Source organism: Nocardia violaceofusca NBRC 14427, assembly GCF_963869435.1.
Classification (GTDB): Bacteria; Actinomycetota; Actinomycetes; order Mycobacteriales; family Mycobacteriaceae; genus Nocardia; species Nocardia aobensis.
On the sequence record NZ_CAWMPM010000014.1, the window covers coordinates 115,344 to 171,306 of the forward strand.

Here is a 55,963-nt window from a genome sequence, read left to right on the forward strand (position 1 = left end):
CGGCAATCTGGTGCAGCGCAGCCTGAAGATGGTGGCGCGCGATTTCGATTCCGCCGTACCGACTCCCGGCGAATTCACCGACGCCGATCGGGAACTGCTCGGTCGCGCGAACGGCCTGCTGGAGCGCTGCCGCACCGAATTCGACGGGCAGCAACTGCATCTGGCGCTCGAGGCGATCTGGCTGACCCTCGGCGAGACGAACAAGTACTTCTCCGCGCAGCAGCCGTGGGCGCTGGCCAAGTCGGGCACGCCCGAGGATGTGGCCCGCGAGGCGACCGTGCTGTACGTGACCCTCGAGGTGCTGCGGATCGTGTCGATCCTGGTGCAGCCGGTGATCCCGGGTTCGGCCGGGCGGATTCTCGATCAGCTCGGTCAGACCGCGCGCACCTTCGCCGATCTCACCACGCCGATCGAGGCCGGATCGGCCCTACCCGCGCCGGAACCGGTGTTCCCGAAGTACATCGAACCGAAGTAGAAGCAGGCGACCGGAGCCGGTTATGGATGCGGATTTCGCCGAGCGCCACCGCAGCGTTCGCGCCCACGCGCTCGGCACCCCCCGGGGCCGGCTCATCGGCGCGATGGTCGAATGTGTCGGCGCCCGAGGCTTTTCCACGGTCACGCTGACCGATATCGTCGGCCGCGCCCACGTCTCACGCAGTACCTTCTACGAACACTTCGGCAACAAGGAACACTGCTTCATCGAGGCGGTGCACACCGGCGTCGAGATCATTCGTACCCGGATCGCGGAGGAACTGGCACACCTGCCCGAGGCGGTCGATCCGCGGCAGCGCATCGCCACCATGATCAGCACATTCTGTTCGGTGGTGGCGGCCGAACCGGATTTCGCGCGGCTCATCCTGGTGGAATCGCTGCTGGTCGGCGATGCGACCGCGGAGTTCCGCGATCTGGCGGTGGACCACTTCGCCACTCTGTACCGCAATTTCCATGATCAGGCACGCGCCGTCGATCCCGGAATTCCGGCACTACCGGACGAGGTGATCGCCCTGGTCCCCGACGCCATCGGCGAACGCACGCGGCGGGTACTGGTCCGTGAGGGCGCGCACCGCGTTCCCGCCATGGCGCCCACCTTCATCGAATTCGCCAATACGGTGCTGGGGCTGGCGCCGGTCGTCGCGCGCGTGTAACCGAACCGTCGGTGCGGCGGATGCCCGGCCGAGCGGGCCACCAGCGCGAATCCGGTCGAGCGGATCTGCGCTAATCCGCGCGGGCGGCCAGGACCGCGTCGTAGAGTTCGCGTCGCGAGACTCCGCCCGCCCGCGCGGCCACCCGCGCGCACGCGTCCTTGAGGCGGGTGCCGTCGGCGACCAGTTCCTCCACCTCGTCCACCAGATCGACCGGGTCGGCCGAAACCGGTTGTGCCCCTTCGACCACCACCGTGATCTCGCCGCGCGCACCCTCGACGGCCCATTCCGCCAGCTCGCCGAGTCCGCCGCGCACGACCTCCTCGTAGGTCTTGGTCAGCTCCCGGCACACCGCGGCCCGGCGTTCGGGGCCCAGCACCTCGGCGGCATCGGCCAGGCAGGCGGCGAGCCGGTGCGGGGCCTCGAAGAACACCACCGCGCGCGGCTCGGTGACCAGCGTCGAGAGCCACTGCTTGCGCTGCCCGGACTTGCGCGGGGCGAAGCCGTCGAAGCAGAACCGTTCCATGGGCAGTCCGGACAGGGCCAGGGCGGTGGTGACGGCCGAGGGACCGGGCAGACAGGTCACCGGCATGTCCCGCTCGATACATGCCGCGACCATCCGGTAACCGGGGTCGCTGACCGAGGGCATCCCCGCATCGGTGACCAGCAGCACGGTCCTCCCGGATTCGATCTCGTCCAATAGCAACGGAATTCGCGCGGCTTCCACATGATCGTAGAAGCTCACCACCCGCCCGGTGATCTCCACCTCGAGCGCCTTGGCCAGCGCCCGGGTCCGGCGCGTGTCCTCGGCGGCCACGACGTCCGCGCTCGCGAGGGCGTCGCGCAACCGCTGCGACGCATCACCGATATCGCCCATCGGCGTCGCCGCCAGCACCAACCGCCCGCCGTGCTCGCCCATCGCCGTCCTTTCCACCACCGGCCGACCCATCCGACCGGCCGCCACCGCGCACCCGCGCCCGGTCCGGGCAAACGCTACCCCTGGGGGTGGACCACGCCCGAGTCCGCAGGTCGGCTCACCGCCGCGCGGCCCACCGCCGCACACCGCATACGATCGGAGCGTGACCCAGCTGACCGATACGCGACCGGCGATCGGCGCGGGCCCGGCCTTGTCCAGTCCGGCGCCGCTGCGCCCCGCACCCGATTTCGGACCGACCGACCGGGCCCGGGGCTGGCTGGTCACGCTATTCCTGACGGTGGTCGCCGCGGTCACCCGGTTCACCATGCTGAACTACCCGACCGACGCCGGCACCCCGGTCTTCGACGAGAAGCACTACGCACCCCAGGCCTGGCAGGTGCTCACCGGCGGCGGGGTCGAGGACAATCCGGCCTACGGGCTGGTGGTCCATCCGCCGGTCGGTAAGCAGATGATCGCGCTGGGTGAAGCGCTGTTCGGCTACACCAGCTGGGGCTGGCGATTCACCGCGGCGATCTTCGGATCGCTGCTGGTCCTGCTGGTCATCCGCATCACCCGCCGGATGACCCGATCCACCCTGATCGGCGCGATCGCGGGTGTGCTGTTGATCGCCGACGGCCTGACCTTCGTGTCCTCGCGCATCGGCATGCTCGACATCTTCCAGGCGGTCTTCGTCGTCGGCGCCTTCGGCTGCCTGATCGTCGATCGCGACGAGGTGCGGGCCCGCCTGGCCCGGGCCGACGCCGAAGGCCGGATAGCGCCCGCGGCCCGACCGACGGGCCCGGAGGCGGCAGCGCGCGTAACCACGGAGGGCACCGGGAGCGCCGCCATCACATTCAGCGTGTTCGGGCCGCGCCTGGGTGTGCGGTGGTGGCGCTTCGGGGCCGGTCTGTTGCTGGGGCTGTCGTGCGGAACGAAATGGTCGGGCCTGTATTTCATCCTGTTCTTCGGGCTGATGACGGTGTGTTTCGATGTGGCCGCGCGCAAGGCCTACGGGGTGCCGCGCCCCTGGGCCGGCACGGCGGTCCGCGATATCGGTCCGGCTCTGTATGCGCTGGTGGCGATTCCGCTGCTGGTCTACCTGGCCACCTATTGGGGCTGGTTCGCCAGCGAGGACGGTTACGACCGCTATTCGGTGGGCAATGCCGTCGGCACCGGCGGCACCTGGTCGTGGATTCCGGACGCGTTGCGTTCGCTGTGGCACAACCAGGCCGAATCGCTGAAATTCCATCAGAGCCTGACCAATTCGGCCGGTAACCATCACCCGTGGGAATCCAAGCCGTGGTCGTGGCCGATGGGCCTGCGCCCGATGCTGTACTACTACGCCGACAACGGTGTCACCGGATGCGGGCAGGCGGTCTGTGTGAAGGCCGTGATGCTGATCGGCACGCCGGCGATGTGGTGGCTGTCGCTGCCGATGCTCGCCTGGGCGGTGTGGCGTACCGCCACCCGCCGCGACTGGCGGTACGCGGCGATGCTGGTCGGCTACGGCGCCGGGCTGCTGCCGTGGTTCGCGGACCTGGACCGGCAGATGTACTACTTCTACGCGGTCCCGATGGCGCCGTTCCTCGCGATGGGCCTCGCCCTGACGCTCGGCGATATCCTCGGCCCCGCGCCGCTGGTGCGGGCCCGGTCGGGGCGGTGGTTCGCGCTGGCCGGCGAACGCCGAAGTCTCGGACTACTTCTGGTGTGCCTGTATCTGGGTCTGGTGATCGCCAACTTCATCTGGCTGTGGCCCATTCTGACCGCCCTGCCGATCACGCCGTCCAATTGGCACGACCACCTCTGGCTACCCAGCTGGCGCTGAGGTTCGATGCGGCTACGGGGTCTCGCCCAGCGCCGCCCGCACGTAGCGCAGCGCCGCCTCGTCGTCGAGCCCCAATCGGCGTACCGCCGCAACGTATTCCGTGGCCGCGCGCCCGGCCGCGTCGCGAGTCGGATCACCGGAGGAGGCGATGAACGACCCGAGCCGCCCCCGGGTCTCGAGCACACCGTCCTGTTCGAGTTCGCGGTAGGCGCGCGCGACGGTGTTCGGCGCCAAGCCGAGCCGAACGGCCAGCGCGCGCACCGTCGGAATCTTGGTTCCGGCGGTGAGTTCGCCGGATTGCACCCGGGCGACGATGCCCAGCCGCAGTTGTTCGTACGGCGGGACCGTCGATTGATGGTCGACCGGGATATCCAGCATCGGTTTTCACACCTCGTCACGCGACAGCGGGCAGGACAGGCAACGAGGCCCGCCACGCCCGGAACCCAGTTCGGATCCCGGAATGGTCAGCACCTCGATGCCCGCATCGGCCAGCCGTGTATTCGTATTCTCGTTGCGTTCATAGGCCACCACGACCCCGGGCGCCAGTGCGAGGGTGTTGTTGCCGTCGTCCCACTGTTCCCGTTCGGCGGTCACCCCGTCCAACCCGGTGTCGATGACCCGGAGCTTGTCGATACCCATCGCCTCGGCCGCGGCGGGCAGGAACGGATCCGGGCCACTCATCCGCACCGAATCGCCGTCGGACCGGATGGTGAACGCGCGCAACGAATTCTGCACACCCGGGTACATCACCACCGCATCGCGGTCGACCATGGTGCACACGGTGTCCAGATGCATGGTGGCCCGGTTCTGCGCGATCGGCACCACCAGCACGGTGTGGGCCAGCGCATCGTCGAAGAGACTGCGCGCCAGCGCTTCCGCACCCGCCGGGGAGGTGCGCTCGCCTACCCCGATCGCGACCACGCCGGGCGAAAGCAGCAGCACGTCACCGCCTTCCATCGGCGCGGTGTGCGATTCGTAGGCCCGGCGCACGCCGAGAAATCGCGGATGGAACGCGTATACCAGGTCGGTGAGCGAGGTTTCGCGGGCGCGGGCCGGCAGCGCGAGGGATGTGATGGCCACCTTGGGCCCCACCCAGAACGAGGAGTCGCGGGTGAACAGCAGATTCGGCAGCGGTTCGATGACGAAATCGGTGCCGTGGTGCATCCGCCGCACCAGTGAGGCGGCGTTCGGTTCGAACGGCAATTCGTCGAAGGTCATGCCGGCCATGAGGATTCGCGCCAGATCCGGCGCCGGCACCGCGCGCAGATAGGTCTTCAGTTCCTCGGCCAGGGCGTAGCCGATGCGGCGGGCGTCGACGGCCGCGGTGATGCCCATACTGCGTCCGGCGCCGCTGACCGCCAGCGTCTCGGTCAGCAGATCGGCGAGCAACAGCACCTCGACACCGCGACCGCGCAGCACATCGGCGAAGATCTCGTGCTCCTGCTGGGCCCGCTCCACCCAGGGAATGGCGTCGAACAACAGTTGATCGTTGTTGCGCGGCGTGAGTCGGCGCAGCTCATCGCCCGGGCGATGCAGCAGTACCGCGCGCAGCGTCCCGACCTCGGTCGTCACGGAAAACGGTCGCGCCGGGGGCACAGCCTCTGTTCCCATATCCCGACCGTAATGGGCTCCCGCCGGGTTGGCACGAAATTGTTCGCCGACCACGCCGGATCCAGCGCCGGACGCTGTCGCCGCCGCGCGGCGGCGAAGTTCACGGTTCTCGCCCGGCCACTCAAAACCTGAAGTATCGTTGAGGTATGCAGCATACGACGTGGCAAGCCAAGGAGCTCACCCCCGGCCAACTGTCGGAACGCAGCGGCGTCGCGGTGTCGGCACTGCATTTCTACGAACGCGAGGGCCTGATCGCCAGCCGCCGCACCAGCGGAAACCAGCGCCGATACTCCCGGGAAACGCTGCGCCGGGTGGCATTCATCCGGATCTCGCAGCGCGTCGGAATTCCGCTCAGCGAAATTCGCAAGGCTCTCGACACCCTACCGGAGGGGCGTACTCCCAATCGGAAGGATTGGGAACGATTGTCGGTAACGTGGCGCACCGATCTCGATCAGCGGATCGAACAGCTCACCCGATTGCGCAACAGCCTCACCGACTGCATCGGCTGTGGCTGTCTGTCACTGGGCAGCTGCCGCATCGTCAACTATCACGACCGGCTCGGCGACGAGGGCCCCGGCGCGCGCACGCTGGATGTGAGCATCGACTGCACGCGGGCCGAGGGATGCGAGGAACCGACCGCGGCGGGCCGCGACAATTCCACCGCGGCGGGCCGCGAAAACCTCACGGATGCCGATGTGGCGGCGTGCGCCGAGAAGATGTGCGGGTGATTTCCGCCGAGCTCAGCGCAGGAAGCGGTTGAACTGGTCGTTGGCACGGCGCATTGTGAACTCGTAGGGCCAGGCGAACTTTCGCGCCCACCAATACCCGAACCGCACGTCGAACGAGGTGTAGACGAGGAAGCGATTCTTCTCGATGCCCCGGAAGATGGCTCGCGCGGCCTGGTCGGGTGAGGCGGCGTGCGACTGGAAACGCTTCACATACCGTTGGATTCGCGGATCGTCGCGGTCCACGCCGGCGATCTCGACGGTCTGCACCAGATGGGTGTTCACCGCGCCCGGCACCACGAGATGCACCGTGATCCCGTGGCGGGCCAGGTCGAAGCGCAGCACCTCCGATACACCGCGCAACCCGTATTTGCTCGCGCTGTAGGCCGCATGCCAGGGAAAGGCCAGCAGCCCCGCCGCCGAGGACACGTTGACCAGCGCGCCACCGCGCCCGGCCCGCACCATCTCCGGCACGAAGCTCTCGATGACGTGGATCGGGCCCATCAGGTTCACATCGACCATCGAGCGCCAGTGCCGGTGCTCGAGATTCTCGACGGTGCCCCAAGCCGAGATGCCGGCCACGTTCATCACTACGTCCAGGCTGTCGTGCCGAGCGTGCACATCCCGCGCGAAGGCGGCGACCGCCTCGTAATCGCTGATGTCGAGCGCCCGCGATTCCAGCACCTTGCCGCCGGTGCGCCCGATCTCCTCGACGGTGTCCGCGAGCCCGGCGGCGTCGATATCGGTCAGGACGAGTTCGGCCCCCTGCGCGGCGGCGGCGATCGCGGTCGCCCGACCGATTCCGCTGGCCGCGCCGGTGACCAGAGTCTTCTTGCCGCTCACGGACTTCAAGCGATCACGCACGCCGTTCCTCGAATGCTCTGCGGTGTGATGTCGGTGCTGGGCCGGCATCCGGACTGACTATCTCCGTTGCCCTGGAGCATACGTGTTCCCCGACACACCGCATCCGTACCGGGCCGCACGGGCACGTCTCGGCTACGACAATCCGCGCAATACAGACAGCATCCCGGCGACCGCGACCGGCCAGGGGAATTGTTCGGCCCGCGAGCGCGCCGCACGCCGTCGCTGCGCCGCCGGGCGGGCGAGCACATCGGTGACGGCCTCGGCGAAGGCGGACGGGTGATCGGCGGCCACGGCCCCGCATTCGGCGGTCACGATGTCGGCCAGCGCCGAGGAACGACTCGCCACCACCGGGGTGCCGGCGGCCAGCGCCTCGAGCGCCGCCAGTCCGAAGGTTTCGTGCGGACCGGGAGCGAGCGAGATGTCGGCACTGGCCAGCAGGGTCGCCAAATGTGTTCGGTCGTCGATGAATCCGGCGAAATGGACGCCGGGACGCCCATCGGGCAACGCCGCTACGCCGCGCGCCTGCCGGACCAGCGCGTCGCGGCGCGGGCCGTCCCCCGCGACCACCAGGCGCACGTTCACCCCGCCCCGGCGCAGATGATCCACCGCCTCGATACTGCGATCGACCCGCTTCTCCACCGACAGCCGCCCGCAGTGCACCACCAGGTGCGAACCGCCGAGCCGCGCTCGCAGGGCCCGATCGTGACGGTGCGGCGCGAACAGCTCCAGATCCACCCCCAACGGGACGAGGGCGACATTCGGGGCATCGATCCGGTCGAATTCCGCGCGGGCGAACGCGGTCGTGCAGACGACCATGTCGTAATCGGCGGCCGTGCGACGGTTGGCCACATCGGCGGCTCGGCGGGCGACCGAGGTGGGCAGCACCTGGCCGAGCAACCGATCGAGACGCTCGTGCGAAATCATCACCGACGCGATATCCCGGCGGCGGGCCCACCGTCCGAAACCGCGCAGCGTCAGCCGGTCCGACACCTCGAGCGCATCCGGCGCCAGCCCCGCCAGCAGATCGGCGACGCGGCGCGGATCGGCCGCGCGATACCCGCCCGTCCACGGAATCCCCACTGCCGGTACGGTCATCCGCACGACACCGTTGGGCAGGGTTTCCTCGCCCCGGCGCGCGCCCGGCACGATCAGCACCACTTCGTGCCCGGCCGCCACATATCCGGCGCCGAGGTGATGCAGTGCGGTGCGAAGTCCGCCCGAACGCGGCCCGTAGAAGTTCGCCAGCTGAGCGATGCGCACGCGCCGATCGTCCCCGTCCCGCGAACCGGCGGGACGAACACGGGATGAATGCTCGCGAAAGCCTGAACCAATGCCGCGTCCTCGGCCTTCCCTGTTCCCGGCGTGGGCGGAGTTCCGTACGGCGACGGTCGGTATGCGGGCGCGCGCAGCTCAGCCGGCAGCTACGACCCGGATCATGCCGTGCGCGCGCTCCGAACCGAGCCTCGACAATTCCGCCCGCACCACGATCCAGCCCGAGTGTTCGAATCGGATGCGAAATACGAATTCCCTTGCCGGAGAATCGATCTCATCGGCGAAGACGGCCGCGAACGCCGCCCGGTAATCCCGCTGATCATCGGGATGCACGATCGGCCGTTCGGTGCTCCAGCGTTCCAGCGGCGGTGGCGGCGGACTGGCCCACTCGTACACCAGCCCCATCGCCAATTCGACGAACCCCACACCGGCATCGGGCGACCGCGACACCGCCCGGGTGATCGCCAGATCGGTATCCGGACGTGGCGGGCGGACGTCGGTGATCTCGTGCAACAGCGCGCGGGTGACGTGCGCGGTCCGGGTCGAGACGGCCAGATGCGGATCCTCGCGATGCACCCGGACGACCAGCTGGAAGTTGCGCACGATCTCGTCGTCACCGCGAATCGCCAGTTCTCCCTGCCAGCGACCGGCCGGGTCGGTGCCCGCGACCACCGCGGTGTAGCCCATCCGCTCGTCGAAGCGCACCATCCGCCCGAACACCTCCGGCGGCGTGCGCACCACCCGCACGTGTTCGCGGGCGCGGGCGAAGGCGAGTTCCTCCAGGCCGGGGCCGTGGTGGGCGAGTTCGGTACCGGAATCCCAGTCCCATGCCGCGACCGCGCGCCGGGGCGGCGGCTGCTGTCCCGCGGCACCCACCCATACCTGCACCCCGTGCACGGCCCCGAACGAGCAGAAGACCGGCACCGCGATCGCGGTCCAGCCGCCCTCGGAGACGACGATCCGGCCGTCCGCCGACTCCACCGAGCCGGACGGAACGGCCGCCGCTGCCAACTCGACCGCGGTGGCCGCCAGCGCGGAGGCACCCGCCCCGAGGGAGCGTCCGGCGCGCGAAAGACTCGTCCATTCCCGGACGCGAGGCCCGTCGGCGACGATCGTCGGCCCACTCGTGGGCGCGAGTGTTTCCACCAGGAGCCATGGCGAAGCCACGGATTCGGCGACGGCCATACCCCGGGAATCAGATCCGATGCGCCCCACGGGAAACCCGCGGGAGTTCCAGGTCGAGCGGGATCCGCCCCTCCGCCAGATGCGGTTCGGCCTCGTCGGCGGGCATCGGCCGCGCGATGAGGAAGCCCTGCGCCCGGTAGCAGCCCAGCCCGACCAGGGTGCGTGCGGCCACCGCCGTCTCCACCCCTTCGCCGACCACCCCGAGACCGAACGAACCGGCAAGTCCCACAATCGATTTCACGATCGCCAGATCGTCGGTGCTGGCGCCGAGCCGCTGCACGAAACCGCGGTCGATCTTCACCGCGTCCACCGGCAGGGCCTTGAGATGCGACAGCGAACTGTAGCCGGTGCCGAAATCGTCGATCGCGATCTGCACACCCATGCGCTTGAGTCCGCGCAAGGTCACCTGCGTGCGGGTCAGATCCGAGACCACGACGTGTTCGGTGATCTCCAGACACACCGAACTGCCGTCGATCCCGTGCCGGCGCAGCACATCCTCGACACATTCCACGAAGTCCAGGCTCACCAGCTGCACCGGCGAAACATTGATCCGGATCACCACGTTCGAGGCCAGCCCGGCGCGCCGCCATTTCGCGAATTGCGCCAGGGCCGTGCGCAATACCCAGCGACCGAGTTCGCCGGCCAGATTCGTCGCCTCGGCCACCCCGACGAACGCACCGGGCGGCAGCAGTCCGCGGGTGGGATGCTGCCAGCGCACCAACGCCTCCAGCGCCACGATGCGCCCGGTCCGCAGATCCACCTCGGGCTGATAGTGCAGCAGCAGCGAACCGTCGGAGACCGCGCCGCGCAGATTCAGCTCGACGTCGTCCTGCAGTTCGAACTGCGCGCGCATGGCATCGGTGAACACCGCGACGCCGTTGCCGCCACCGGATTTCGCCGACAACAGCGCATGGTCGGCCCGGCGCAGCAGATCGGCGACGGTGGTCTCTCCCGGCATACCCAGCGCCACACCGACACTCGCGCCGCGACTCACCGTTTCCCCGCCGACCGACACCCGGCGGGTGATCAACTGCTGAATCCGGGTGGCCTCGAGTTCCGCCGCGACCGGATCCACGGGTTTGGCCGGAACGATGACGAATTCGTCGCCACCCAGCCGCGCGATCATGTCGTTCGGATCGAGATGTTCCTTCAGTCGCGACGACAGGGTGCGGATGAAATTGTCACCGGCGGTATGCCCCAGGAAATCGTTGAGCGCCTTGAGCCGGTCGAGATCGAGGAAGAAGGCGGCGACCGGCCCCGAACTGCCCGGACGCAATCGCTCCTCCATATGTTCGAGCAGGGCGCGACGGTTGGCCAATCCGGTGAGGTCGTCGTGCAGGGCGATGTAGCGCAGCCGTTCCTCGGCCACCACCCGGGCCTGCAATTGCGCCAGCAGCGCCGCGATCGCCTTCAGGACGTTGATTTCCCGGGTACTCCACTGCCGGTCTCCCTGTTTCATGAATCCGAGTAATCCGGTCGGCTCACCGCGCGACATCAGCGGAACCGTCGCTGTCGTCACGTCGGTCAGTCCGGAACGGCGAATCGTCTCCTGATAATCGGAGAATTCCGGGGTGGGGCGGGCGATCATCGGTTCGGTGGCGTGCTCGACGGCGCGGAACACCGAATCGGCCTGTTCGAAATACACCACACGCAGTGGGTCGGGGTCGGGCACGCCCTGGCGCGGCGGCCATTCGGCGACCAGCACCGTCGCCCGCCGTTCCCGGTCGGTATGGCGGACGAAACTGAAATCGACATCGAAGTAGTCGACAAGTTTGGCCAGCACTCGTTCGGTCGCCGCCACCATCGTCGTGGCGTCGACACCCATCAACTCCGCGGCGACCTGGGTCACCAACGAGTCGAGCGTTCGCCGAGGCACCTTGTCTCCGATCGCGCTATCCACGGCATGTCAAGGGAAGGACGTCCACGCCCCGAGCATCGATGAATCCGCCCTGAACCGACGTTAGTGTATCGACGTATTGCGATGAAATCGCGGCGAGTTCGCGGAGAGGTGCGGCGGAGAATTCGCCGAGGGTCGGCACGAGGGCCGTACGGCGGGGTCGCACAGGGTGGTCAGCAGCCATATCGTCGCAGCGCCTCCGGTGCGACATCCAGCCCAGTCATATGGTTCCTACTCTGTTGCTGCGCGGCGCGGCGCGATCTTTCGGCCACCTCCGCTCGGCACGCGGTACCGCCGGTGTCGGGTATGGCCACCTAGGGAAGTATCCGTCATCCCTCCGAAATTGACCAGACGTCCGGCAAATCTTCCGAAACCCGAGCGTGGCGCGCGGTATCGATCGAGGTCATCCAGTCGGTGTCCTGCACCACACAGAACAAAAAGACCGCCCGGTTCACATTTGGTTACCCATTGGCAACCGAATATCACACCAGAATCGAGATGAACAACTCCAACCGGTCGGGACCGCGCCACACCTCGATCTCCTCGCGGTACGCGCGGGTGATCTCGGCCGACGCGGTGGCGTCGTCGACCTGAGCCCAGACGTCCTCGACCGGATCGTGATAATCACCGTTGGGTTCGAATCGGGCATATACGCCCTTCGGGACACGAATCATCACATCACCGACCGGGACCTCTTTGGGTGCGTGATATTCGTAGCTGACCAGCACGTTGTAATTTCCGGCCGGATCCGGCACGTAAACGGTGTACAGCGGGCCGCCGATCTCGCGATCACGCAGCCGGTCACGCAGGAATTCGATCAGCTCACTGTTGCTGACCTTGAAACTCGGCCGGACCCGCGGCACCACCAGGCCGCCGTAGATGGCCGCGTCGCGGACCACGATCGAATACGTCATCGGGGGTCTACCGCCAGGTACAGATCGATCTTGTACGCGTGCGGATAGCATTCGAAATCCCCGGTGAAGGTGCGTTTGATCTGGTTGTGTTCCTCGGCATAGGCGATCTGGGTCCACAGGTCGGTCATGATCTGCGGAAAATTGCCGACCGCGGAGAAACGCGCATAGGAGCCGGCGGGCAGACGGGACACGATATGCCCGCGGGTCACCCGGTCGAACGAGGTGCATTCGTAGCCGACGATCTGCGTGTTGAAGGTGCCCAGATCGGGGGCGTAATCGGTGTACGAGGAGGCCAGCGGGCCGCCCAATTCCTGATGCAGCACCGCGGCCCAGGCCGCCTCGAGATCCCGGTCGCGCAGTTCCCCGAGCGCACGTTTCGGACTGCGCACCGGTAGCCCGGCGACCCACGTCTCGTCCCGCTCGACGATTTCGAACTGCATGCAAGAACTCTCTCGATGTGATCGCGTCGGGCCGCGCAACCGGTGCTGCGGCGGACCGTCCGGCCGGAAACGCCATGCTATCAACATCGAAAGCTACGGACCTGCACGTCTGCTGCCGGGACAGCTGATCATCCGACCGGTCCGGTTCCAGCGACCTGTCGGCTTTTCGACCGACAGCCGCCCCCATCCCGAAAATCGGCGACTCTCGTCGCCGCCGCGAACACCTCGCGCCGGATCGAACGAATCGCCCACAAGGCACGAATCAGCATGTACCGGACGCCATGCCGAGTCTTGCAAACAGACAGCTATCGACAGCGGTAGGTGTGACACAACCGCAGAACGGGCAGACTCGCAAGGGCACCGACCGAACGGAGGACCGATGGTGCGTCGCACCGCCCGCAGCGAAACGCCGAACACCGCCGCGACCGCGTCGGCCGACTATCCTGACCTGGACGCCATGGACACCGCGCTCACCGACTGCCGCGCCTGCCCCCGACTGGTCGCCTGGCGCGAACAGGTCGCCCGCGAGAAGCGCGCCGCCTTCCGCGACGAAACCTACTGGGGCCGCCCGGTGACCGGTTTCGGGCCCACCGACGCCGCCATGCTGCTGGTCGGCCTCGCCCCGGCCGCCCACGGCGGAAACCGCACCGGCCGGATGTTCACCGGCGACCGCAGTGGCGACGTACTCTTCGCCTCGCTCTACACCATCGGCGCCGCCACCCAGCCCACCGCCACCCGCTGCGACGACGGCCTCCGGCTGATCGGCACCCGCGTCACCTCCCCCGTGCACTGCGCGCCCCCGGACAACAAACCCACCATCGACGAACGCGACCGCTGCCGGCACTGGCTGATCAACGAACTCGAATTGCTTTCCCCCACAGTCCGTTCCGTCGTCGTCCTCGGCGCCTGGGGCTGGCAGGCACTCATGCCGGCCCTCACCGCGGCCGGCTGGCAGGTCCCCCGCCCCCGCCCCAAATTCGGCCACGGCGTCCACTACTCGATCGAACCCGCCCGCACCGGCCGCCATCGCCTCGAACTGTTCGGCAGCTACCACGTGAGCCAGCAGAACACCTTCACCGGCCGCCTCACCCCCGCCATGCTCGACACCGTCCTCGCCGAAGCCGCCACCGCCGCCGGCCTCCACCTCACCCCACCCACCCCCGAACCCAGCTGACCCCGCATTTCCCCACCTCGACCAGCCGATTCGGAATCTCCCGCCCCCACCTGCTAAAGTTCTCCTCCGTTGGCCCGGAAACGAGCCACGGGGCTATAGCGCAGTTGGTAGCGCGTCTCGTTCGCATCGAGAAGGTCAGGGGTTCGATTCCCCTTAGCTCCACCCACCGAAGCAGCCGTAGGTCATCGACCTGCGGCTGCTTCGCTGTGTGGCATTGCGCGAACACGTTGCGTGGTTGACTTGCCCGATACGTATCCGGCCGTACCCGGTTAAGGCTCGGCTAGTGCTCCGACCTGGGTATTCCGACCTTGATGGTGTGGCTAGTCTGGAGAGATGCGAGGAGTCGGAACCCGGGGTGGTTCCCGTACTCGGGCGCGGGCGGCATCAGTGGTAGCAACAGCGAGCCTCATGTCCAGGACTACGGGGGCTTTCTTTTTCGTCGGCGGACTGCTCGCTGCCGTGGTGACCGCACTGACAGGCGACGGGCCGGGTAGTCGCGCGGTCGTGTTCGGGGCAGCGCTGGTCGCGGTGTTCACCGGCATCCTGGTGTATGTGGTGGGTGAGCGGATGCCGGTGCGCGCGCACCCGATCTTGGTATCGCTCGGGACCGTGCTGATCACCATCGCTATTCATTGGCTCCCCGGCGACACCGCCGCGGTCACGCTGTCGTCGATATACGTGTTCGTTGCGTGCGATGCCGCGTTCTTCTTCAGCACGTCCGTCACCGGCCTGGAGATCGGGTTCGCCGTGGTGTGCTGCATGGCGGTGTTGGGCACTCGCGCGCACCTGCCATGGTGGACCGGGGTGATCGCGGCCGGGGTGACCGTGATGGTCGGTGTGGTGGTCACGATTGTGGCCCGCAGAGCCGCAGAAGCCGATATCGATGTGTTCACCGGCCTGCTCAATCGGCGCGGTTTCGATCGGTTGCTGAACGCCGAGATCGCCAAGGCCGGGCGGCTCGGCCAACGCCCCGCGCTGGTGTTGGCCGACCTGGACCGCTTCCAGACGGACGACAACGGCCACCTCGACCAGCCCACCGGCGATGCGGTGCTGCAGCACGTCGCCGACACCTGGAGTGAGCTGTTGACTCCGGACCAGACGCTGGCCCGGCTCGGTGGCGACCTGTTCGCGGTGCTGCTGCCGGACACGACCGAACGGGCCGCGGTCGGGCTCACCGACCGCATGCGCGCGGCGACAACTACCGGCTGCTCCGCCGGCGTCACGTCATGGCAGCCGCGTGAACCGGCGTCGATGCTGGTCAGCCGGGCCGATGTGGGCCGGTATCGGGCCAAGCAGGCAGGTCCCAATCAGACCAGGCTGGAATCCGGGCAGCGCGTTGCCCTGGCTGAGGAACTGCGCCGGGCCATCGCGGAAGACAACAACCTGGAAGTCCGGTACCAGCCGATCGTCAGCCTGCCGCTCGGCGACAAGGTGGTCGGTGTGGAGGCGTTGCTGCGCTGGTCTTCGGCCACCGAGCCTGGCCTCAGCACGATCGAGGTGATCCGCGCCGCGGAGGAGTGCAACTTGATTGCCGACCTGGACCAGGCCGTGCTACGCCGGGCCTGTGTGGACGCAGTCACGCTGCGGGGAACTGTCGCAGATCTCGACCTCACGCTGAACGTCAATGTCAGCGGTCTGGAGCTGGCCGACAGCGATTACGGCAATCGGGTACGGAGTACTCTGCGCGGCACCGGCTGGCACGCTGGGCAGCTGGTGCTCGAGGTCACCGAGACGCAGTTGGAGGCCGAGTCACCGAACGCGATCGACAACCTGAGCGCCTTGCGGAACGCCGGGGTACGCATCGCTATCGACGACTTCGGCACCGGTTACTCCTCGTTGAGCAGGCTGGCGGCCATTCCAGCGGACATCCTCAAGGTGGACCGGTCCTTCGTCGCGGCGATCACCGCGGACTCACCCGCGCCACCGCTGCTCGGGGTGATCAAGGCGCTCAGCACCGCGCTCGACATGGAGGTCATCGCCGAAGGGGTCGAGACCGCGCACCAAGCGGCAGTGCTCACCGACCTCGGCTTCTCGCTGGTGCAGGGCTACCACTACAGCGGCCCCCGAACCGTGCAGGCGATCCTCGACGAACTCACCACGCAGCGCGGCATAGCCGCGCACAACGAGCAGTGATCACCGGCACCTGCGCCGACCGGGTTTCCGTTGCGCACACGGCTCCGCTGTGTTGGCCCCTCGCGCGGTCCTTACTGTGTCCCAGCAGTCGTTCGCTTGCCGACCGGCACGATCCGGATCACCGGGCCTTCGACCGTCAGCGGGTTCGGGTTGTGGCACGTTAGCTCCACTTTGATCGCAGGTCAGGGCGGGTTTCCTCCGCCCGAACATCACCCCGTTGGTTGAATCTTCCGACAAAGTCCCAACCAAGCGTGGGACGTCAGCTCCGCCACCAGGTTCGCGGATATCGTCGCTCACATCCGGCGCGCAGTTGACGCCGTTGACGACCTGTTTACCGGTGATATCCCACGCTGTGATCCCGTCGCCGGAGCGGCCCAGTTCGGCGACGCGGGCGCGGTGGGTACCCGCGCCGGAGTTGACATCGCAGGTCTGCACCGTGCTCCAGGCCCGTCCATCGAGAGCGGCCACTATCCCGAGCACGGGCAGGATCAGCAAACTCAACAAGAGGGTGCCTGCCCGCGCGAGATCGGCGGCGCGCTGCAGCGCGGTCTCCGGCCGGTTGCCGCTGCGCTTGCCGGTGGCCGGGATACGCCGCCCCGTCCGATATTCCGTGACGACTGCCAGTCGCAACGCGTAACCGGCCAGCCCCGCGATCAAACCCCACATGAGGCTGTTGAACGCACCGACGATCACACCCAGACCGATCGGAACGATTGCCGCTTCGGCGGCCGTGACCGGCAGCGGCATCGCTGTGTGCCGGGCCGCTCCTCCGCGTGCGGCCGAGTAGGCGTAGGTCAGCCGGGAAGCCACGATTGCCAGGACGGTCGCGAGCAGCGGCTCTGCCAGGAAAACACCGATGACGATATCCAGCCAGTTCGCCGGGCCCATCGCGCTCAGTGCGTCCCGAGCGGCGTAGCCGCCACCGAAGGTCCAGCTCAACTCGAGCACCGGCACCGTCGCCAACACCACGATCACGACCACACGAGCAGACGAAATTCGAGGCCGCTCGCTGCGTTCTGTCGCCGTGTCGGTCACCGAACGCACGATATCGGCCCGAGTCCGCTACGCGTCGTTACCGGATACGCGAGTCATCGCCTGCGGCCTTTTTCGTTGTCCGGTGCGTCGAAGGCGAGAGCCACGAAGTGGGTGATCACCGTGGATGCTCGGGCGGGATCGATGTCGCCGCGGGCCAGTTGCAGGAGCAGGCCTTCGACGAGGGACAGGAGTCCGCGCGCGGTGGACAGCGCGTCATCGCGTGAGTGTCGGGTCGCGGGGAGGATGGCTGCGATCGCTTCCGCCAGTCGGTCGGAGCCGGCGGAGAGGCGGGCCGACATCTCCGGGTTTCGCGCGGCCCTGGTGACCACGGCCAACCATGCCATCACCTGGATGCGCCAGCTGTCGTCGGGGTGTTGTTCGGCCGCGGGATCGGGGACAGTTCCGGGGATCATGCCCCGAAGTACTCGGCGCACAGTCGATTCGGCATCGCGCGGGTCGGCGAGGGTGGTGAGTTGCTCGACGAGCCGCTCATCGAGCATGTCGACCACTCCCCCGACGGAGTAGTCGAGAAGATCGTCCATCCCGGCGAAGTAGTGCTGCAGCGAACCGAGCGACAACCCGGCCTCCGCAGCGACCCGGCGCAGGCTCACCGCGTTCCAGCCCTCGCGGTGGGCCAATCGCCACAGCGCGGCCGCCACCTCGTCGCGTCGTTGGGTCCGATCGACGATCTTCGGCATCGCACCTCCTTTTTAGTACAGTGACTTATATCAGAGTATGCCGAAGCAAGGGAGGGCACGATGGATGTGATCGTTCGCACGGCGTGTGGGGCGGTCCGTGGCGAAGCGCGACAGGGGTATTCGGTCTTCTTCGCCATTCCCTATGCCGCACCCCTGGTCGGGGTCCGCCGCTTCCAGGCCCCGGCTCCGTCGCACCGGTGGAGTGGTGTGCGTGACGCGCGGAGGTTCGGGTCCTCGGTTCCGCAGCCGATTCTCTGGCATCCCGGCGACGATCCCGAATGCCTCACCGTGAACGTGTGGACTCCCGACGCCGGCACCTCCGGTATGCCGGTCGTGGTGTGGCTGCACGGCGGTGCGTGCATGGGCGGTACCGCGGTCACAGCCGATTTCGACGGTGCGGCCTTCGCGGCCGCAGGAGTCGTCCTCGTCACGATCAACTATCGAGTGGGCTACGAGGGCTTCGGCTGGGTCGACGACGCGCCGTGCAACCGTGGCGTGCTCGACCAGATCGCCGCGCTCGGCTGGGTGCACGACAACATCGCCGCCTTCGGTGGAAATCCGGACGCGGTAACCCTGATCGGACAGTCGGCAGGTGCGTCGTCGGTCGTGGGCCTGATGGCCGGCGATCGCGCACCCGATCTGTTCCGGCGCGGCATCGCGCAGAGTCCGGGAAAGATCTTCGTTCCCGCCGACGAGGCGCGTGCCATATCGGCGATGATCACGTCGCAACTCGGCGTCCGCCCGACCACCGACGAATTGGCAGCGCTGCCGCCCGAAGCGATTCACGCGGTACAGATGGCGCCGGTGGCGGTGATGGCGGCAGAGCCGGGCCGGTGGACCCATCCGAACGCGCCGTACTCGATGATCATCGATGACGAATTGTTCGACGCCGCACCGTGGTTCGACCACCGAGTGTCCGGAACGAGCCGGGAACTCGTGTGCGGATTCACCACGGACGAGGCTCGGATGTTCACCGCGGATGTCGACCTGTCCGGCTCCGACCCCGTCGAGACCGCCCGTGCCTGCGGTCTCGACGCCGACGCGGTCCGGACCTACCGAACGGGAAATCCGGGCATCACCGACGAGGAGTTGCACGTTCTGATCCTCTCCGATGCCCTGTTCCGGATGCCCGCGCTGTGGTGCGCCGAGGCCGCCGCCGAGGCGGGAAACGACACCTACCTGTACGAGTTCGCATGGCGGAGTCCGGCACGCGACGGCGCACTTCGGGCCTGCCACGGCCTCGACGTTCCCTTCACCTTCGATACGCCCCACGGCCCGCTCGCCGGGCAGCTCATCGGACCGGAGATTCCGCCGGACTTCGGCGACCTCTCGAAGGCGATGCGCAACGCCTTCATCGCCTTCGCCGCGGCCGGCGACCCCGGATGGCCGCAATTCGACACCACCGAACGGATTCGCCGAATCTGGGCGACCCCGCCGGAGCTGGGCAGCGACACGCTGTCGACGTCCCGCCGGATCTGGCAGCGGGACCGCGCCCCCGGTCGGCCGAGCTCGGCCGACGTCTGAAAACCGAATAACTCGAAAGGCATACCCATCCGGCATCGAGCGAGTTTGATGGTGATGTGGACGGCACCACGATGTCGAGGCCGGTGAACCTGGTGGTCGGCGCCGCCGCGAAAGTCGGCGGAGCTGCCGGGCGTGTGCTGGGGTTCGGATTCGATGTCGCCCAGCACGTGCCGGGCGTCGAGCCGGTGCTCGCGGAGCTCGGACAGCGGGGCGCCGAGACGCTGGAAGCCGTCGATGATCTCACCGAGCGGGTGCTACGGGCGGTGATCGGCCGGATCGTGCGGACCGCGGTCGGTGCCGTCGACCTCACGGCGATCGTCGTCGACAACGTGGATCTCGACGCGGTGGCCGAACGGATCGATGTCGACAAGATCATCGGACGGGTCGACCTGGTCGGGCTGGCCGATACCGTGATCGACGGCGTCGATCTACCCCGGATCATCCGGGAATCCACCGATTCGATGTCCGCGGAGGCGGTTCTCGGCATCCGAAGCCAGGGGATGCATGCGGACGACGCGGTCGCGGGGTTCGTCGGAAAACTGCTCCGACGAGCACCGTCCGAATCGGGCGCGGAGTGAGCGCGCCTGCCCATCGCCCCGCCGGAATCGTGACCCGGTCGATCGCCTCGGGGGTCGATATCGCCGTCGTCCTGGCGATCATGGCCGGGATCTACCTGTGTCTGGCGTTCGCTCGACTGCTGTTCTCGCCGCAGGACTTCGCGTGGCCGGACACCGGCGCGGTCATGTCGACGGGCATATTCATCGTGGTGTCGGTGCTGTACCTCACCGGATGCTGGGCCGTGAGCGGCCGCACCGTCGGCGCCGTCATGATGGGCCTGCGAGTGGTGAGCCGCGACGGCGAACTCGTGGGATGGCCGCGGGCCTTGCTGCGGGCGGTGTTCTGCGTGATGTTCGCCGTCGGCTTGTTCTGGGTGGTGGTCGATTCGCGCCGGCATTCGCTTCAAGACATCGTTTTGCGCACCACCGTCGTCTACGACTGGCAGCCGGAATCCCATCCGGCGACGTAGATGCGCCGTGAACGATCGGGCGACAACCCCGGATGCTCCGGTGCACCGCGTCCTTCGACCGTGTAACTGCTTATCCCCCTGCGCCTTTCGGAGATGTGACCGGCGGATGAGCCGGCGACGGAGCCGTCGGACGCGCCGACTTCGTGTGCGGCGGAAGCGCGGTCGTACTCGGCGCCGTGGTCGTCGTAGATCGCGTCGCCGAGGTTGTCGGCGCCCCGGAGGTCGTGACCACATCCGGTGATGGGGATGACGTGGTATTCGCCGCAACAGTGGTCGTGATGCGTGGGGACACCGTCGTAGTCTTGGCCGGAGTGCCGGTAGAGGCCGTCGTCACGGTGTCGGTAGGTGCTGGCGGCGTGGTGGTCGGCCGTGCCGTCGTCGGCGATGCGGTGGCGGGCACGGTGGTAGTCGGCACCGTCGTCATCGGTGTCGTCGGCGTGGTAGGCGACAGTGTCGTGGTCGCCGTAGTCGGGTCGGCCGTCACCGTGACCGTCGACGTCTCCGCCGGGGTCGTCGGCGCCGTGGATATCGGAGGCGGGACGACAAGGCCCGGGTCCGGTCCACCGGGCATGAGCTGAATCGAAAGGCTCGCCGTGGCAGAGAAACTCGCGCCGAGCGAATCGCCCGTCGAGCTCGGAGGCGAGGGATCCGTCGTGGTGGGCGGCGTGGATTCCGTCGCAGTGGCGGGGCCGGAACCCGAGTCGGTGGGATCGGCGGCCGGTGGAGCGGTTCCGGGATCGGCAGCAGCGGCGGTATCGCCCGCGACGTCGACCGGCACGGGGAGCTCGCTCGAGGCGTCGAAAGCCGTACCCCCGTTCGCCGCGGCGACGTCGCTTCGCGAGGCATCGCCGTTAAGGGTCTGCACGGTGGGGTCACCCGAGTACGCCCGAGAATCGTTCACGCGCACCGGCGGACCCGAATCCGCTCGTACCACGAGCGTTATCCCGATTGCCGTGGTCACCAACGCGGCGACCACACCCGCGCGCGAGAGCTGCCGCCGGAACCGATCGGCCGGAGGCTCCGCGGACGGCCGCCCGTACCGCCGCGGAATCAGAGCGCGCGGCTCACCTGCTGGGTTTTCGCTGTCGTCGACGGTTCGCATCCCACTATCGCTTTCTTCCTCCGGATGCGCCGCCGCCGGAAACGGTGATCACACCGTCTGCACCACCACAGAACACGCCCGAGAATCGGACATCGAATGGCGGCAGCGCGAACACCGAAACGCGAGCATTACGGTGTCGCCTCGCCGAACGGGCATCCATACGTCAATGTCTTGCCGAGAAGAGCAGCGCCCGGAAATCGCATGACCGGACTTCACTGCGAGGTCTGGGCGCCGAATCTCGCGGCGCCTCGAATTTCTGTCGATGTGGACGGGACTTCGTGGTCGATGTTTCAGGCCCTGGAGAAGGGATCCACGTCGCGCAGCCGTTGCCGGTGGATTCGTTGCAATTCACCGGCGCGGGTGAGAAAGTCGGCGATTATCTCGAGTTCGGCAGAGTCGTACCAGCTCAGCAACATCTTGTAACTCTCGACGATCATAGGTACGACGAGTTGCTGTATGCGATAGGCCGCGAGGTCGGTCGCCATCACGATCACGCGACGACGATCGGTCGGATGCAGCGAACGGGCGATATAGCCCTGCTTCTCCAGCCGGTTCAGCATGATCGTGACGCCGGCCGCGGTGATGCCGAGCCGTTCGGCCAGCATCCCCGGCGTCGTGGACTTCTCGTCGTCGGCCAGGACGATCTCCAGTGCCCGCCGGTCGGTCTCGTTCACACCCAGTACCCGGATCAATTCGCGGGTCAGATCCTCGACGGTTCCGTGGTAGAACCCCAGGGCCCTTTTGAGTTCGGCCGAGATCCGGGCGGGTTCGATTGGTCTCGGGCACACGAGCTTTCCCCTCGATCACTGTGAAACATGAAACCGCTCAAGAGAAGTCGCCGATCAGGGTGTGTGCACCATCATTTCCCCTGCGTACGGTAGGGATCGCCGCCGGTCGCGTGAAGCGGGCATATGTGCTCCTGTCAATCGATTTGGCCGGCAACCCGAACCGCGGCTGCCGAACATCACGAAAGCTGGCGCAGCTCCGGCCGCCGAAGCGACCGCGGCTGTGTCGGACATGCACTGTACGACACACCGACTCATGCGATACGGTGCATCACAAAATTCGGTGCGAGTGGCTGCCCCCGCACCAAACGTGAAGCGGGGCAATCACTATGAGGAACCATGGCCACCCGTCCGCCTCGGGTGAGACCTGGACCGGGCTGCTGACACAACCCGGCCCAGGCATGTTCACCACCGGCCGCCGGTGCGGGCACCGGCCGTCACGCCGTGGCGCCTGCCCGCGGAATCAGCTGACGGCAGTGGTGGTGAGGGTCGGCGACGGGTTCGGGTAACACGAGGTCGCGACATTGCCGACCAGTGCGACGTTGGTCGTCATGGTCATACCGGGACTGGTGTAACTGGTTCCCGCGTACTTGCTGGTGATCGGCGTTCCGGGGGTTCCGGCGGTGACATTGATGGTCACCGCCGGCGGCGTGAAACTGGTGCCGCCGGCGATCGGACCCGGCACGGTCAGAACGACATTCCCACCCGACGTGGCGACGGTGCCGGCCACGGTACCCCCGGAGGCGGTAGCGGAGACCAATGTCGAATTCGCGGGAGTCGGAAACGTCATCTTCAGGTTGCTGATGTTGTTCACGGTGAAGCCGGACGCCGAACTGGGCACCGACGACGAACCCGGCGTGAGGGTGATGGCCACCGCGGAACCCGACGCCGCCGAACCCGGCGCGGTGCCGGTGACCGATGTGGTCATGCTCGAGGTCTGGCCGACCCCGAAAATGGTGCCCTTACAGCTCCAGTTCACGCTGACCGGGGCGGCATTCGCCGGTGCCGCCAAACAAAAGACGGTGGCGACCGCCACCGGAGCGAGAACGCCGGCACGAACCAGGGAAGAGATGGATCTCATGACTGACTCCAGAAAATGTAGAGCAACGTTACGACCGAATACCGGACCGCAACACCGAGTTTCTAAAATATAGCCTCTTCTCATCTTTCCATGGCCGAAATCACACAAACGAATCGAAAAGAAAATATCATTATCCGCAATTAATTATTCAGTCTGGAAAGTTAATTACGGCAAGATTCTTTAAATAAGTCGTGTATTTCCACGACACCTCTCGGCCGGGCTATCGATACGACCGATCCCGCAATTCCCCCGAATACAAGGCTCGACCTGAGAATATATCCACGCGTCCCGATGGTCAGCGTTCGGGTGGTTACCGTTCGCGGCGTTCGACCCCACCGGGCCCGCATGCCAGTGGGACGTCAGGGCGGTGCAAGAGCGCCGCGGCACAGTTGCCGGTATGACATGGCACAGCGGCCGTCGAGCCGAGGGGAAGACGATTCTGGTGACCGGCGCCAGTGCGGGCATCGGATACTTCGTCGCGGAGCGACTCGCGGCCGCGGGCGCGACCGTTGCGCTGGGGTGCCGGGACACCGCCAAGGCCGACCTCGCGATGCGGGCGATCCGAGCACGAGTTCCGGCCGCGCGAACGATATCGGTGCACGTGGACCTCGCGGATCCGTCCTCGCTGCCGGCGACGGTCGACGCCCTCGGTGTCGAATGCCTGGACGCGGTCGTACTCAACGCCGGAATACTTCTCTCAGGCCCCGAGCGTCAGGTGAACGCGCGAGGACACGAATCGATGTTCGCGACGAACCATCTCGGGCACTTCGCGTTGGTCGCACATCTGGCGCCGATGCTGACGGCCGCCTCGCACGGCCGGGTGATCACGGTGGGCAGTTTCGCCGCCCGCTCGGAACGGCTGGATCTCACCGATCTGCAGTCGGAGCGCGATTACCGGCCCAAGCGCACCTACGGGCGATCGAAACTGGCGCAGATGCTGTTCGGCTTCGAACTGGATCGCCGACTGCGGGCATCCGGCACCGACACCGCGAGCATCGTCGCCCACCCCGGTGGCGCCCTGGACTCGCTCACCCCGTCGCGGCCACCGTTGTTCGTCCGCACCCCCGCCCAGCTGCTGCGCGGGCTGCCCGCGGGCGTTGTGCTGCACGGCAAACACGTAGGAGCCGACAGCATCGTCCGAGCCGCCCTCGACACCGAGATCGTCGGCGGTGAGCTGTGGGGGCCGAGGGTGCTCGGCCTCCGCGGCCGGCCACACCGCGAAACACCCCACGCGCATATGACCGATCCGGACGTCGCGGCCGAGTTGTGGGCGACCAGTGCCGAGCTCACGGGCGTGGATCCTCTGGAGTGTCCGGCTACGCCGATCCGGTGACCGCGTGCGGTATTCGCCGACCTCAGCGAGCAGAAACGCGATCGGAAATGTGACGGCAAACCGCGAATTGCTTCACGCCTGTAGTAGCTTGACGACTACCGTTGCTCGTCTGAGAAGAGCGGAGGGGCCGATGCCGAACCTGCCCGCAGGGGGTTTGCGCCGGCTCGCCACGGCGCGAACCCGCTCGGCATGCGGTCCCTGCCGTCGGATCCGGAGTGAGCCGCCGACGATCCGACACCGCACACGGACAGCCCGCCCGGGACGCAACTGTATGTGTGGCGGGGACCGGCGCGGATTGCTTTCCGGCCCAGAGCAACTCACGCACGGCGATCTCGGCAAGACGCCGTGCGCGATTCGTGGCCGATGATCGTGGCCCCGATCGACTCCTGATGATAAGTGAAGGCGCTATGAATAATTCGGTTGAAAGGCGACAGATCGGACAGCGAAAACCGTCGTTTTCCGGACAACCCGTTTCACTTTCACGAGCGCCCTCGGGAAGCACCGAATTGTCACCTGAAATTCCGTCGAATGTATTGCGGGAAACCGTCTTCTACTTTATCCTCGCCGGCCTTGCTGATTTGTTTGCTGAAAATCGCCGGGGGTACTCGCGCACACAGAACGCACCTATTGTCAGCGCCGATCGATTCCGAGTGGTGATGACCTGCGCAACTTAGGCAACTCGAGGAGAGGATTGATTGCGATGACGGTTGGTCTCGACGTCCGGGCCGAGCGTGAGCGGGTCGCCCGCGCGTGCCGCGCAGGGCAGCCTCTGCCCGAATTCCTTTACAGCAGTGACGAAGACATCTTGTGGTCCCGCGTTTTCGCGACGCTGCGCGCCATGCACGAACAGCTCGCCTGCGCGGACTATCGGGGCGCGGCTCGCCTCGTTCAGCTGCCCGCCGAGCGGGTACCGCAGATGAGCGAGGTGTCGCGCATGCTTCGTTCGCTGACCGGTTTCGCGTTGGCGCCGGCCATCGGAAGCCAACCCGGCCGCCTGTTCTACGGGCCGATGGCCGACGGCATCCTGCACGCCACGCCGGACGTGCGGCCGGTGACCGAGCAATCGTTCTCGCCCGATCCGGACGTCATCCACGAACTGGTCGGACATGCGGTGATACTGGCCGACCCCGAATTCGCGGAGCTGTATCGCTGTTTCGGCCGCGCCGCCAACCGCGCCACCTCCGACGAGGAGCGGGCCGCGATCGCGCGGTTGTTCTGGTTCACCCTGGAGGTCGGCGTGGTCGCCGAGAAAGGTCACCCGCGAGCGTACGGAGCCGCGATCCTCTCCTCGGTGACGGAGATGGAGTCCTTCGTGAACGCGGATCTGCGGGAATTCCGGGTGGAGGACATACTCGCCGCCGATATCGACGACAGCATTTGTCAACCGCTCCTCTTCGTCGCCGATTCGGTCGGCCGGATGATGGCGGAGGTAACGAGCTTCCTCCGGACGAGGATCGGTTCGTGACGACGCCGTATCGCACGCTCCCCCGGACGACATCCTCGCCGGCGACGATTAAGGAATTGCGGTGGTAGACCTTTCGAGTACCACGCGTCGTCACGACGACGCGACTCCGGGCGCGGACTTCTTCGACTTGTCGGTGGCGCAGTACGAACTGTGGCTGGCTCAGCAGTTACATCCCACGGTTCCGTTCTCCATCTCGCAATACACCGATGTGCAAGGCGATCTCGACCTGGAACTGCTCCAGCGGTGTGCCCGCCGCGCCGCACGCGAATTACAGTCGCCGCATGTACGATTCGCCATCGTCGGTGGCAGGCCGCGCCAATATCTCGACCACGATGTGGACACCGGATTCGACTGCATAGATCTCAGTGATCACCCCGATCCCGAACGCGCCGCACAGGAGTGGATGAGCCGGGATCATCACGCGGGCATCGATCTGACCGGAGACGACGTCACGAAGACGGTGCTGTTCACCCTCGGCCCCGGCCGGTATCGCTGCTACGCGCGCAGCCACCACATCGCCGTGGACGGCTTCGGCGCCGCTCAGGTGTTGCAGCGCACGGCCGAATTGCATTCCGCCGCAACCGAAGGACGACCCCCGACCGCGTGCCGCGCGGTATCGCTGGCCGAGATCGTGGCGGCCGAGCAGCGGTATCGGTCCTCGTCTCGGTTCGCGGCCGACCGCGAGTACTGGGGCCGGCAGCTCGCCGGCCTCGACCACACGACCCGCCTCAGTGAGCGGTACGCCGCCCCGTCGGCCCGGCCGCATATCGCGCACGCGACCGTCGACGCGGAGGTCATGGCACGGCTCGGCGACGCAGCCCGCCGGTACGGCACCGGAATGGCCGAGGTGCTGGTCGCGGCGGTGGCCGCGTTTCTGGCGCGGATGACGGGCGATACCGATGTGACGGTGTCGCTGCCCGTCGCCGGGCGCACCACCGGAGCGCTGCGGCAGTCGGCGGGAATGGTCTCGAACGTGGTGCCCCTGCGGGTGCGCGGCGTGGCCGAGAGCACGGTCGGTGAGCTGGTTCGCGAGGTACGCCTGAGCATGATCGGCGCGTTGCGCCATCAGTTGTACCGGCACGAAGACCTGCTCCGCGACCACGGCGTGGGGCAGGCCGGCCGGCACGGCTACGGGCCGCTGATCAACGTCCTCAGCCTGCCCGAGAGCATCGACTTCGGCGCCGTTCGCGGTCGGACGCAACTGCTTTCGGCCGGCCCGGTGGAGGATTTGGCGATCAGTTGCTACCGGTTCGGCACCGAGCCGTTCGTCATCGACTTTCATGCCAACCCGGAGCTGTACCGAGCAGAGGAAGTGGAGGGGTATCGGCAGCAGTTCGTCGACTGCCTGACCCGATTCCTGCTGGCCGACGGCGCGGACACGGTGTTCGCGGCCGTCGCCGGCCCGCACACGATCGCCGCCCCGCAGCGGCGACACCACCAGCGGTTGCTGCCGGACCTGCTCGCGGGTGGAACCGATGCCGGTGACCGGATCGCGCTGAGCGGGCCTGATCGTTCGGTGACCTATCGCGAACTCGACGAGACGAGCGCCCGGTGGGCGCGCGAGCTGATCGCGCACGGCGCCGGGCCGGAAGTCGTTGTCGCGGTGGCATTGTCGCGGTCGGTCGAATCGGTCATGGCGTTGTGGGCGGTCGCCCGGGCGGGCGCGGTGTTCTTCCCGGTCAATCCCACCGACCCGCCGGCCCGCGTCTCGAAGCTGATCGCCGATTCCGGTGCGGCGGTGGGCATCACCCTCACCAGGTGGCGCACACCGCAGGAGACCACGACGGTCGACTGGTTGATGCTCGACAGCGACGAGTTCACCCGCGCCGCCGCGGCCCGGTCCGCCGAAGCGGTGACCGACGCGGATCGGATACGACCGTTGCGGGCCGCGCACCCGGCCTATCTGATCTACACCTCCGGATCCACCGGCGAGCCCAAGGGAGTGCTGAGTACCCACGAGGGGCTGGCGACCCTGGCCGACGATCTGCGCACCCGCAACGGCATCGGCAGCGATGCCGTTGTGCTGCAAGCACATTCGCCATTCTGCGATGCGTCGATGCTCGAATATCTCTCCGCGTTCACCCCGGGCGCGAAGCTGGTCGCCCTGGCGCCGGATATCGTTGCGGGACAACGACTTTCGCAAGTGATGGAGGACGAGGCCGTCACGCAGCTGATCGTCACGCCGGCCATCCTGGCCACGCTCGACCCGGATCGACTGCCCTCGCTGCGGACCGTCACCGTCGGCGGAGACAAATGTCCGCCCGCACTGGCGCAACGCTGGGCGGGCCGGTTACCGATGTTCAACTCCTACGGCCCCACCGAAGCCACCGTCGTGGTGACCCAGACCGAACCGCTCGCCCCCGGCTCGCCGATCACGATCGGGCGCGGACTGCCCGGCGTGCAGACTCTCGTCCTGGACGCCCGGCTACGGCCGGCTCCCCGTGGCGCCCGCGGCGAACTGTATCTCGCCGGTGACGCGTTGGCGCGGGGATATCTGGGGCGGCCCGGGATCACCGCGCGGAGTTTCGTCGCAAATCCCTACGGGCAGCCGGGAACCCGGATGTATCGCACCGGTGACATGGTCCGCGAGCAACCCGACGGCACGCTGGAGTACCTCGGCCGAGGCGATGTTCAGATCTCGTTGCGCGGACAGCGCATCGAGCCGTCCGAGGTGGAGCGCGCCTTGGCCGCCGATGCGGCGGTCGATCAGGCCGTGGTGCGGGTGTGGACGTCCGAGACACTCGGCGATCGGCTGATCGGCTATGTCGTGCCCGCGGCGGCCGGGGAGGATTTCGACCGGGCCGCCGTCTTGGCGCGATTGCGGACCGTGCTGCCGCCCGGCATGGTTCCGGCGATGCTGATTCCGCTGCCCGAGATACCGATCAATCCGAGCAGCGGCAAGACCGATCGATCAGCGTTGCCGGATCCACAGACGCTGCCGCGCCCGGCGTTCCGCGCGCCGGCCTCGGAGATCGAGCGCACGGTGGCGGAGACGATCGCCGAGGTGACCGGGCAGACTCGAATCGGCTTGGACGACAACTTCTTCGAACTCGGCGGCAACTCGTTGCTGGGCGTCGAACTGTGCCGGCAACTGTCGGAACGGACCGGGACCACGGTGACGATCTCGTCGCTGTTCACCCCGACGGTGCAGAGCTTGGCCGCCGCCATCGAAGCCACCGCGGCCGGTGGGAACAGCGAGGCGGCAGTCGGCGGTTCGGCGTTGCAACCGGTTCTTCCGTTGCGGGGCAGCGGTTCCGGGACGCCGCTGATCTGCCTGCATTCGGCGGTTCCGCTGTCGTGGTGCTATTCGGGCCTGCTGCGCTACGTCACCGACCGGCCCGTCTTCGGCCTGCAGTCGCCGGCCGTCTCCGGGCAATCGCGGCGATACCGCAGCGTCGACGAGCTCGCCGAGGTGTATCTGCGGGAACTCACGCGCGTGCAACCGGAAGGGCCGTACCACCTGCTGGGCTGGTCGCTGGGCGGTCAGCTCGCGCACGCGCTCGCCGCCCGGCTGCGCGCCCGGGGGCACGACGTGGGATTGCTCGTCATGCTCGACAGCGTGGCCTTCGGGCAGGGTGCGCCGCGGCCGGAGCCGCCCACCGTCCGTGATCTGGTCACCCATTTGCAGGGCAACGAGTCGGCCACCCCTGATACGCGGCCGCTCACGCTGGACGAAGCGGTGGACGTGCTCGCCGACAGCCCCGGCCCCGGGCGCGGGCTGACCCGCGAGCAGCTCGAACGCCTGCACCAGGGCTATGTCGACAGCGTCGCCATGTCCACGAGCTACCGGCCGGCACCCTATGACGGCGATCTGCTGTATTTCTCGGCGACCGAGGGCATCACCGGCGAACTGACCGGCGAGATGTGGCGGCCCTGGGTTTCCGGACGGATCGCCGAGCACCGCGTCGACGTCACCCACGCCCAGATGACCAACCCCGAGGCGCTCGCGGTCATCGGGCCGATCCTGGAGGCCGAACTGAATCGGCACGGCGAAGGGAAGAGCATGTGAGCAAGCATTCCGCTGCGATCGTGGCATCCGTGGTGTCGGTCGCGTCATCGATCATGCTGGCCGCACGACGGCCGGCGGTGTTCGGTCTCCGTCTCCCGCGCGCGGTGCTGGCCGCCGTCGCCGCGATCGCCCTGGCGATCGCCGCCAACGAGAGCGTGGGCAAACCGGTGATGTTTCTGCGCTGGTCGTATGTGCGGTTTCTGTTCGGCCTCCGGCATATGGGCGCCACCTGGCAGGTCGGTGACGGCCGCGAACAGGCGCTGGCCGACTATGTGTGCGCGCATGCGCGACGCAACGACATCGACGATGTGATCCGGGCGATCGACGAGTTCTGCTACACCAAGAGCTACCTGATCAATATCGGTGACGAGAAGGGCCGGATTCTCGACCGGGCCGTCGCCGCCGCGCAGCCGCGCCGCCTGCTCGAACTCGGAACCTATTGTGGATACAGCGCATTGCGCATGGCGCGGGTCATGCCGGCCGACGCCGTGCTGTACTCGATCGAGTTCAATGCCGCCAATGCCGCCGTGGCCCGGCGGATCTGGGATCACGCGGGCGTCGGTGACCGCATCGTCGTCATCGTCGGCACATTGGGCGACGACGGAAAGACGCTCCGCACGCTGAGCGGAAACCACGAATTCCGTCCCGGCGCACTGGATTTCGTCTTCCTCGACCACGAGAAGGATGAATATCTTCCCGATCTCCACCGGATCCTGGACCTGGCGTGGCTGCGCGCCGGCGCGGTCGTCGTGGCGGACAACGTGAAATATCCGGGTGCCCCGGAGTATCGAACGTTCATGCGTCGCCACGAGGGCACCCGGTGGACGACCCGCGAGCATCGGACGCACGCCGAATACCAGAAGGTTCTCAAGGACCTCGTACTCGAATCGACCTATCTCGGCTGAGCGGATCGAGCCCACTCGGTCGACCCGCGAGTGCCCGTGCCGCGATTGTGATGTCGCCGAACATGTTAATCATCGGTAATGGCGGGTAGTCGCAGATATGGTGCAACGTTGCGCCCCGACCTGATGCTGTCTATACGCCGAAGGACGAGATTCGCATGAGCACTCCTGATACGTCCACCCTGCTGGCCCAGCTGCGAGCACTGCTGACGTTGACCAATACCGAGATACAAGTGGCCGAGACCCGGATCGCGCAGGCGCGGACCGAGGCTGTCCGCAAGGAGCTGTCGGAGAACGCCGACAAGGGCCGCGCCCGCGCCGAGGCCATCGAGGCCGCCATCCGCGATCTGGGCAGTGTGCCCGAGGTGGTCGGCCCGTTCCTCGGCCGTGCGGTCGCCGCGATCAAGGCGATGGCCGAACAGGCCCAGCCGTTCGACGAGGCCCTGCTCGGCGATCTGGCGCTCGAGCACCAGCTGCTCGACCGCTCCCGCTACATCAAGGCCCTCGCGACCGCCGCGGGGCAGCGGGAGATCGTGACGTTGGCCGACCGCTTGATCACCGCGCATTCGGCCACGGTGGAATGGCTGACCACCGTCCTGGCCGAGGACGCCCTCGGCGGGCCGGCCGCGTTGCGCCGCACCGTGCTGCAGGCGGCGACCGGCACCGCGGTGAAGCTGTTCAACCTGCCCGTCACCTGGTCGGCTCGCGGCCTGGACCGCGCGCTGGACACCGTCCGCACCACCCCGCCCGCGCTCGGTGAGCTGCTCGCCCGAGGCGCGCACGCGGGTGATGTGGCGGTCAAGACTCTGTCGGCCTCCCGGGACGCCGCACTCGAGACCGCCGAACAGGTCACGCGTCACGAAGGCGCCGGCGCGGCCGCCGACGCCCTGCATTCGATCCGTGCGACCACCGGTGTCCTCGAACCCGGCGAGTTGCCGGTCGGCGACTACGACGAGCTGAACGTGTCCCAGGCCGTCGCCGCGGTGAAGGACCTCACCGAGCCGGCCGACATCCGCGCGATCGTCGCCTACGAGGAAGCCCACAAGAAGCGCCACGGCGTCGTGTCGGCCGCCCAGACCCGGCTCGCCGCGATCGCCCAGGAAGTGGCCGGCCTCAGCTGACCGGTGATTATTCGACCGGCCGGTCCCCATCCGGGGGCCGGCCGGTTGTCGTCTGGATCAGCCTGGCGATCTCGACAGCCTGATGGCGGCGATGCCTTCGTTCTCGCCTCCAAAGAGGCGATCCGCCAGCCCCCGAGGGCAGCTTCGCACTTCTCGCCAGAGCAGGCTTGCCATATACCCCCTAGGGGTATATGTTCTTCGATGTCGGACGAGAACAAGATCGGAAAGGCCGGAGCGATGACCGCGCACACTGACATCAATCACCATGGGGCACAAGGCAATCACGGAACCCATGACCCGCACGCGCATCACGGCGGACACCAGGGCCACGGTGGACACGAGGGGCACAGCGCGCACGAAAACCATGACGCGCACGAAGGCCATGGCGGGCACGCCGCGCACGGTGGCGGACTGCCGGGCGGGCTCCAGATCACCCAGGACGGGTACACCTTGGCGCTCGCCGAGCCGATCCTCACACCGGGCGAGGTCGATTTCCGGTTCCGGATCCTGGGTCCGGACGGCGCACCGGTCACCGAGTACACCGCGATCCATGATCGGCAGCTGCACCTCATCGTGGTGCAGCGGGAACTGACCGGGTTCTGGCACGTGCATCCGGAACTCACCGCCGACGGCATCTGGACGGTGCGGCTGAACCTGCCGGAAGCGGGCGCGTATCGCGTGTTCACCGACATCGCCCCGCGGGCCCTCGGCAAGACCATCACCCTCGGCGCGGACCTGGCCGTCACCGGCACGTACGCGCCGCGGCCGACACCCGCGGCCGCCCGGATCGCCGACATCGACGGGTACGAGGTGACCCTCGACGGCGATCTGGTGCCCGGCGACGGCCGCCTGCTCACCCTGACCGTGCGCAAGCACGGCGAGCCGGTCACCGACCTACAGCCGTACCTGGCGGCCTACGGACATCTGGTGATCCTGCGGGCGGGCGACCTGGCCTACGTGCATGTCCACCCCAACGGCGAACCCGGTGACGGCGTCACCGCCCCGGGTCCGGACGTCACCTTCCACACCGCCGTCCCCGGCCCCGGAACCTACCGGTTGTTCCTGGATTTCAAGCACGGCGACGTCGTCCGCACCGCCGCGTTCACCCTGCCGACGACACGGTGAGTGCTCTCGCAGGTATCGCGGTGTTATTTCGGGTCCGCGCGGCGGGCGGTTCGGTTTCGCGACTCGGCCGAGGCGTCCGGCGCGGCGGAGAAGGTCGGTCGCAGGTCCCCTCGCGCCACGACGTCGGACGGGCTGTCGGTGACCGCGTCTCGGTGACTGAAGAGTTGGGGTCCCAAGGGTTGTTTCTCGCTCACAGGCAGTGTCTTTCGATAGATGGATGGATGCGGCCGGCCACTGTCGACTCGCGGCCGGTCGCGCCGTTGCGCCACCGGCGAAGGGCGGCGGCCCGCCCGGTGCGGCCGGGCAATCGGGCCAGGAGTTCGTCTACCGTCGATTCGTCGTTCGCACGACACGCGAGAGCCATGACAGCGCAGGCGCGATGGGTATCGGTGCGCGGCGGGATGATCAGCAGTACTCGACGCCGGTCGCGCGCCCCGAGCACCTCGACGGTGTGGGCGGCGCCGTGCCGGGTCCCGTCGAGACGCACCCCTTCGCAGCCTGCGACCGGGTTCCATTCGGCGGTGTTGTACACGACCCGGTGGATCGTGCCGAGCGTGGGCGATACGGCCGCGAGCAGGCCGGGAAGTTCGGTGGCGAGATCCGGGCTACGGGGCCACCAGGCGCCGTCGACATATCCGGTTTTCGTCTCGTAATCCTTGAACTGCACACGTGCGCCGGGCTCGACGACGGGCCGCGCGGGGCCGTGCACAAGGTGGTTCGGTCGGTTCATGCCGACGCTCCTGACTCGGCCGAAGATCGGCCGTGTAATGACAATGTCCGGGACCTGCGGAAACAGGTGCCGGGGCCGACATCGACGGTGGACGACACGTTCAGATCAGTGTCTGCTTCGACTGCGATACGTTCGTATCGACATGATCGAAAACACCGGCGACACAGCCTGTGCAGCTCGCGAAATTCGTCGCAGCGCACTCGTATCCGGTTGCCTGCGCGGCGTTCGAGGGACCGTTTCCCGAAACGAAAGAACGTCTGTTTACGCTGCCATTCCGATGGCAGCCGTATGCCAGTGGGACCGGATATCTATGTCGACTCTACGCGACCGGGCCATCCCTGTCCACGTGGCCTCGCGCGGCTGGGAGAAAGCCGCAGAAAAAAGCACGAAACCCGCGCCGCAGGCGCGGGTTTCGCTGATTTGTCAGCTCCTAGATGGCGCGGACGTTCTGAGCTTGGGGACCCTTTTGGCCCTGGCCTACCTCGAACTCGACGCGCTGCCCCTCATCGAGGGTCTTGAAGCCGGAACCGGAAATTTCGGAATAGTGGACGAAAACGTCAGGACCGCCCTCATCCTGGGCGATGAATCCGAAGCCCTTTTCGCCGTTGAACCACTTCACACTGCCTTGCGACATTCTTTTGATTTACTTCCTGTTGCGAGCCGGGCGATCACTGCAACAACCCGTGCTCACCATCCAGTCTGGCACACCGTCGCGTTTCGGCACGAACTGCCGGCCGGAACGCCACTTTTTCCCGGTGAACGCCGCGAGGTCGGCGTCCTCGTCGTTCGCATCGCCGTGGGTGAAGGCGGCGATCGCGAAGCCCGGGCCGAAGGACGCCGAGGCGACGTAGGAGCCGTCGTCCGACCACCCCCATTTGGTGCCGACGGTTGCCGGGACGTGCGCGGTCCCCCAGTTCTGCGCGGTACCGTCGGCGGCGATCGGGCTCGCGGTGGCCATCCACCACAGCAGCAGCGAGCCGGGATCGGTGCGCTGCTCGGCGACGAGGAATTCGGCGACGTCCCGGGCGCTGGTGTAGGAGTCGCCCCAGAACGAACCGCGACGGGTGTCGGCCGAATCGAATTCCGCGGCGGCGGCATCGATGGCGTGCGGATACTTGGTATCCAGCTCAGTCGCGGCATCACTGTCGGAGAGCTGGATCGCGCGCTGAGCCGCCTGCCGATCCGAGCGGGATCCGTCGCCGTGGCGCAGTACGTAGTCGACCAGATACAGCTTGATGATCGACAGGGCGGGCCGCCTTTCGCCCGAATTCCCTGTGCCGGTATCGGTTCCGGGAATCAGCGAGACCATTGCGAACGATGTGCGCGGGTCCATCGGAATCGGCTCGGACTCCCCGCGGGCCGGACTTGCGGTCGCGGCACCGCCCGCTATCAGTAGCGCGAGCACGGGCGCCACGAGAGTTGTTCGCACGAGTGAGTCCTCCCTCTTCGGTCCGAGCCACAGTGCTGCGCATCGATTCCACTACAGCCGGCGGTGCGCGGGCGCCACGCCACGCCGGAGGCGAATCGCTCCGGCGCGCCTCCGGTGAATCATCGCGCGCGAACCGCACAATCGCTGGTCATGGCGATGGGACGCAGATCCGCACTCGCACTGCTGGCCGGTCTGCCCCTGCTGGTCCCGGGAACGGCACGCGCGCAGTCGGCGCTACCGGGAATCGGCGCCGATCCCCAGCGCGCGCCCACCCGCTACACGATGGCGGCCTTTCGTGCCGACAGCGAATCCACCGTGGCCGTGTACGAATCGGTGGACGGGACGCGGTTCACGCCGGTCGCCGAACACGCCTTCACGCCGCGGACCGGGCTGGCTCGCGATCCCAGCGTGATGCTGCACACCGACGGCTGGTATTACCTCACCTACACCAGAGCCCCCGACGCGACCTCGATCGGCCTGGCGCGTAGCCGGGACCGGATCGCCTGGACGGAGATGGCCCCGGCGCCGATGCTCGTACCGGGCCGCCTGGAAGGGACATGGGCCCCGGAGTGGTACGTCGATGCGGCGGGCCGAGTCGGGATCATCGTGTCGCTGACCTGGGGGCACGGTTTCACCCCGCATCTGCTGCTACCGGTCGGCGCGGGACTGTCCACCTGGGCGCCGCCGATTCCGCTGTTCGGTGTGGGCCCGAGCGGTCCGGGTTCGCTGGGATTCATCGACACACAGCTGGTGCGGTGGAACGGGCGGTTGTACGCCTTCGTGAAGAACGAGGACACCAAACTGGTCGAGCTGGCGGTCGCGGACAACCCCTTGGGCCCGTATACCTTTGTCGCCACAGGTGATTGGGCCGGATGGGGCGGTCCGCGGGAGGGCCCGTCGGTGGTGCCGCTCCCCGACGGCGGACATCGCATCTATCTCGACGCCTACACCGAGGGCCGCTATCTCTACAGCGACAGCTATGACGGCTTCCGCACGTGGTCGGCGCCCACCGAGCTGCCCGGACTCTCCGGAGTCGTCCGGCACGGCACGGTGCTGGCCGAATTCGGTTCGGCCGCATAGGTTTCGGAGGCCGGACCGATCACTCGCCGCCGGGCGCCCAGTTGTCGGCGGTTTCACCGGTGGTGAGGAAGATGGTGCGACGGCCCACTTCCACCGCATTGTCGGCGAAGCGCTCGTAATACCGTCCCAGCAGCGTGAGGTCGACCGCGGCCGTGATGCCGTGCGCCCATTCGTGGTCCAGCACCGCGGCCAGCAACTGCTCGTGCAGATTGTCCAGTGCGTCGTCCTGGGCGTCGAGACCGGCCGCGTCGTACGGATCGCCGGTCTCGAGCACCGCCGCGGCGCTGGTGGCGATCGCACAGGCGGTGGAGCCGAGACGTTCGACCACCGGTCGCACCGGTTCGGGAACGACGTGTTCGGGATGGCGCCGGCGTGCGCTGGTGGCGATATGCCCGGCGAGGGCGCCCATGCGCTGCAGATGACCGGTGAGCTGGATGGCGGTCACCACGCGCCGCAACTCGCTGGCGACCGGAGCTTGCAGTGCCAGCAGGCGCAGCGCTTCCTGTTCGGCCTGCTGCGCCATCTCCTCGACCTGGCCGACGATGTCCAGTGCGGCCTCGGCCTGTTCGATATCGGCGTTCACCACCGCGTAGGTGGCCGCCGAGATGGCGGTCCGGTCCTGTTCACACATGGCATGCAGCAACTCGGCGAGCTGCCGCAGATTCGCGTGATAGTCCGACCGCATATCCCGATTCAACCCCAGCGGGACCCACATTGCGAATCCCGCCCCGACCGCATAGATCGCCGCGAAATAGCCGGTAGCCGCCTCCGAACGTTCGATCGGGGCGATCCGTCGCTCACCCGAGCCGATAGTTGTAACTCGCGTATCGGTGCGAATCGGCCCCCGCTTCCTCCCAGCTGTAGCTGTAGGTGCCCACATGCCCCAGCCGGAACGAGCTGTCGGCCATGATTCGGTAGCCGCTGCGCCGCGCTCGCTCACAGAATGCGTAGTCCTCGCCCAGGTACCAGGTGTGTTCACCGTCGGGCACCAGCATGGGCAGGAAGTACGGGACGGTCGGGCGGTCGAACCGCAGGTTGCACACCGGAAGTTGTTCGTGTCCGGCGACGGTCTCGTAGACGTCGCGGTGGGTGAAGAGGAATCCGGTAGCGGCGTACTTGATCTCCAGCAGTCCCCCGCCCTCGCCGAAGAGGATGTTCCCGGTGCCGGGCAGCACGTGGCAGGCCAGGCCACGCACCCCCTTCTTCGCATAGATCCCGCAGACGACCGGCAGATCGTGTTCGCGTAACCGATCCACCGAATCCACGTCGAACGCGATATCGGAATCGATCCACATCAGCCCCTCGAACCCGTCGCGCAACGCGTCGGTGGCCATCTGACTGCGTCCTTGATCGATCGCGGCGAACCCCGTGACGGTCCGGACCTCGTAACCCCGATGCTCCAGCCGGGCCAGATTGCGGGCGAAATCCGGTGCGATCGATCCGTGGGTCGGGACCAGCACAACACAGCGCGAGGGCTCCATGACCGCAGCCTGCCATGCCCGCGAAGGGGCCGCGCGGCGTGGGACGGACCTGATCGCCGGGCCCACGCCGCCGGTATCCCTACGCGGGCAGCGGGTTCTGTCCCAGGAAGCGGTGGCCGTTCGCGGCCCCGGTGCGGACGGCGGTGAATCCGTACTCGATCAGGCGTTGTTCGTAGTCGCGCAGCGCGCTGCGCAGATCACGGCCTGCCACAACGGAATCGATGGTTTCGGACAGGTCGGCCGCGTCCCGTAACGCGGTGCAGGCCCCGGATCCGGCCGCGGGACTCATGGCGTGCACGGCATCACCCAACAGGGTCGTCGGTGTGGTCGGCCATGCCGGGATCGGCACACTCGTGCGCAGTGGGAGTGCGAACATGGTGTCGGGATCGCAGGCGGCGACGATTTCGCGAATCCGTGGATGCCAGGTCCGGACCGCCGCGGCGACGATGTCTTTCAGTCGGCCGCCGTCCAGGTCGCGCAATTCCCGTTCCGTGGTGCCGAACCACTCGGCGCGAGCACCGAACGAGCAGGTCATGTAGTCCGGGACGGACGGCAGTTCCGCAGCCGGAACGAGCTGGGCCGCCGCAATCGCCGGGTCCTGGCGGAATTCGACCGGCGCGACCCCGACGAAACTCCCGTCGGGGCCGGCGATCATGGTGAAGATGCCGAACATGCTGTCGTCGAACAAGTCCCGAGTCCGCGCGTTCAGCGGTATCGCGCCGTAGAGCTGGCGCACCCCGGTGTCGACGATGCGCGCATGCGGCAGATATCGCTGACGCACAGCGGAATTGATCCCGTCGGCGCCGATCAGAACGTCGGCGCCGGCACTGTCACCGTCGGCGAAATGAACGGCGATGCGATCGCCGTCGGTGTCGAAACCGCTGACCGCCCTGCCGAATACGACACGGTCGTCGAGGCCGGTGAGCAGGATGCGGCGCAGCGTCAGGCGGTCGACCGCGAAAGCCGGTTCCGCCGAATCCTGGGTGAACCGTTCGTTCAGTGCACTGTCCAGCACGGTGAATCGGGGTTTCGGGGTGCCCGTCGTGGCGTCGAACAGTGTGCGCAGCGGCGCGGGCAGCACCCGATGAAGCGCGCGCCGCGCCGCGGCGTCCAGATGCAGCCGGTAGCCCTGGCGACGGGTATCCACCGCGCAATCGCGTTCGTACACAACGACATCGATGCCTCGGCGGCACAAACCCTGCGCCAACGCCAGCCCGCCCAGCCCGGCGCCGGCAATGATGACCTTGAATCTCGACATGACCAAGTCCCTTCGCATGCAACATCATCGGAAGGGACGTACAGGTCACACCTGCGGAAGGTGCGGTGTTCAACGGTTCGCGTCACCGGGACTAACCCATACCCGGCCGGGTCTTCGCACGTCCGGAAGTGAGTTTACGCGGGTTCGGCCGGGCGCAGTCCGGCATCCGCCGCGGCGGCGGTGAGCGAGTCCAGGCCGAAGGCTTCGACCGGGCCGAGGGCTCCGGTGCCGAGGAGCCCGCCGGCGAGCGCGGTCTGCGCACCCCAGGCGAGGATCTCGGCGGTGAAGTCGTAGGGGTCGACGCCCGTCAGCGTGGCCGAGGACAGGATGCGGCCGGTGGCGTCGCGGGTTTCGGCGACCGCCCAGGTGCGGGTTCGGGCCCGGGTTGCCGCATCGGGTCCCCCGGTCGAGCCCTTGACCAGGACGCTCAACGCGTTCTCGGCCAGCCGCTTCACGGGCGCCACCCGGGCGACGGTGTCCGCGACGAGCGAGGTCGCCTGCAGCGCGCGAGCGGCATTGCCGGGCATACCGAGATAGACGTCGACCTCGCGCAGGTTCGGGTGGGCGCGGTGCAGGACGAGATGTTCCGACCCCGGAATCGAGGCGCCGGTGAGCGCGCGGCCCGCCACATCGAAGGTGTGGGTGCGCGCACCGGTCCGCTCCGGCACGATATCGCCGTCGCGGAGGGCGAAGCCCCGTTCGAACAACATGCCGACCATGGACGCGCGGGTGCCGCCGCTCGTGCCGGGGGAGGCGATGAAGTAGCCGATGTCGAGGCGGGCGGCGTCGGGCGCGTCGCGCAACGCGAGAGCCGCGGCCACATTGCCTGGGACGTAATCGAATCCGAAGGCCGTCAGCAGACCGGCACCCGCCCGGCGCGCCTCGGCGTCGCGATCGAACACCTCGCGGATGAACGGGCCCTCGCCGGTCGAGTCGAAGTAGTGCGCGCCCGCCTCGAGTGCCGCGCCCAGCGCCGGGCCGCCGTACCGCAGGAAGGGGCCCACCGTCGTCACCAGCACGTCGCCGCGGCCCAGCAGGGCGCGCACCGATGCGGGGTCGGCCACGTCGGCCACGGCGGTCTCGGCACCGCCGAGGTCGGCCGCGAGCTGCCGCAGCGCGGTGGCGTTACGGGCGGCCAGTACCGGCTCGGCACCGCGAGCCAGCAGGGCCCGAGCCGTCAGGCGGCCCGTGTAGCCGGTCGCTCCGAACAGCACGATTTTTGCCATTGCCATCACCTGTGTTTCGTTGGTCGCCGGCGGTGCGCGCCGGTTCGTGTCGACGTCGGCACCGTATCCGACGATAGGGCCGTCGAGCCGCACCTCGCCACGATGCGCGTACCTAGCCGGCCGCGGGGCCCTGGTCCTGGAACTGTGCCAGCGACTCCCACGACCAGGTGAGCGTGCCGTCGGCGAGGTCGGCGACAACGCCTTCCAGCCACCGAATTTCGGCCTCGGTGACGGCACGCTGGTATTCGTCTTCGAGCATGGTGACCCGCGGCAGGCCGAATCGCACGGCCTGGGCGATGCCGGTCTCCAGCTCGGAATGCCCGGCGCGCAACGCTTTCAGCCGGCGTTCCAGTTCCACCCGGGCGCCATCCGGACCGAGCAGCATCAGAAACGACAGGGCCGCAGGAAATTCGGGAAATTCGTTGCGGGGCACGGCGAGCATGTCGGTGAGCCATGCCGTGCAGGCATCGCGGCCGGAGTCGGTGATCTCGTAGACCGTACGTTCCGGATACTGCTGGTCGCGACCCGTCGCGCGGACCGTCACCAAACCGGCGTCCTGCAGTCGCGCGATCGTCTTGTACAGCTGGGCGCGCTGCCCCACGTTGACGACCTTGTCCTTCCCCCACTCCTTGATGCGGCGCTGAATGGCGTACGGGTGCATCGGCTCCAGGTGCAGGATGCCGAGCACCGCCATGGCGAGCGGGGATCGCTTGAACCGGTCGGGGGTGGGCATGCGACTCATCCTACTAGGTGCCGCACAACTAGTCTTCAAATAACTAGTTGCTTCGATACTAGTTTGTGTGCCACTATCGAAGAGCAGGCGAACCCGTCCACTGCGATCCGGAAGGACCAGAACAATGACCGTCACCACCGATACCGTCCGCATTCACGCCGACCACGAGACCACCAAGCGCCTCGGCGATTGGACCCGCGCCACCGACTTCGCGGTGCAGGCCCGCTATGCGAGCGTCGTCATCGACCTGCGCTCGCCGTGGATCGAGGGCGACGACCCGATCGTGGTCCACGCCGACCTCGACCACGCCATGGTGAAACTCCTCGTTCCCGACGACGCGATCGTCGAGCACAGCGACCTGGAGTGGACCGGGCGTGGCCGGGTGAAGGATTTCGCGCGGCCGCAGGACGCCGCCGGCCGGATCGTCCGGCTGACCGGGACCAGCACCAAGAGCGAGTTCCGCGTTCACCGCGGCGGCATCGCGATCCTCTCGGCATTGTGCAGCCGTGAGTTCTTCGACGACGCCAGGCAGGCCCACCGGCAGGGCCGCACCCCGACCCTCGCCGATCCGGCCAACGCGCCGCGCTGATCACGGGTCGCGCCGGGCGGCGGCAAACGCCCGGCGCGGCCTCTCAGCGAGCAGGCAGCGGTTCGATCCGCGCCAATGTACGGGCGCTACCGTCGACTTCGAGCTGCACATGCAGCCCGTCCTCGTCCCGCCGGGCGCGGATCAGCACCTCGTCGGCGCCCAGCACCGGCCCGGCGTGTTCGAGAATCACCCGATAGGGCGGCGCCGATGCGTCGGGGAACCGCGCGAGCGCCTCCTCCACGGCTCCCCAGTGCACCGCGTTGTTCACATGCCCGTAGCGGTCGACATCGGTGACCCGCAGCGGGAACGGCCGCACTTCGCCGCCGTCTCCGGACTGTTCGCGCAGGGCGGCGCGCCACCGCAAGCGATGCTCGTCGGTGGCCGCGCGCATCGGCGCCATGAACCGTTCGGTCATCCGCGCCGGCCGCCCGGCTTCGATATCGACGTGGATGAGGAACATCTCGGTCTCGATCAGTCCGCCGTTCTCACTGCGCACCTGAATGCGCATGTTGCACCACCGATTCGACAGGGCCGACGGCCAGCGCCGCAGATGGACCTGATCCCCGAACTCGATGGGCCGCAGCACGTCGATCACGGTCCGGCGCACGATCCACCCCGGATGCAGATCCCCGTCCTCGACCACCTTCAGATGGTCGTAACCGATGTCCTGCAGATACCGCGCCACCGCATCGAGCCGCAGCCGCTCGTCCCCATCGGTGTCCCCGAGCCGCACCGGCCACTGCTCGTGAAACGCCCGGCTCTCGTCCGGGCACGCCGGCAACGGAAACGCGATCTCGGCCGGCCGATCGACAGCGGCACTCATGAACGCTCCTTCTCCCGGGGTCCGCGCCAGCGTAGCGACCCCGCACCGGACCACCGGCGGCAACACGGCGAGCGGGACGGACGCGGCAGAGGAGGCCGCACTTTCCGCTCATGGAGTTGATCGTCAGACCGCTCGGATATCGGGATTCCGCTCGCGTCAACGACCCCCGCGACAAGAAGCAGATCCAGGTCGATGTCGCGGTGCCGGCCCCGAGGAGACAGGGCGACCACGCCGAATCCTCTCGCTGGGCGAGGTGAAGTGGGACCGGACCATGACCCTGGACCATGTGGACCGACTGCGCCGTGCGCGAGAACTTATGTCGGCCAAAGGATATGACACGAGTCGGACAGTTCTGGCCTGCTACAGCGGCGCGGGATTCGACGAGAACCTCCAGGCAGCCGGGAGTGGTCCGGGGGAAACCGTCGCTGGGCAGGGCACTCCCCTGCTCGTGGATGTGAACACCATCTATACGACCACCTGAGACGATCTGCCCGAACCCACCGATGGGTTCAGGCCGGGGCCGTGCACGAGGCCGGGTGGGGCCGCCTGCACGGCGGCCCCAACCGGTTGATCGACATTACCGATCGGCTTGCCGTGGCGTCGGCGTGAGCGGAGTGCCGAGTTCCTCGGCGAGGATGGGTATGCCGAGGTTGCAGGCGTGGATGCCGAGGACGCTGACCATCTGGAGGACGGTCACGATCTGTTCGGGTGGGATACCCAGATCCAGTGCGGCGCGGATGTGGCGGCGTACACCGGGGGCGTACATGTGGGTGCAGGCCGCGTCGATGGCGATGCTCAGCAATTCGACGAATTCCGGCGGGAAGATGTGGCGCGCGATCGGTGTGGCGTTCATGGCCATGAACCGTTCGGTCCACTCGGGGTCCCACTCGTAGAGCTGATCCCAGAGCGGATTCCAGCTCCCGCCGGCCCGCATGGCGTCGACGACCGGCGTGGAAATCGGTGTGGGCGAATCGAACACGATGTCTCCTCAGAGGTGGTCGAAGACCTGGCGGACGACTACTTGGCGGGTGCGGGCTGTGCGGGGTCCTTGCAGTAGGGCAGCTCGGGCGGGCACGGTGCCAGCACGGTCGAGAAGTACTGGATGGCGGAGAAGAGAGTGATCGGGCCACCGGCCAGAATGAGGCCGGCCATCGATCCCACGGCGCCGAGCGTCGCGGCGCCCAGGACACAGCCGGCGACGGTCGCTCCGACGAACGGCGCCAAAAGCATGATCACCGGGCTGGAGATCGCCGCGCCGACGGCGCCGCCGACCAGGCAGCCGATTCCGCCGCCGATCACCGCGCCGAGGACCGCGCTGACTCCGGCCGCGATGGCGATGCGCTGACCGAATGCGCCCAGCGCTTGCGAATCGCGGGGCGTGAACGATTCCGCGGCCTGCCGGACGGAGACGACATCGCGTCGTGCCTGGGTGGGCCGCCCGTTACCGCGGTCCGGGGTCAGTGTCGCGGTATCGCCGTCGACGTGAGCGGTGATCGGATACGCGGTGTCGTCGACGGCGAAGGTCAGCGGTACGGCGGCGACCGGTCGATCGTCACGGGTGGTGAGAATCAGTTGATCCGCAACCACTTTCAGTTTGCCGTCGGGTGTCGTCACCAGGGCCGAATCCCCCCGGCGCCCGATCTCGTAGTGCACCGCGGTGCGATCGGGCTCCGCGTGCGCGGTACCGGTGGTGACGGCGGCGGCCGTGACCCCGAGAACCGTGATCAATGCGGGTGTCATGAATTTCATCGGATTCCTCATCATCGGTTGTGAACAGCGGCGAGTGTGCGCAGCCCGGCCGGGTACAGGCAGCGACCGGCCACCAGGGCGGCGATCGCCACCAGATAGGCGAGCGGGGCCAGTCGTAGTGCGGCGGTCAGGCCGTAGCGGTCGGCGAGCACGCCGACGACGAAGGGGCCCAGCGCCATTCCGAGCAGACTGTTGGACAGCGTCAGGGTCCCCATCGCGGAGGCCCGGACCGACGAATGGGTGAGGTTGGCCACCATGGCGGCGGTGGGGCCCGAGGAACCACCCGAGAACCAGGCGCCGATGCCGATCAGAATCAGTTGCGCCGCACCGTGTTCGACGCTGAATCCGAGCGTCAGGCAGATCAGCGAGATCGAGCAGAACGCGATGGCGGCGAGCCATTTGCGTGACAGGTCGCGGCGGCCGATCCGGTCGGTGACGATGCCGCAGCACACCATTCCGGCGCCGACCAGCAGCACGACACCGGCGGCGGCGACGGCCGCGGTATCGGCCGCCAGACCGTAGACCCGATTGAAGAAGCTCGGCGTCCACGCCAGCAGCACCGCGGCGGCGAACAGCTGTACGCCACCACCGACATAGGCACACAGCACCGCCGGATTGGTGAACAGCGACGACACCGGTGCGCGAAACCCGTTGCGCGTCACGGGTTCGGCCGATTCCGGGTCGGCGTGCCGGGCCAGTTTCCGCTCGTCGACCAGCGCCGCGAAGAGCGCGGCGAGCAGCAGGCCCACCACCGCCATGGTGACGAACGACCACCGCCACCCGAGGTGTACCGCGATCGCACCGCCGGCCGCGACGCCGAGAACCGAACCGAACGACCCGCCGGCCATGAACGCACCGCTCAGCGCGGCATGGACTCGCGGCGCGAAGACACCGAGGACCACCGCGATCCCGACGCTGCCGTAGGCCGCCTCACCGACCCCCACCAGGAACCGCGCGCCGAGCATCTGGTGATAGTTCGACGCGAGCGCGCACAGCAGCGTGGCGATACTCCACAGCGTCGCCATCAGCACCAGGCTCTTCACCCGCCCCCACCGATCGGCCAGCAGCGAGAGCGGGAACGTCAACAGCCCCACCATCAGCGCCACCACGCTGTTCAGCGATCCGAGTTGCGAATCGGTCAGACCCCATTCGGTTTTCAGCAGGGGAAAGACCGCGCTGAGGACCTGCCGGGACATGTAGTCGGCGAGCAACAGTCCGAAGGCGAGGGCGAAGACCAGCCAGGGGTATCGCCGCGCCCGGCCGGGCAGTCCGGTCGATGCGACCGAATCCCGCGCCGCTGGACGCTCGGGGGTGGTGTTCAACTGCATGGGTGCTCCTACGAACGCGGCGGGCGATGGACCACCCGCCGGAGCTGGGAAGGTAGGGCGCGGACCGCTCGGTTCCGGTGGCCGCTCGGCGAAATCGGGGCGCCCGCCTCGATGTGATGGAGACAACAGTAGGGTCGCCGACCCTATCGTGCTTTACTCTGGGGGACACGGATGCGAACAATCTGGGACAGCGAGGCGCTGATGAAACCCTTGGCGCGGTACGCGGCACTGAACGATTACGTGGATCTGGGCCAATCTCTCGGGCTCGATCCGGCCCGTCTCGTTCGCGAGGCCGGGCTCGATCCCGCGGGCCTGAGCCTGCAGGACCGCTGGGTGCCCGCCGCGGCCGTCACCGAACTTCTCGAGCGCTCGGCCGCCGAATCCGGCCGGCAGGATTTCGGCCTGCTGCTCGCGGAGCGGCGGCGATTGTCCAATCTGGGGCCGCTGAGTCTGGTGATCCGCGAGGAACCCGATGTGCGCAGCGCCCTCGAACTGATGGTGCGCCATCAGCACACCTACAACGAATCCCTGCATATCCGGCTCACCGAACGCAACGGCATCGCCCACGTCCGTCTGAGTCTGGACATCGGCGAGCACCGCAGTACCCGGCAGGCCACCGAGCTGGCCATGGGCGCGATGCAGGGAATTCTGCGTGCGTTCCTCGGCGCGGCATGGCAACCGGCGGAAACCACCTTCACCCATTCCGCGCCGCGGGATCGCAGCACGCATCTGCGATTGTTCGGGTCCCAGTTGAGATTCGAGCACGAATTCAGCGGAATAACGCTCTACACAAGCGATCTCGATACCCCGAATCCGATGTCGGACCCGCTGTTGCGGCCGTACACGCAACAATTGCTCGGCGCCGTGGACACCGCCCACGAAACGGCCATGCGCGACCGGGTGCAGGAACTCGTCGAAATGCTGCTGCCCACCGGTCGCTGCTCCGCCGACCAGATCGCCCGCAGTCTCGGCGTGGACCGCCGCACCGTCCACCGTCGGCTGGCAGACGAGGGACACACCTACTCGGAGATCGTGAACACCACCCGGCTGGATCTGGCCCGCCGGGTGGTGGGAAATCAGGGGCGTTCACTCACCGAGATCGCGGATATGCTCGGTTTCTCCAGCCCCGCCAGTTTCACGCGCTGGTTCCGCAGCCATCACGGATGCAGCCCGAGCCAATGGCGTCGGGCCGCATCGAAAAACAGTGGCGAAAGCGGCGATACCGCTCAATGATCCGAATCCGCGGGCACGCCGGTTCGCTCCCGCCGGTCGCGCACGCGCAATTCGCGTTTGAGGATTTTGCCGCTCGCGGTCATGGGCAAGGTGTCGGTGAACTCGATCCGGCGCGGATATTTGTAGGCCGCCAGGCGTTCTCGGCACCAGGCGACAATCTCGTCGGGGTCCGGACGCGCATTGCGTTCGGGGACGACGAACGCCACGATCTCCTCCCCGTACCGGTCGTCGGGAATGCCGATCACCGCGGCGAGCGAGACACCCGGGTGGGTCAGCAGGACTTCTTCGATCTCACGGGGATAGACGTTGAAACCGCCGCGCACAATCATGTCCTTGGCCCGGTCGACGATGTAGTAGAAGCCGTCGCGGTCGCGCCGGGCGAGGTCCCCGGTACGCAACCAGCCGTCGCGCATCGTCTCCCGATTCGCGTCCGGCCGGTTGAGATAGCCTTTCATCACATTGTGGCCGCGAATCGCGATCTCACCGACGGCATCGTCGTCGGGCAGCGTATTCCACTCCGAGTCGATCAGCCGCGCTTCGATTCCCCAGACCGGTACACCGATGGAACCGGGCCGCGGCTCTCGCTCGGGATCCGCGAAGATCGCCAGCGGGGACGTTTCCGACATGCCGTATCCCTCCAGGATGCGGACACCGAAGCGCTGCGCGAAACGCGAGTGAATCTCGATCGGTAAGGCGGCGCCGCCCGATACCGCCCGTCGCAAGGTGGCGGCCAACCGCTCGGTGTCGATGTCGTCGTCGATCGCGTGCAGCAGGCTCCAATACATGGTCGGAACACCGGCGAAGAATGTGATGTGCTCGTCGGCCATCAGCCGGAGGGCGGCCGCGGCGTCGAACCGCGGCATCATCACCAGCGTCGCGCCGGTGGCCAGGCCCGCGTTCATATCGATGGTCTGTCCGAACGAATGGAACAGCGGCAACGTCACCAGATGGGTGTCGGGCCGGTCCGGTGCGGAGTCGAACAATCGAGTGGCAGTCAGCGCGTTCAGCACCATATTCGCGTGAGTGAGCTCCGCGCCCTTGGGTTTTCCGGTCGTACCGCTCGTGTAGAGGATGACCGCGGTGTCGTCCGGGCGGCGCACCGCCGTATCGAAGGTTGTGGGCTGCGACGCGAGCGCCCGTTCCAATGTTCCGATACCCGGATGCCGTGAGCCGGCCGCGGAATCGGCGGTGATGACGAACATTTCGCGGCAACCGGAAACTCGTGCGAAGGCATCCACACCGAATTCGCTGGTCGGCAGTCCCGCGGTTCCCTCGAAACAGATATAGACGGCGGCGCCGGAATCCTCCAGGTGATAGGCGATCTCGGCCGGCCTGAGCAGGATGTTGAGCGGCACGACCACCGCGCCCGCCTTCAGTATCCCGAAGTAGACCGCGGCGAAATCGGGGAGATTCGGGCAGGTGAGGGCGACCGCGTCACCCGGTCGCACACCCCATTCGACCAGCAGGTTGGCTACCTGCGCCGCGCGGGCGTTCAGCTCGGCGTAGGTCGTGCGCAGCGCACCGAGCCGCACCGCATCGGTATCCGGGCGGCGGCGCGCGGAATCCTCCAGCAGCATCGCGAGATTGAGCACGGTCAGTGTCCTCCGATGCCGATGCGGACGGGCGCGCCGGTCGCGGCGACGACGTCGTCCTCGGTCACGCCCGGTGCGCATTCGCGCAGCACCGGACCGGATGCGGTGATGTCGAGAACGGCCAGGTCGGTGATGACGCGATGGACCACACCCACACCGGTCAGCGGTAATGTGCAGCGGCTCACCAGTTTCGGAGCGCCGGATTTGTCGGTGTGCTCCATCAGCACGATCACGCGGCGGGCGCCGTGTACCAGGTCCATCGCTCCGCCCATACCCTTGACCAGATGGCCCGGCACCATCCAATTGGCGAGGTCACCGGTCGCCGACACCTGCATACCGCCGAGGATCGCGGTATCGATGTGGCCACCCCGGATCATCCCGAAACTGGCGGCGGAATCGAAGAAGGACGCACCGGGAAGCACCGTGACGGTCTCCTTGCCGGCATTGATCAGATTCGCGTCGACCTCGGACTCGGCCGGATAGGGCCCGGTACCGAGGATGCCGTTCTCCGAGTGCAGGGTGACCCGGATATCGGCGGGCAGGTGGTCGGGAATCAGCGTGGGCAGGCCGATGCCGAGATTGACGTATTCACCCGAGCGCAGTTCTCGCGCCGCCCGCGCCGCCATCGCGGAGCGATCCCATCCGGAACGGGCGATGACGCCGCTCATTTCTTCTCCTCGCCGCGCACCGTCCGCTTTTCGATGAGACCCCGCGCCGGGCCGGTCGCCACGATGCGGTCGACGAAGATTCCGGGCAGGTGGACGCGGTCCGGATCGAGATCGCCTGCGGGCACGAGTGTTTCGACCTCGGCGATGCAGATCCGGCCCGCCCCCGCGACCAGTGGATTGAAGTTGCGCGCCGATTTGTCGAAGACCAGATTGCCGGCGGTGTCACCGATGAGCGCGTGCACCAGGGCGAAGTCGGTGGTGATCGCCTCCTCCAGCACATAGCGTTTCGGCCCGGCGGGACCGGCGAAGGTGACCACCGGTTTCGGCGGCGACGCGACCGCCACGCTGCCGTTCGGCCCGAAGCGCCACGGCATTCCGCCGTCGGCGATCAGCGTGCCGACCCCGGCCGGTGTGTAGAAGGCGGCGATACCGGCTCCGCCGGCCCGCAGCCGTTCGGCGAGGGTGCCCTGCGGAGTGAGTTCGACTTCGAGTTCGCCCGACAGATACTGCCGGGCGAACTCCGCGTTCTCACCGACATAGGAGGCGGTGACGCGGCGTACCCGTTTGTCCGCCAGCAGAATTCCCGTGCCGTGCGTCGCCGTGCCGCAATTGTTGGAGACGAGGGCGAGTTCATCCGCTCCCGCGGCGGCGAGCGCCTCGATCAGCGTGTCCGGGATACCGCACACGCCGAATCCGCCCACCGCCACCGACGATCCGGACGCGATATCGGCGACCGCGGCGGCCGCCGACGTCATCACCTCGGTCATCACACCTCCTGCACGGCAGCGGACGGCCGGCCCAGATCGACGGTTTCCCGCAGCAGTTCCCGGGCGCGGCCCCAGTGGCCGAATCCCGAGGCCGGATTGAGATGCCCGACATCACCCAGGTCGACCAGCCGGCTGCCCCACGCCTCCGCCATACCGGCCACCCGCCGCAACGATGCCAGCGGATCGGTGGTGCTGGCGGCGACGATGCTCGGGAACGGGAGGCGTCGACGCGGAATCGGCTGCCAGCCGTGCCGATTCAGCTCTTCCGAGGTCGGATAGCCAGGGGGAAAGGGCTTTTCGACATCGGCGGGCGTCGCGAGCAGCGCACTGTGGATGTCGCGGCCGGCCCGTTGCGCCCAGTGCACGGTGATCATGACACCCGCGCTGTGCGCCACGAGGACGACCGGGCCGTCCACCTCCGTCAACACCCGGTCCAACGCCGCCACTCGGGCCGGCAGATCGAGTTTGTCGTGCTCGAGCGGCGGTACCGTGCACACCCGGTCCAGATCCTGGGCCAACCTGGTCTGCCAGTGATCGGGTACGTGATCGCGCAGGCCGGGCACGATCACCACGGTCGGTTCGATGGCGCATCGCACTGTGCGGCAATCCCTTCTGTGCTCAGGCGTGGTGAGTGAATCCGACCTGACCGGGCTTCCGGTTCGGCGCGAACCCGATCTTCGCCAGCGTCTCGTCGGCGTCGGCGTAGGTGGTGCCGATCTTGTAGATATCGCGCGCCTCCTTGCCGGTGGCGACCTCGCGGCCCAGCTCGCCGGCGATGCGGACCAGCTGCTGGATCTGCTCGACCGAGGTCGCCTTCCGGCCCTTGCGCCCCCAGATGGTGTCCTCGTTACCGCAGCGGGTGTGCAGACCCAGGGCGATCGCCATCGCATTGACCGGCAACACCGAGCGCATCAGCGTCTCGAGGGTCAGGCACGCCCCGTCGGGGACGCGCTGGATGAAATTCATGATGTTGTACGGATTCGGCCCGTCGAAGCCGCCACCGATGCCGACCCAGGTCAGATTCAGCGGACCGGTGTACACCCCGCGACGGATCAGCCGCTCGACCGTCTCGAGCTGCGGAATGCTCGACAGCTGGAAATGCGGCTGGATCCCCGCGGCCTGCAGGCGACGCAGATGTTCGGCGACCCACGCCGGTCCGGCCGGGACGGTCATCTCCCGGTAGGCCTCGGCCAGTTCCGGCCGCTGCATCGAGGTGCCGGCGATATCGTCGGCGGTCATCAGCTCCATGATGTTCATCTGGCTGGTGTTGATCGCGATCGTCACCTGATCCGGTGCGGGATCGAGTTCGGCCAGCATGTGACGAGTGTCGTCGGACAACCACTTCGCCTCGGCGCCTTCGCCTTCGGGCGCGAATGAAATCGATCCGCCCACCTGCAGGATCATCTCCGGAACGGCTTCGCGCAGCCCGGCGAGCAATTCGTTGAACTTCGACAGGCGCTTGGAGCCCTTGCCGTCGAGCTCACGCACGTGGATGTGCAGTACGGTGGCGCCGGCCTCGTAGCAGTCGACCGCCTGCTGGATATGTTCCTCCATGGTCAGCGGCAGATCTTCGCGGAAATCGTCGGGCTCCCATTCCGGCCCGTACGGCGCGCTGGTGATGACCAGCTTGTCCTGGCTCTCCGGGAACAAGGCGTCGTCGTGAAAGAACATGGCTGTACTCCGATCGAAACAAATTGTGGTGAAATGACTTTCAGAACGGCTTGTCGCCGATGATGCCCGCGCGTTCCATCTTGCGAACGTCGGGGAAGTAGTCCTGCACGGCATAGTGCTGGGTGCAGCGGTTGTCCCAGATGGCGAAGCTGTTCTCGGACCACCGCCAGCGGACCTGATATTCGGGGACACTCGCCTGCCGGACCAGATAGTTCAGCAGTTCCGAGGCACCGGGCGCGTAGTCGATGCCGAAGCGCACGTTCTCCGGCGTGTGGTAATTGACGAAATGTGTGGTGAAGGCGTTGACGAACAACACCTTTTCGCCGGTTTCCGGATGGGTGCGCACCACCGGGTGCTCCGCGTCCGGGAACTGCTCGTGCAGCCGCAGGCGTTCGGCGTCCGGGCGCATCGCGCCGAAGCTGGCCTCGATGGAATGGCGCGCCCGCAAACCCGCGATCCGCGAGCGCACCGACTCGGGCAGCCGGCGATACGCCTCGGCCATATTCACCCAGATGGTGTCGCCGCCGACCGCCGGCGTCTCGACGCAGCGGAGCACGCACCCCATCGGCGGGGCCTCGCGCCAGGTCGCATCGCAATGAAAGGCGTTCTCGTAGTGTTCCGGCGCGCTGTCGAGATCCTTGTAGATGCGAACCAGCCCGGGATGTTCGGGATCACTGCCCAGTACGGGATGGTCCTCCAGCGGCCCGAAACGCTGTGCGAGAGCGACATGTTCGGCGCGGCTGATGTTCTGATTCCGGAAGAAGAGCACCTTGTGTTCGAGGAGCAGGTCCTTCAGTGCGGCGAACAGCGTGTCGTCGCGGGCCACCTCGGCCAGGTCCAGATCGAACAACTCCGCGCCGATGGTGCAGGTGAGCGGTCGCACGCCGAACGGTGTGGAGCGCGCCGAAAGACGCACGGGGGCAATGCTTGTCATGACTGTCCTTCCCGGCCCACGGTGAAGACCGACGAGCCGATGCTCGTGCCCTGCTCCAGATCGCGGTGTGCGGTCACCGCGTCCGCGAGCTCGTAGCGTTGATTGATGTCGATGCGAATGCGGCCCGCGGCGACGTGGGCGAACAACTCCCCGGCCAGTTCGGCGCGCTCGGCCGGGTCGGCGATGTAGTCGGCCAGTGCCGGCCGGGTGACGAACAGCGAACCCTTGACGGCCAGTGTCATGGCGTCGATCGGCGGCACCGGGCCCGACGCCGTGCCGAAGCACACCAGCAGCCCGCGTCGAGCCAGCGAATCCAGCGAGGATTCGAAGGTCGTCTTGCCGATGCTGTCGTAGACCACGCGGACACCGGCGCCGTCGGTGAGTTCGCGCACGCGCTCCGCGACGTTCTCCCGGGTGTACACGATGACGTGATCGCAACCGTGGGCCCGCGCGATTTCGGCCTTCCGGTCGGAGGAGACGGTGCCGATCACGGTGACGCCCAGCAGCTTCGCCCATTGCGTGAAGATCAGCCCGACCCCGCCCGCGGCGGCGTGTACCAGCACCGTATCGCCGGGGCGCAGCGGGTGGATCCGGCGCAGCAGGTACGCCGCCGTCAGGCCACGCATGGTCATCGCCGCCGCGGTGTCGAAGCCGATCCCGTCCGGAAGCGCGATCAGATGTTCGGCCGGCATCACGCGCTCCGTGCTGTAGGCGCCGAGCGGACTGCCCGTGTAGGTCACCCGGTCGCCCGGGGCGAAGCCGGTGACACCGGGCCCCACGGCCTCGATCACGCCCGCGCCCTCGACGCCCATTCCCGCGGGCAGGGGCGCCGGGTACAGCCCCGTACGGAAATAGGTGTCGGCGAAGTTCAGGCCCACCGCTCGGTGGCTGATCCGCACCTCGTCCGGACCCGGTTCGCCGACTTCCACGTGCTCCCAGCGCAGCACCTCCGGCGCACCGGTCTCGTAATAGCGAAAGGCTTGTGGCACAGCACATCTCCTCTTTCTGCGGGGCCGGGGCATCGACCCCGCACCGGGTGATGCACTCAACGGTAGGCACAGAATGGGCCAATTGCTTATCTTCACGGGACGCGAAACTTGATATTTCGGGACATCGCCTAACCGGTGCGCTGGCCGATCACCCAGCCGGACGCGACGCCATCGCATCGCTGGTTTCGTTCGCGGGAGCGGGGAATCCTCCCCTCAGAGCGACCCGGATGCCGAGGCGACTCTCGACATCCGGCCGATTTCGATGGATCGACCGATGGGAGCCGGACCATGAACGTTCGACGCGCCGCGGCCGGAGCCGCACTGGCCGCCGCCACCCTTTCCGCGGTGCCGGCCGCCGCCTCCGCCGACAACCCGGAAGACCCCGCCAACGGGATCATTCCGGCCGGGAGCTACCACATCACGCAACACCCCGACAATACGATCGGCTCACCCGTGCACAACTGCGACCTGCAGGTATTCGTCGACAGCACGGCCGTGACCCTGGTGTGCGGAAACTCCTCGAAGACCGGCCGGCAGAACGCGGCCGGCCCCGATGAGACCTATGTGACGTTCGAGGGCATGCCGGTCGGATTGGATCTGCGGGATATCGATGCGCGACAGGGGTATTGGGAAGGCACCCTGAATGCCGCCGGAACCTCGATCGACGTCCCGTATCCGATCGCGGGAATCACCCTCCAGCGACGCTGACCGAGCATTCGCGCCGGCATGTCACACTCTTGACCACGGCGTCGTCATACCGGCATGAACATCGCGTATTACATCGTCGGCACGGCAGCGGCACTGTGGATCGGATTCTCCGGCTATTCACTGATCAACAAGAGCGAATTCGTCGTGGAACCGCTGAACCGGTACGGGGTGCCGCGAAGCTGGTGGAACCGGCTCGCCCTCGCCAAATCCGCCGGGGCGCTGGGGCTCGTGGTGGGCTTCTTCGTCCCGGCGATCGGGGTGGCGGCGGCCGTCGGATTGATTCTGTATTTCCTCGGCGCGATGGCGACCACCGTGCGCGCCCATTCCTACGGGACCACGATCTTCCCGGCTCTGTATCTGATTCCGGCCGCGGCGACGCTGGCCTTGCAATTGGCCCGCTGAGCAGCGCGGTCTGGGCCGGTGCGGTACCGTACCCACTTACGAACACTGATGTTCGTAGACGTGAGGAGTCGTCGTGGCGGAATTCGTATATCGAGGGCGGCGCGTGGTCTACGACCGCGCGGGCCACGGCGATCCGATCGTCTTCATCCACAATGCGGGCGCCCAGCGGCGGATCTGGGACGACCAGGTGGCGTCGCTGCGGGGCCGGCACGAGGTATTCGCACTGGATCTGCCCGGATACGGGGAATCGGAACAGCCGCGGGGATATCGACTCGCCGACTATGTGGCGATGCTTCGGGCCTTTCTCGACGAGCACCGGCTGAACCGGGTGGTGCTGGTAGGAAATTGCCTGGGCAGCGCGACGTCGCTGAGTTTCGCGATCGACGATCCGGCACGGCTGCGTGGATTGGTACTGATCAATCCGCTCACCTGGAATACCGTGCGGCACGGGAATCAGGCGCCGCTGATGTGGTTCGACCGGTTCGCGCCGCTCGCGCCGTTGGCCCGGCGGCTCGCGCTGCCGAAGGCACTCGTCGCACTGATCGTCGCCCATCAGCTGGGACCGCGCGGGCGCGACCGGGAATTACAGAAAGACCCACGCCTGCAGGCGCATTGGGCCGACCGTGGCCGCCTGCTCGCCGTCGACCGGCTGGTGCAGGACTTCCCCGCCTTCGCCGCGCTCGACGAATTCACTCCGGGCCCCGAGTTCCCGCCGATATGTACCGTCTGGGGTCGGCGCAATCGGATCCTGTCGGCGGCCGCCGGCGCGCGGCTCGACGAAACATTATGTCCCCGTGAACGTCTCGTACTCAGCGACTGCGGACATCTGCCGATGGTCGAGGATCCGGAGACGGTGACGTCGGCGATCACCACCTTCCTGGCCGGACTCCCGGCCACGAAGGAACATCTGTCTCGCTGAGCGAGACGCCCTCGGACGCTTCCGAATCCGCCGCGCTACGGTCCGGCTCCCCGCACGTCGCGTGTGACACACCGCACCCGAACCGGGGCCGGGCGTCACGAGCGCCCGGTGGATCGAGACGAGGGGGCGCCCCATGAAGATTCGGATCTCGACGATCGCGGCAGTCTGCGCCGCAACCCTGGCCGCGGCGGGGACGGCAGCGGCCGATCCGGCCCCGGCGTTCGTCACCTACCATGCCGAAGCGACCGACAGCGGTTCGGTGACAGTCGAATTGACGCACGGCACCTTCGCCGTCGACCCCGGCGTCACCGCGGTCACCATCCGGGACGAGGCGGGACGCGTGCTCGAT

The 55,963-nt window shown here is 67.4% G+C and carries 56 protein-coding genes and 1 tRNA gene (2 of these 57 only partly in view); 25 read left to right on the forward strand and 32 right to left on the reverse strand.

All coding sequences use genetic code 11. The features are described from left to right. On the forward strand, positions 1-475 hold the 3' end of the coding sequence (gene metG / locus AC5592_RS14275; RefSeq protein ID WP_063064459.1) for a methionine--tRNA ligase. It extends 1,088 nt beyond the left edge of the window; only the last 475 of its 1,563 coding nucleotides appear in the window; the start codon falls outside the window, past its left edge; its stop codon occupies positions 473-475. 22 nt (positions 476-497) lie between these two features. Then, positions 498-1,145: a TetR/AcrR family transcriptional regulator gene (locus AC5592_RS14280; RefSeq protein WP_036505270.1), complete on the forward strand. Its 648-nt coding sequence runs from the start codon at positions 498-500 to the stop codon at positions 1,143-1,145. Positions 1,146-1,215: 70 nt separating this feature from the next. On the opposite strand, the gene rsmI is transcribed toward AC5592_RS14280, so the two are convergent. Next, positions 1,216-2,061, reverse strand: a complete 846-nt coding sequence (gene rsmI / locus AC5592_RS14285) for a 16S rRNA (cytidine(1402)-2'-O)-methyltransferase (protein WP_063064460.1) — start codon at positions 2,059-2,061, stop codon at positions 1,216-1,218. Positions 2,062-2,221: 160 nt separating this feature from the next. Here rsmI and AC5592_RS14290 point away from each other — a divergent pair, with 160 nt between their 5' ends. Continuing rightward, positions 2,222-3,883, forward strand: a complete 1,662-nt coding sequence (locus tag AC5592_RS14290) for a dolichyl-phosphate-mannose--protein mannosyltransferase (protein ID WP_063064461.1) — start codon at positions 2,222-2,224, stop codon at positions 3,881-3,883. 12 nt (positions 3,884-3,895) lie between these two features. On the opposite strand, the gene AC5592_RS14295 is transcribed toward AC5592_RS14290, so the two are convergent. Both AC5592_RS14295 and arcA read right to left on the reverse strand, forming a co-directional pair. Further along, on the reverse strand, positions 3,896-4,261 hold the full coding sequence (locus AC5592_RS14295; protein WP_036505276.1) for a GntR family transcriptional regulator: 366 nt from the start codon (positions 4,259-4,261) through the stop codon (positions 3,896-3,898). A 6-nt stretch (positions 4,262-4,267) separates the two neighbouring features. Next, on the reverse strand, positions 4,268-5,494 hold the full coding sequence (arcA, locus tag AC5592_RS14300) for an arginine deiminase (protein WP_051025020.1): 1,227 nt from the start codon (positions 5,492-5,494) through the stop codon (positions 4,268-4,270). Between the two features lie 146 nt (positions 5,495-5,640). Between arcA and soxR the strand changes: the two genes are divergently transcribed. Next, positions 5,641-6,222, forward strand: a complete 582-nt coding sequence (soxR, locus tag AC5592_RS14305) for a redox-sensitive transcriptional activator SoxR (RefSeq protein WP_083871240.1) — start codon at positions 5,641-5,643, stop codon at positions 6,220-6,222. A 12-nt stretch (positions 6,223-6,234) separates the two neighbouring features. On the opposite strand, the gene AC5592_RS14310 is transcribed toward soxR, so the two are convergent. From AC5592_RS14310 to AC5592_RS14335, 6 genes are all read right to left on the reverse strand, one after another. After that, the gene (locus AC5592_RS14310; RefSeq protein ID WP_063064462.1) at positions 6,235-7,131 is read right to left on the reverse strand and encodes an SDR family oxidoreductase; all 897 of its coding nucleotides are present in this window, start codon (positions 7,129-7,131) and stop codon (positions 6,235-6,237) included. A gap of 84 nt (positions 7,132-7,215) precedes the next feature. Further along, entirely contained in the window at positions 7,216-8,343 is a 1,128-nt protein-coding gene (locus AC5592_RS14315; protein WP_063064463.1) for a glycosyltransferase, read from the reverse strand. Between the two features lie 150 nt (positions 8,344-8,493). Continuing rightward, the gene (locus AC5592_RS14320) at positions 8,494-9,540 is read right to left on the reverse strand and encodes a GAF domain-containing protein (protein ID WP_063064464.1); all 1,047 of its coding nucleotides are present in this window, start codon (positions 9,538-9,540) and stop codon (positions 8,494-8,496) included. 10 nt (positions 9,541-9,550) lie between these two features. Then, positions 9,551-11,365, reverse strand: a complete 1,815-nt coding sequence (locus AC5592_RS14325; protein ID WP_063064525.1) for a bifunctional diguanylate cyclase/phosphodiesterase — start codon at positions 11,363-11,365, stop codon at positions 9,551-9,553. Positions 11,366-11,919: 554 nt separating this feature from the next. Continuing rightward, positions 11,920-12,351, reverse strand: coding sequence for an effector binding domain-containing protein (locus AC5592_RS14330; protein WP_063006705.1), 432 nt, complete (start codon positions 12,349-12,351; stop codon positions 11,920-11,922). Beyond that, the gene (locus AC5592_RS14335; protein WP_063064465.1) at positions 12,348-12,791 is read right to left on the reverse strand and encodes a GyrI-like domain-containing protein; all 444 of its coding nucleotides are present in this window, start codon (positions 12,789-12,791) and stop codon (positions 12,348-12,350) included. Before AC5592_RS14335 ends, AC5592_RS14330 begins: the two co-directional genes overlap by 4 nt. Before the next feature lie 457 nt (positions 12,792-13,248). On the opposite strand from AC5592_RS14335, the gene AC5592_RS14340 reads away from it, so the two are divergent. The 3 genes from AC5592_RS14340 to AC5592_RS14350 all read left to right on the forward strand — a co-directional run bounded on the left by AC5592_RS14340 (position 13,249) and on the right by AC5592_RS14350 (position 16,098). Further along, complete coding sequence (locus AC5592_RS14340) at positions 13,249-13,965, forward strand: uracil-DNA glycosylase (protein ID WP_063064526.1); 717 nt, start codon at positions 13,249-13,251, stop codon at positions 13,963-13,965. Positions 13,966-14,054: 89 nt separating this feature from the next. Next, positions 14,055-14,127, forward strand: a tRNA-Ala gene (locus AC5592_RS14345). Between the two features lie 246 nt (positions 14,128-14,373). Continuing rightward, a complete protein-coding gene (locus AC5592_RS14350) occupies positions 14,374-16,098 on the forward strand; it encodes a putative bifunctional diguanylate cyclase/phosphodiesterase (RefSeq protein WP_084506671.1) in 1,725 nt (574 codons plus the stop codon). Here AC5592_RS14350 and AC5592_RS14355 read toward each other — a convergent pair whose 3' ends face one another. Together AC5592_RS14355 and AC5592_RS14360 are read right to left on the reverse strand one after the other, a co-directional pair. After that, on the reverse strand, positions 16,099-17,052 hold the full coding sequence (locus AC5592_RS14355) for a hypothetical protein (RefSeq protein ID WP_157121853.1): 954 nt from the start codon (positions 17,050-17,052) through the stop codon (positions 16,099-16,101). A 134-nt stretch (positions 17,053-17,186) separates the two neighbouring features. Then, entirely contained in the window at positions 17,187-17,831 is a 645-nt protein-coding gene (locus tag AC5592_RS14360) for a TetR/AcrR family transcriptional regulator (RefSeq protein WP_063064468.1), read from the reverse strand. 60 nt (positions 17,832-17,891) lie between these two features. Here AC5592_RS14360 and AC5592_RS14365 point away from each other — a divergent pair, with 60 nt between their 5' ends. The 4 genes from AC5592_RS14365 (at position 17,892) to AC5592_RS14380 (ending at position 20,960) form a co-directional block, all read left to right on the forward strand. Beyond that, positions 17,892-19,355 carry a carboxylesterase/lipase family protein gene (locus AC5592_RS14365; RefSeq protein WP_063064469.1) on the forward strand — a complete coding sequence of 488 codons (1,464 nt, stop codon included), beginning with the start codon at positions 17,892-17,894 and terminating at the stop codon, positions 19,353-19,355. Between the two features lie 56 nt (positions 19,356-19,411). Further along, positions 19,412-19,933 (forward strand): hypothetical protein, encoded by a 522-nt coding sequence (locus tag AC5592_RS14370; protein ID WP_371507213.1) that lies wholly within the window; start codon positions 19,412-19,414, stop codon positions 19,931-19,933. Beyond that, positions 19,930-20,382: an RDD family protein gene (locus AC5592_RS14375; RefSeq protein ID WP_036505290.1), complete on the forward strand. Its 453-nt coding sequence runs from the start codon at positions 19,930-19,932 to the stop codon at positions 20,380-20,382. Before AC5592_RS14370 ends, AC5592_RS14375 begins: the two co-directional genes overlap by 4 nt. Positions 20,383-20,558: 176 nt before the next feature. Further along, positions 20,559-20,960 carry a hypothetical protein gene (locus AC5592_RS14380; RefSeq protein WP_157121855.1) on the forward strand — a complete coding sequence of 134 codons (402 nt, stop codon included), beginning with the start codon at positions 20,559-20,561 and terminating at the stop codon, positions 20,958-20,960. A gap of 814 nt (positions 20,961-21,774) precedes the next feature. On the opposite strand, the gene AC5592_RS14385 is transcribed toward AC5592_RS14380, so the two are convergent. After that, entirely contained in the window at positions 21,775-22,272 is a 498-nt protein-coding gene (locus tag AC5592_RS14385; protein ID WP_036505293.1) for a MarR family winged helix-turn-helix transcriptional regulator, read from the reverse strand. 460 nt (positions 22,273-22,732) lie between these two features. Further along, on the reverse strand, positions 22,733-23,350 hold the full coding sequence (locus AC5592_RS14390; protein ID WP_036505296.1) for a hypothetical protein: 618 nt from the start codon (positions 23,348-23,350) through the stop codon (positions 22,733-22,735). 397 nt (positions 23,351-23,747) lie between these two features. Between AC5592_RS14390 and AC5592_RS14395 the strand changes: the two genes are divergently transcribed. From AC5592_RS14395 to AC5592_RS14420, 6 genes are all read left to right on the forward strand, one after another. Next, on the forward strand, positions 23,748-24,683 hold the full coding sequence (locus AC5592_RS14395; protein ID WP_036505299.1) for an SDR family NAD(P)-dependent oxidoreductase: 936 nt from the start codon (positions 23,748-23,750) through the stop codon (positions 24,681-24,683). 700 nt (positions 24,684-25,383) lie between these two features. Then, a complete protein-coding gene (locus AC5592_RS14400; RefSeq protein WP_063064471.1) occupies positions 25,384-26,148 on the forward strand; it encodes an amino acid hydroxylase in 765 nt (254 codons plus the stop codon). Between the two features lie 61 nt (positions 26,149-26,209). Further along, positions 26,210-30,157, forward strand: coding sequence for a non-ribosomal peptide synthetase (locus AC5592_RS14405; RefSeq protein WP_063064472.1), 3,948 nt, complete (start codon positions 26,210-26,212; stop codon positions 30,155-30,157). A gap of 170 nt (positions 30,158-30,327) precedes the next feature. Then, a complete protein-coding gene (locus AC5592_RS14410) occupies positions 30,328-31,062 on the forward strand; it encodes an O-methyltransferase (protein WP_063064528.1) in 735 nt (244 codons plus the stop codon). A 155-nt stretch (positions 31,063-31,217) separates the two neighbouring features. Next, on the forward strand, positions 31,218-32,180 hold the full coding sequence (locus tag AC5592_RS14415; protein ID WP_063064473.1) for a hypothetical protein: 963 nt from the start codon (positions 31,218-31,220) through the stop codon (positions 32,178-32,180). A gap of 237 nt (positions 32,181-32,417) precedes the next feature. Next, complete coding sequence (locus AC5592_RS14420) at positions 32,418-33,305, forward strand: DUF8832 domain-containing protein (RefSeq protein WP_232329353.1); 888 nt, start codon at positions 32,418-32,420, stop codon at positions 33,303-33,305. 190 nt (positions 33,306-33,495) lie between these two features. Here the strand turns inward: AC5592_RS14420 and AC5592_RS14425 are convergent, their stop codons facing one another. The 3 genes from AC5592_RS14425 to AC5592_RS14435 form a co-directional block, all read right to left on the reverse strand. After that, positions 33,496-34,035 (reverse strand): DUF5994 family protein, encoded by a 540-nt coding sequence (locus AC5592_RS14425; RefSeq protein ID WP_157121857.1) that lies wholly within the window; start codon positions 34,033-34,035, stop codon positions 33,496-33,498. A gap of 430 nt (positions 34,036-34,465) precedes the next feature. Then, positions 34,466-34,669 (reverse strand): cold-shock protein, encoded by a 204-nt coding sequence (locus AC5592_RS14430; RefSeq protein ID WP_036505313.1) that lies wholly within the window; start codon positions 34,667-34,669, stop codon positions 34,466-34,468. Between the two features lie 9 nt (positions 34,670-34,678). Next, a complete protein-coding gene (locus AC5592_RS14435) occupies positions 34,679-35,464 on the reverse strand; it encodes a hypothetical protein (protein ID WP_174372334.1) in 786 nt (261 codons plus the stop codon). Between the two features lie 150 nt (positions 35,465-35,614). On the opposite strand from AC5592_RS14435, the gene AC5592_RS14440 reads away from it, so the two are divergent. Next, a complete protein-coding gene (locus AC5592_RS14440; protein ID WP_198163834.1) occupies positions 35,615-36,544 on the forward strand; it encodes a glycoside hydrolase family protein in 930 nt (309 codons plus the stop codon). 19 nt (positions 36,545-36,563) lie between these two features. Here AC5592_RS14440 and AC5592_RS14445 read toward each other — a convergent pair whose 3' ends face one another. The 5 genes from AC5592_RS14445 to AC5592_RS14465 form a co-directional block, all read right to left on the reverse strand. Further along, complete coding sequence (locus AC5592_RS14445; RefSeq protein WP_036505370.1) at positions 36,564-37,229, reverse strand: phosphate signaling complex PhoU family protein; 666 nt, start codon at positions 37,227-37,229, stop codon at positions 36,564-36,566. Between the two features lie 112 nt (positions 37,230-37,341). Then, positions 37,342-38,025, reverse strand: a complete 684-nt coding sequence (locus AC5592_RS14450) for a hypothetical protein (RefSeq protein WP_063064475.1) — start codon at positions 38,023-38,025, stop codon at positions 37,342-37,344. 79 nt (positions 38,026-38,104) lie between these two features. Continuing rightward, positions 38,105-39,283: an FAD-dependent oxidoreductase gene (locus AC5592_RS14455; RefSeq protein ID WP_063064476.1), complete on the reverse strand. Its 1,179-nt coding sequence runs from the start codon at positions 39,281-39,283 to the stop codon at positions 38,105-38,107. A gap of 134 nt (positions 39,284-39,417) precedes the next feature. After that, entirely contained in the window at positions 39,418-40,509 is a 1,092-nt protein-coding gene (locus tag AC5592_RS14460; RefSeq protein WP_063064531.1) for a saccharopine dehydrogenase family protein, read from the reverse strand. A 112-nt stretch (positions 40,510-40,621) separates the two neighbouring features. Beyond that, a complete protein-coding gene (locus AC5592_RS14465) occupies positions 40,622-41,242 on the reverse strand; it encodes a PadR family transcriptional regulator (RefSeq protein WP_036505374.1) in 621 nt (206 codons plus the stop codon). A gap of 124 nt (positions 41,243-41,366) precedes the next feature. Between AC5592_RS14465 and AC5592_RS14470 the strand changes: the two genes are divergently transcribed. After that, positions 41,367-41,831, forward strand: a complete 465-nt coding sequence (locus tag AC5592_RS14470; RefSeq protein ID WP_063064477.1) for a hypothetical protein — start codon at positions 41,367-41,369, stop codon at positions 41,829-41,831. 43 nt (positions 41,832-41,874) lie between these two features. Here the strand turns inward: AC5592_RS14470 and AC5592_RS14475 are convergent, their stop codons facing one another. Continuing rightward, complete coding sequence (locus AC5592_RS14475; protein ID WP_063064478.1) at positions 41,875-42,654, reverse strand: acyl-[acyl-carrier-protein] thioesterase; 780 nt, start codon at positions 42,652-42,654, stop codon at positions 41,875-41,877. A 110-nt stretch (positions 42,655-42,764) separates the two neighbouring features. Here AC5592_RS14475 and AC5592_RS14480 point away from each other — a divergent pair, with 110 nt between their 5' ends. Continuing rightward, positions 42,765-42,911, forward strand: a complete 147-nt coding sequence (locus tag AC5592_RS14480; RefSeq protein WP_157121858.1) for a hypothetical protein — start codon at positions 42,765-42,767, stop codon at positions 42,909-42,911. A gap of 320 nt (positions 42,912-43,231) precedes the next feature. Here the strand turns inward: AC5592_RS14480 and AC5592_RS14485 are convergent, their stop codons facing one another. The 3 genes from AC5592_RS14485 to AC5592_RS14495 all read right to left on the reverse strand — a co-directional run bounded on the left by AC5592_RS14485 (position 43,232) and on the right by AC5592_RS14495 (position 45,731). Beyond that, on the reverse strand, positions 43,232-43,588 hold the full coding sequence (locus tag AC5592_RS14485; RefSeq protein WP_063064532.1) for a carboxymuconolactone decarboxylase family protein: 357 nt from the start codon (positions 43,586-43,588) through the stop codon (positions 43,232-43,234). A gap of 83 nt (positions 43,589-43,671) precedes the next feature. Next, positions 43,672-44,403, reverse strand: a complete 732-nt coding sequence (locus tag AC5592_RS14490; RefSeq protein WP_157121862.1) for a DUF8020 domain-containing protein — start codon at positions 44,401-44,403, stop codon at positions 43,672-43,674. Between the two features lie 11 nt (positions 44,404-44,414). Continuing rightward, positions 44,415-45,731, reverse strand: a complete 1,317-nt coding sequence (locus AC5592_RS14495; RefSeq protein WP_036505320.1) for an MFS transporter — start codon at positions 45,729-45,731, stop codon at positions 44,415-44,417. 201 nt (positions 45,732-45,932) lie between these two features. On the opposite strand from AC5592_RS14495, the gene AC5592_RS14500 reads away from it, so the two are divergent. Further along, a complete protein-coding gene (locus tag AC5592_RS14500; RefSeq protein WP_063064533.1) occupies positions 45,933-46,964 on the forward strand; it encodes an AraC family transcriptional regulator in 1,032 nt (343 codons plus the stop codon). On the opposite strand, the gene AC5592_RS14505 is transcribed toward AC5592_RS14500, so the two are convergent. The 7 genes from AC5592_RS14505 to AC5592_RS14535 are packed head-to-tail and all read right to left on the reverse strand — an operon-like array spanning position 46,958 to position 53,585. Next, positions 46,958-48,556 (reverse strand): long-chain-fatty-acid--CoA ligase, encoded by a 1,599-nt coding sequence (locus AC5592_RS14505; protein WP_063064481.1) that lies wholly within the window; start codon positions 48,554-48,556, stop codon positions 46,958-46,960. The two genes, AC5592_RS14500 and AC5592_RS14505, sit on opposite strands and share 7 nt — an antisense overlap. A 2-nt stretch (positions 48,557-48,558) precedes the next feature. Continuing rightward, positions 48,559-49,224: a 3-oxoacid CoA-transferase subunit B gene (locus AC5592_RS14510; protein ID WP_063064482.1), complete on the reverse strand. Its 666-nt coding sequence runs from the start codon at positions 49,222-49,224 to the stop codon at positions 48,559-48,561. Continuing rightward, a complete protein-coding gene (locus AC5592_RS14515) occupies positions 49,221-49,991 on the reverse strand; it encodes a CoA transferase subunit A (protein WP_063064534.1) in 771 nt (256 codons plus the stop codon). The genes AC5592_RS14510 and AC5592_RS14515 overlap by 4 nt, the downstream gene beginning before the upstream one ends. Beyond that, positions 49,991-50,587 (reverse strand): RBBP9/YdeN family alpha/beta hydrolase, encoded by a 597-nt coding sequence (locus AC5592_RS14520; protein WP_036505323.1) that lies wholly within the window; start codon positions 50,585-50,587, stop codon positions 49,991-49,993. Before AC5592_RS14520 ends, AC5592_RS14515 begins: the two co-directional genes overlap by 1 nt. A 22-nt stretch (positions 50,588-50,609) precedes the next feature. After that, a complete protein-coding gene (locus AC5592_RS14525) occupies positions 50,610-51,662 on the reverse strand; it encodes a beta-keto acid cleavage family enzyme (protein ID WP_036505324.1) in 1,053 nt (350 codons plus the stop codon). 40 nt (positions 51,663-51,702) lie between these two features. Continuing rightward, the gene (locus AC5592_RS14530) at positions 51,703-52,596 is read right to left on the reverse strand and encodes a TauD/TfdA dioxygenase family protein (RefSeq protein ID WP_036505325.1); all 894 of its coding nucleotides are present in this window, start codon (positions 52,594-52,596) and stop codon (positions 51,703-51,705) included. Then, positions 52,593-53,585 carry a quinone oxidoreductase family protein gene (locus tag AC5592_RS14535; RefSeq protein WP_036505328.1) on the reverse strand — a complete coding sequence of 331 codons (993 nt, stop codon included), beginning with the start codon at positions 53,583-53,585 and terminating at the stop codon, positions 52,593-52,595. The genes AC5592_RS14530 and AC5592_RS14535 overlap by 4 nt, the downstream gene beginning before the upstream one ends. 288 nt (positions 53,586-53,873) lie before the next feature. On the opposite strand from AC5592_RS14535, the gene AC5592_RS14540 reads away from it, so the two are divergent. The 4 genes from AC5592_RS14540 to AC5592_RS14555 all read left to right on the forward strand — a co-directional run. Beyond that, complete coding sequence (locus tag AC5592_RS14540) at positions 53,874-54,293, forward strand: hypothetical protein (RefSeq protein WP_063064483.1); 420 nt, start codon at positions 53,874-53,876, stop codon at positions 54,291-54,293. A 54-nt stretch (positions 54,294-54,347) separates the two neighbouring features. Beyond that, a complete protein-coding gene (locus AC5592_RS14545; RefSeq protein WP_063064484.1) occupies positions 54,348-54,695 on the forward strand; it encodes a DoxX family protein in 348 nt (115 codons plus the stop codon). Between the two features lie 73 nt (positions 54,696-54,768). Further along, positions 54,769-55,614 carry an alpha/beta fold hydrolase gene (locus AC5592_RS14550; protein ID WP_063064485.1) on the forward strand — a complete coding sequence of 282 codons (846 nt, stop codon included), beginning with the start codon at positions 54,769-54,771 and terminating at the stop codon, positions 55,612-55,614. 133 nt (positions 55,615-55,747) lie between these two features. Then, positions 55,748-55,963, forward strand: the 5' end (the start) of a protein-coding gene (locus AC5592_RS14555) for a DUF8020 domain-containing protein (RefSeq protein ID WP_063064486.1). The gene runs 486 nt beyond the window's last position; 216 of the gene's 702 nt are visible here — the first part of the coding sequence; the start codon lies at positions 55,748-55,750; its stop codon lies beyond the right edge, outside the window.

What these genes read in the sequence shown, in the direction of transcription:
- AC5592_RS14420 (WP_232329353.1), top strand. Translation starts at nt 32,418, where the DNA reads ATGACCGCGCACACTGACATCAATCACCATGGGGCACAAGGCAATCAC.
- AC5592_RS14425 (WP_157121857.1), bottom strand. Translation starts at nt 34,035, where the DNA reads ATGAACCGACCGAACCACCTTGTGCACGGCCCCGCGCGGCCCGTCGTC.
- AC5592_RS14390 (WP_036505296.1), bottom strand. Translation starts at nt 23,350, where the DNA reads ATGAGATCCATCTCTTCCCTGGTTCGTGCCGGCGTTCTCGCTCCGGTG.
- AC5592_RS14325 (WP_063064525.1), bottom strand. Translation starts at nt 11,365, where the DNA reads ATGGGTGTCGACGCCACGACGATGGTGGCGGCGACCGAACGAGTGCTG.
- AC5592_RS14430 (WP_036505313.1), bottom strand. Translation starts at nt 34,669, where the DNA reads ATGTCGCAAGGCAGTGTGAAGTGGTTCAACGGCGAAAAGGGCTTCGGA.
- AC5592_RS14330 (WP_063006705.1), bottom strand. Translation starts at nt 12,351, where the DNA reads ATGACGTATTCGATCGTGGTCCGCGACGCGGCCATCTACGGCGGCCTG.
- AC5592_RS14540 (WP_063064483.1), top strand. Translation starts at nt 53,874, where the DNA reads ATGAACGTTCGACGCGCCGCGGCCGGAGCCGCACTGGCCGCCGCCACC.
- AC5592_RS14470 (WP_063064477.1), top strand. Translation starts at nt 41,367, where the DNA reads ATGACCGTCACCACCGATACCGTCCGCATTCACGCCGACCACGAGACC.
- rsmI (WP_063064460.1), bottom strand. Translation starts at nt 2,061, where the DNA reads ATGGGCGAGCACGGCGGGCGGTTGGTGCTGGCGGCGACGCCGATGGGC.
- AC5592_RS14510 (WP_063064482.1), bottom strand. Translation starts at nt 49,224, where the DNA reads ATGAGCGGCGTCATCGCCCGTTCCGGATGGGATCGCTCCGCGATGGCG.
- AC5592_RS14475 (WP_063064478.1), bottom strand. Translation starts at nt 42,654, where the DNA reads ATGAGTGCCGCTGTCGATCGGCCGGCCGAGATCGCGTTTCCGTTGCCG.
- AC5592_RS14450 (WP_063064475.1), bottom strand. Translation starts at nt 38,025, where the DNA reads ATGGAGCCCTCGCGCTGTGTTGTGCTGGTCCCGACCCACGGATCGATC.
- AC5592_RS14530 (WP_036505325.1), bottom strand. Translation starts at nt 52,596, where the DNA reads ATGACAAGCATTGCCCCCGTGCGTCTTTCGGCGCGCTCCACACCGTTC.
- AC5592_RS14445 (WP_036505370.1), bottom strand. Translation starts at nt 37,229, where the DNA reads ATGCGGTCGGACTATCACGCGAATCTGCGGCAGCTCGCCGAGTTGCTG.
- AC5592_RS14295 (WP_036505276.1), bottom strand. Translation starts at nt 4,261, where the DNA reads ATGCTGGATATCCCGGTCGACCATCAATCGACGGTCCCGCCGTACGAA.
- AC5592_RS14440 (WP_198163834.1), top strand. Translation starts at nt 35,615, where the DNA reads ATGGCGATGGGACGCAGATCCGCACTCGCACTGCTGGCCGGTCTGCCC.
- AC5592_RS14480 (WP_157121858.1), top strand. Translation starts at nt 42,765, where the DNA reads ATGGAGTTGATCGTCAGACCGCTCGGATATCGGGATTCCGCTCGCGTC.
- AC5592_RS14465 (WP_036505374.1), bottom strand. Translation starts at nt 41,242, where the DNA reads ATGCCCACCCCCGACCGGTTCAAGCGATCCCCGCTCGCCATGGCGGTG.
- AC5592_RS14500 (WP_063064533.1), top strand. Translation starts at nt 45,933, where the DNA reads ATGAAACCCTTGGCGCGGTACGCGGCACTGAACGATTACGTGGATCTG.
- AC5592_RS14365 (WP_063064469.1), top strand. Translation starts at nt 17,892, where the DNA reads ATGGATGTGATCGTTCGCACGGCGTGTGGGGCGGTCCGTGGCGAAGCG.
- soxR (WP_083871240.1), top strand. Translation starts at nt 5,641, where the DNA reads ATGCAGCATACGACGTGGCAAGCCAAGGAGCTCACCCCCGGCCAACTG.
- AC5592_RS14525 (WP_036505324.1), bottom strand. Translation starts at nt 51,662, where the DNA reads ATGTTCTTTCACGACGACGCCTTGTTCCCGGAGAGCCAGGACAAGCTG.
- AC5592_RS14395 (WP_036505299.1), top strand. Translation starts at nt 23,748, where the DNA reads ATGACATGGCACAGCGGCCGTCGAGCCGAGGGGAAGACGATTCTGGTG.
- AC5592_RS14360 (WP_063064468.1), bottom strand. Translation starts at nt 17,831, where the DNA reads ATGCCGAAGATCGTCGATCGGACCCAACGACGCGACGAGGTGGCGGCC.
- AC5592_RS14280 (WP_036505270.1), top strand. Translation starts at nt 498, where the DNA reads ATGGATGCGGATTTCGCCGAGCGCCACCGCAGCGTTCGCGCCCACGCG.
- arcA (WP_051025020.1), bottom strand. Translation starts at nt 5,494, where the DNA reads ATGGGAACAGAGGCTGTGCCCCCGGCGCGACCGTTTTCCGTGACGACC.
- AC5592_RS14545 (WP_063064484.1), top strand. Translation starts at nt 54,348, where the DNA reads ATGAACATCGCGTATTACATCGTCGGCACGGCAGCGGCACTGTGGATC.
- AC5592_RS14415 (WP_063064473.1), top strand. Translation starts at nt 31,218, where the DNA reads ATGAGCACTCCTGATACGTCCACCCTGCTGGCCCAGCTGCGAGCACTG.
- AC5592_RS14340 (WP_063064526.1), top strand. Translation starts at nt 13,249, where the DNA reads ATGGACACCGCGCTCACCGACTGCCGCGCCTGCCCCCGACTGGTCGCC.
- AC5592_RS14460 (WP_063064531.1), bottom strand. Translation starts at nt 40,509, where the DNA reads ATGGCAAAAATCGTGCTGTTCGGAGCGACCGGCTACACGGGCCGCCTG.
- AC5592_RS14335 (WP_063064465.1), bottom strand. Translation starts at nt 12,791, where the DNA reads ATGCAGTTCGAAATCGTCGAGCGGGACGAGACGTGGGTCGCCGGGCTA.
- AC5592_RS14455 (WP_063064476.1), bottom strand. Translation starts at nt 39,283, where the DNA reads ATGTCGAGATTCAAGGTCATCATTGCCGGCGCCGGGCTGGGCGGGCTG.
- AC5592_RS14310 (WP_063064462.1), bottom strand. Translation starts at nt 7,131, where the DNA reads ATGCCGGCCCAGCACCGACATCACACCGCAGAGCATTCGAGGAACGGC.
- AC5592_RS14490 (WP_157121862.1), bottom strand. Translation starts at nt 44,403, where the DNA reads ATGAAATTCATGACACCCGCATTGATCACGGTTCTCGGGGTCACGGCC.
- AC5592_RS14515 (WP_063064534.1), bottom strand. Translation starts at nt 49,991, where the DNA reads ATGACCGAGGTGATGACGTCGGCGGCCGCCGCGGTCGCCGATATCGCG.
- AC5592_RS14350 (WP_084506671.1), top strand. Translation starts at nt 14,374, where the DNA reads ATGTCCAGGACTACGGGGGCTTTCTTTTTCGTCGGCGGACTGCTCGCT.
- AC5592_RS14400 (WP_063064471.1), top strand. Translation starts at nt 25,384, where the DNA reads ATGACGGTTGGTCTCGACGTCCGGGCCGAGCGTGAGCGGGTCGCCCGC.
- AC5592_RS14495 (WP_036505320.1), bottom strand. Translation starts at nt 45,731, where the DNA reads ATGCAGTTGAACACCACCCCCGAGCGTCCAGCGGCGCGGGATTCGGTC.
- AC5592_RS14410 (WP_063064528.1), top strand. Translation starts at nt 30,328, where the DNA reads ATGTTTCTGCGCTGGTCGTATGTGCGGTTTCTGTTCGGCCTCCGGCAT.
- AC5592_RS14320 (WP_063064464.1), bottom strand. Translation starts at nt 9,540, where the DNA reads ATGGCCGTCGCCGAATCCGTGGCTTCGCCATGGCTCCTGGTGGAAACA.
- AC5592_RS14485 (WP_063064532.1), bottom strand. Translation starts at nt 43,588, where the DNA reads ATGCGGGCCGGCGGGAGCTGGAATCCGCTCTGGGATCAGCTCTACGAG.